Origin of the sequence: Enterobacter sp. 200527-13 (assembly GCF_027924865.1) — a bacterium.
Classification (GTDB): Bacteria; Pseudomonadota; Gammaproteobacteria; order Enterobacterales; family Enterobacteriaceae; genus Enterobacter; species Enterobacter ludwigii.
Genome location: NZ_BSCM01000007.1, coordinates 57,672 through 113,267, shown reverse-complemented (window position 1 = coordinate 113,267; position 55,596 = coordinate 57,672). Strand labels below are relative to the sequence as shown.

At 57.2% G+C, this 55,596-nt stretch carries 60 protein-coding genes (2 of these 60 running past the window's edge); 29 read left to right on the top strand and 31 right to left on the bottom strand.

The genetic code is table 11. From position 1 onward, the window contains the following. Both QMG44_RS19375 and QMG44_RS19370 read right to left on the bottom strand, forming a co-directional pair. Positions 1–113 carry the beginning of a pirin family protein gene (locus QMG44_RS19375; RefSeq protein WP_086532972.1) on the bottom strand. 583 nt of this gene lie to the left of the window's left edge, so only the first 113 of its 696 coding nucleotides appear in the window; its start codon is at positions 111–113; its stop codon lies beyond the left edge, outside the window. Between the two features lie 122 nt (positions 114–235). Beyond that, positions 236–1,273 carry an oxidoreductase gene (locus QMG44_RS19370; RefSeq protein ID WP_078774758.1) on the bottom strand — a complete coding sequence of 346 codons (1,038 nt, stop codon included), beginning with the start codon at positions 1,271–1,273 and terminating at the stop codon, positions 236–238. 309 nt (positions 1,274–1,582) lie between these two features. Between QMG44_RS19370 and yhhY the strand changes: the two genes are divergently transcribed. Further along, positions 1,583–2,071: an N-acetyltransferase gene (gene yhhY, locus QMG44_RS19365; protein ID WP_014171992.1), complete on the top strand. Its 489-nt coding sequence runs from the start codon at positions 1,583–1,585 to the stop codon at positions 2,069–2,071. 39 nt (positions 2,072–2,110) lie between these two features. On the opposite strand, the gene ggt is transcribed toward yhhY, so the two are convergent. Then, a complete protein-coding gene (gene ggt, locus QMG44_RS19360) occupies positions 2,111–3,853 on the bottom strand; it encodes a gamma-glutamyltransferase (protein ID WP_086533253.1) in 1,743 nt (580 codons plus the stop codon). A 126-nt stretch (positions 3,854–3,979) separates the two neighbouring features. Here ggt and QMG44_RS19355 point away from each other — a divergent pair, with 126 nt between their 5' ends. Beyond that, complete coding sequence (locus tag QMG44_RS19355; protein ID WP_020884553.1) at positions 3,980–4,366, top strand: DUF2756 family protein; 387 nt, start codon at positions 3,980–3,982, stop codon at positions 4,364–4,366. Here QMG44_RS19355 and ugpQ read toward each other — a convergent pair. The 10 genes from ugpQ to livK all read right to left on the bottom strand — a co-directional run bounded on the left by ugpQ (position 4,347) and on the right by livK (position 14,347). After that, a complete protein-coding gene (gene ugpQ, locus QMG44_RS19350; protein ID WP_086532973.1) occupies positions 4,347–5,096 on the bottom strand; it encodes a glycerophosphodiester phosphodiesterase in 750 nt (249 codons plus the stop codon). The two genes, QMG44_RS19355 and ugpQ, sit on opposite strands and share 20 nt — an antisense overlap. Beyond that, the gene (locus tag QMG44_RS19345; RefSeq protein ID WP_032679131.1) at positions 5,093–6,163 is read right to left on the bottom strand and encodes a sn-glycerol-3-phosphate import ATP-binding protein UgpC; all 1,071 of its coding nucleotides are present in this window, start codon (positions 6,161–6,163) and stop codon (positions 5,093–5,095) included. Before QMG44_RS19345 ends, ugpQ begins: the two co-directional genes overlap by 4 nt. A 1-nt stretch (position 6,164) precedes the next feature. After that, positions 6,165–7,010: a sn-glycerol-3-phosphate ABC transporter permease UgpE gene (ugpE, locus tag QMG44_RS19340; RefSeq protein ID WP_014171997.1), complete on the bottom strand. Its 846-nt coding sequence runs from the start codon at positions 7,008–7,010 to the stop codon at positions 6,165–6,167. Next, positions 7,007–7,894: a sn-glycerol-3-phosphate ABC transporter permease UgpA gene (ugpA, locus tag QMG44_RS19335; protein WP_086532974.1), complete on the bottom strand. Its 888-nt coding sequence runs from the start codon at positions 7,892–7,894 to the stop codon at positions 7,007–7,009. Before ugpA ends, ugpE begins: the two co-directional genes overlap by 4 nt. Positions 7,895–7,967: 73 nt before the next feature. Further along, entirely contained in the window at positions 7,968–9,284 is a 1,317-nt protein-coding gene (gene ugpB / locus QMG44_RS19330) for a sn-glycerol-3-phosphate ABC transporter substrate-binding protein UgpB (RefSeq protein ID WP_032679132.1), read from the bottom strand. A 227-nt stretch (positions 9,285–9,511) separates the two neighbouring features. After that, complete coding sequence (livF, locus tag QMG44_RS19325; protein ID WP_020884549.1) at positions 9,512–10,225, bottom strand: high-affinity branched-chain amino acid ABC transporter ATP-binding protein LivF; 714 nt, start codon at positions 10,223–10,225, stop codon at positions 9,512–9,514. A 1-nt stretch (position 10,226) separates the two neighbouring features. Then, positions 10,227–10,994: a high-affinity branched-chain amino acid ABC transporter ATP-binding protein LivG gene (gene livG / locus QMG44_RS19320; protein WP_014172002.1), complete on the bottom strand. Its 768-nt coding sequence runs from the start codon at positions 10,992–10,994 to the stop codon at positions 10,227–10,229. Beyond that, complete coding sequence (gene livM, locus QMG44_RS19315) at positions 10,991–12,268, bottom strand: branched chain amino acid ABC transporter permease LivM (RefSeq protein ID WP_086532975.1); 1,278 nt, start codon at positions 12,266–12,268, stop codon at positions 10,991–10,993. Before livM ends, livG begins: the two co-directional genes overlap by 4 nt. Continuing rightward, complete coding sequence (livH, locus tag QMG44_RS19310; protein ID WP_020884547.1) at positions 12,265–13,191, bottom strand: high-affinity branched-chain amino acid ABC transporter permease LivH; 927 nt, start codon at positions 13,189–13,191, stop codon at positions 12,265–12,267. Before livH ends, livM begins: the two co-directional genes overlap by 4 nt. Positions 13,192–13,237: 46 nt before the next feature. Next, positions 13,238–14,347 carry a high-affinity branched-chain amino acid ABC transporter substrate-binding protein LivK gene (gene livK, locus QMG44_RS19305; protein ID WP_020884546.1) on the bottom strand — a complete coding sequence of 370 codons (1,110 nt, stop codon included), beginning with the start codon at positions 14,345–14,347 and terminating at the stop codon, positions 13,238–13,240. A 424-nt stretch (positions 14,348–14,771) separates the two neighbouring features. On the opposite strand from livK, the gene panM reads away from it, so the two are divergent. Then, positions 14,772–15,164, top strand: coding sequence for an aspartate 1-decarboxylase autocleavage activator PanM (gene panM / locus QMG44_RS19300; protein ID WP_020884545.1), 393 nt, complete (start codon positions 14,772–14,774; stop codon positions 15,162–15,164). Between the two features lie 86 nt (positions 15,165–15,250). Here panM and livJ read toward each other — a convergent pair whose 3' ends face one another. The 6 genes from livJ to ftsY all read right to left on the bottom strand — a co-directional run bounded on the left by livJ (position 15,251) and on the right by ftsY (position 22,240). Then, positions 15,251–16,351: a branched chain amino acid ABC transporter substrate-binding protein LivJ gene (gene livJ, locus QMG44_RS19295; protein WP_072126534.1), complete on the bottom strand. Its 1,101-nt coding sequence runs from the start codon at positions 16,349–16,351 to the stop codon at positions 15,251–15,253. A 196-nt stretch (positions 16,352–16,547) separates the two neighbouring features. Continuing rightward, a complete protein-coding gene (locus tag QMG44_RS19290; protein ID WP_086532976.1) occupies positions 16,548–17,813 on the bottom strand; it encodes a 4-aminobutyrate--2-oxoglutarate transaminase in 1,266 nt (421 codons plus the stop codon). 135 nt (positions 17,814–17,948) lie between these two features. Further along, positions 17,949–18,806, bottom strand: coding sequence for an RNA polymerase sigma factor RpoH (gene rpoH, locus QMG44_RS19285; protein ID WP_014172011.1), 858 nt, complete (start codon positions 18,804–18,806; stop codon positions 17,949–17,951). Between the two features lie 251 nt (positions 18,807–19,057). After that, complete coding sequence (gene ftsX, locus QMG44_RS19280) at positions 19,058–20,113, bottom strand: permease-like cell division protein FtsX (RefSeq protein ID WP_014172012.1); 1,056 nt, start codon at positions 20,111–20,113, stop codon at positions 19,058–19,060. Next, a complete protein-coding gene (gene ftsE / locus QMG44_RS19275) occupies positions 20,106–20,771 on the bottom strand; it encodes a cell division ATP-binding protein FtsE (protein WP_014172013.1) in 666 nt (221 codons plus the stop codon). Before ftsE ends, ftsX begins: the two co-directional genes overlap by 8 nt. Positions 20,772–20,773: 2 nt before the next feature. After that, positions 20,774–22,240: a signal recognition particle-docking protein FtsY gene (ftsY, locus tag QMG44_RS19270; protein ID WP_086532977.1), complete on the bottom strand. Its 1,467-nt coding sequence runs from the start codon at positions 22,238–22,240 to the stop codon at positions 20,774–20,776. A 127-nt stretch (positions 22,241–22,367) separates the two neighbouring features. Between ftsY and rsmD the strand changes: the two genes are divergently transcribed. Beyond that, positions 22,368–22,970: a 16S rRNA (guanine(966)-N(2))-methyltransferase gene (rsmD, locus tag QMG44_RS19265; protein ID WP_020884541.1), complete on the top strand. Its 603-nt coding sequence runs from the start codon at positions 22,368–22,370 to the stop codon at positions 22,968–22,970. Next, a complete protein-coding gene (locus QMG44_RS19260) occupies positions 22,954–23,235 on the top strand; it encodes a DUF1145 family protein (RefSeq protein ID WP_086532978.1) in 282 nt (93 codons plus the stop codon). The genes rsmD and QMG44_RS19260 overlap by 17 nt, the downstream gene beginning before the upstream one ends. 47 nt (positions 23,236–23,282) lie before the next feature. Here the strand turns inward: QMG44_RS19260 and QMG44_RS19255 are convergent, their stop codons facing one another. Next, a complete protein-coding gene (locus QMG44_RS19255; protein ID WP_086532979.1) occupies positions 23,283–23,642 on the bottom strand; it encodes a DUF2500 domain-containing protein in 360 nt (119 codons plus the stop codon). A 129-nt stretch (positions 23,643–23,771) separates the two neighbouring features. Here QMG44_RS19255 and QMG44_RS19250 point away from each other — a divergent pair, with 129 nt between their 5' ends. Both QMG44_RS19250 and zntA read left to right on the top strand, forming a co-directional pair. After that, positions 23,772–24,398, top strand: coding sequence for a lysoplasmalogenase (locus QMG44_RS19250; protein ID WP_014172018.1), 627 nt, complete (start codon positions 23,772–23,774; stop codon positions 24,396–24,398). 76 nt (positions 24,399–24,474) lie between these two features. Further along, positions 24,475–26,661, top strand: coding sequence for a Zn(II)/Cd(II)/Pb(II) translocating P-type ATPase ZntA (zntA, locus tag QMG44_RS19245; RefSeq protein ID WP_086532980.1), 2,187 nt, complete (start codon positions 24,475–24,477; stop codon positions 26,659–26,661). A 42-nt stretch (positions 26,662–26,703) separates the two neighbouring features. Here the strand turns inward: zntA and QMG44_RS19240 are convergent, their stop codons facing one another. The 4 genes from QMG44_RS19240 to tusA form a co-directional block, all read right to left on the bottom strand. Further along, positions 26,704–27,990, bottom strand: a complete 1,287-nt coding sequence (locus QMG44_RS19240) for a TRAP transporter large permease (RefSeq protein ID WP_020884539.1) — start codon at positions 27,988–27,990, stop codon at positions 26,704–26,706. Positions 27,991–28,000: 10 nt separating this feature from the next. Beyond that, positions 28,001–28,510, bottom strand: a complete 510-nt coding sequence (locus tag QMG44_RS19235; RefSeq protein ID WP_049022906.1) for a TRAP transporter small permease — start codon at positions 28,508–28,510, stop codon at positions 28,001–28,003. Positions 28,511–28,521: 11 nt separating this feature from the next. Next, complete coding sequence (locus tag QMG44_RS19230; RefSeq protein WP_014172022.1) at positions 28,522–29,493, bottom strand: TRAP transporter substrate-binding protein; 972 nt, start codon at positions 29,491–29,493, stop codon at positions 28,522–28,524. Positions 29,494–29,684: 191 nt separating this feature from the next. After that, complete coding sequence (gene tusA / locus QMG44_RS19225) at positions 29,685–29,927, bottom strand: sulfurtransferase TusA (RefSeq protein WP_020884537.1); 243 nt, start codon at positions 29,925–29,927, stop codon at positions 29,685–29,687. Positions 29,928–30,093: 166 nt separating this feature from the next. On the opposite strand from tusA, the gene QMG44_RS19220 reads away from it, so the two are divergent. Both QMG44_RS19220 and QMG44_RS19215 read left to right on the top strand, forming a co-directional pair. Continuing rightward, a complete protein-coding gene (locus QMG44_RS19220; RefSeq protein WP_020884536.1) occupies positions 30,094–30,759 on the top strand; it encodes a 7-cyano-7-deazaguanine/7-aminomethyl-7-deazaguanine transporter in 666 nt (221 codons plus the stop codon). 72 nt (positions 30,760–30,831) lie between these two features. Next, on the top strand, positions 30,832–31,389 hold the full coding sequence (locus QMG44_RS19215) for a DcrB family lipoprotein (protein ID WP_014172025.1): 558 nt from the start codon (positions 30,832–30,834) through the stop codon (positions 31,387–31,389). A 4-nt stretch (positions 31,390–31,393) separates the two neighbouring features. Here the strand turns inward: QMG44_RS19215 and QMG44_RS19210 are convergent, their stop codons facing one another. Further along, the gene (locus tag QMG44_RS19210; protein ID WP_020884535.1) at positions 31,394–32,611 is read right to left on the bottom strand and encodes an MFS transporter; all 1,218 of its coding nucleotides are present in this window, start codon (positions 32,609–32,611) and stop codon (positions 31,394–31,396) included. 144 nt (positions 32,612–32,755) lie between these two features. On the opposite strand from QMG44_RS19210, the gene QMG44_RS19205 reads away from it, so the two are divergent. The 20 genes from QMG44_RS19205 (at position 32,756) to acpT (ending at position 49,809) form a co-directional block, all read left to right on the top strand. Next, complete coding sequence (locus QMG44_RS19205) at positions 32,756–33,805, top strand: AI-2E family transporter (RefSeq protein WP_014172027.1); 1,050 nt, start codon at positions 32,756–32,758, stop codon at positions 33,803–33,805. Between the two features lie 323 nt (positions 33,806–34,128). Then, positions 34,129–34,518 carry a hypothetical protein gene (locus QMG44_RS19200; protein ID WP_086532981.1) on the top strand — a complete coding sequence of 130 codons (390 nt, stop codon included), beginning with the start codon at positions 34,129–34,131 and terminating at the stop codon, positions 34,516–34,518. A 67-nt stretch (positions 34,519–34,585) separates the two neighbouring features. Further along, a complete protein-coding gene (locus QMG44_RS19195; protein WP_086532982.1) occupies positions 34,586–35,650 on the top strand; it encodes a class I SAM-dependent methyltransferase in 1,065 nt (354 codons plus the stop codon). Between the two features lie 64 nt (positions 35,651–35,714). After that, positions 35,715–36,437 (top strand): beta-ketoacyl synthase chain length factor, encoded by a 723-nt coding sequence (locus tag QMG44_RS19190; RefSeq protein WP_086532983.1) that lies wholly within the window; start codon positions 35,715–35,717, stop codon positions 36,435–36,437. After that, positions 36,434–37,249 carry a 1-acyl-sn-glycerol-3-phosphate acyltransferase gene (locus tag QMG44_RS19185; protein WP_025202835.1) on the top strand — a complete coding sequence of 272 codons (816 nt, stop codon included), beginning with the start codon at positions 36,434–36,436 and terminating at the stop codon, positions 37,247–37,249. The genes QMG44_RS19190 and QMG44_RS19185 overlap by 4 nt, the downstream gene beginning before the upstream one ends. Further along, positions 37,230–37,487: a phosphopantetheine-binding protein gene (locus QMG44_RS19180; protein ID WP_020884530.1), complete on the top strand. Its 258-nt coding sequence runs from the start codon at positions 37,230–37,232 to the stop codon at positions 37,485–37,487. The genes QMG44_RS19185 and QMG44_RS19180 overlap by 20 nt, the downstream gene beginning before the upstream one ends. A gap of 13 nt (positions 37,488–37,500) precedes the next feature. After that, on the top strand, positions 37,501–37,752 hold the full coding sequence (locus QMG44_RS19175) for an acyl carrier protein (protein ID WP_014172033.1): 252 nt from the start codon (positions 37,501–37,503) through the stop codon (positions 37,750–37,752). A gap of 6 nt (positions 37,753–37,758) precedes the next feature. Next, the gene (locus QMG44_RS19170) at positions 37,759–38,346 is read left to right on the top strand and encodes a hypothetical protein (protein WP_086532984.1); all 588 of its coding nucleotides are present in this window, start codon (positions 37,759–37,761) and stop codon (positions 38,344–38,346) included. Further along, positions 38,339–39,700: an AMP-binding protein gene (locus QMG44_RS19165; protein ID WP_086532985.1), complete on the top strand. Its 1,362-nt coding sequence runs from the start codon at positions 38,339–38,341 to the stop codon at positions 39,698–39,700. The genes QMG44_RS19170 and QMG44_RS19165 overlap by 8 nt, the downstream gene beginning before the upstream one ends. Continuing rightward, on the top strand, positions 39,687–40,040 hold the full coding sequence (locus QMG44_RS19160) for a beta-hydroxyacyl-ACP dehydratase (RefSeq protein WP_020884527.1): 354 nt from the start codon (positions 39,687–39,689) through the stop codon (positions 40,038–40,040). The genes QMG44_RS19165 and QMG44_RS19160 overlap by 14 nt, the downstream gene beginning before the upstream one ends. Further along, a complete protein-coding gene (locus QMG44_RS19155; RefSeq protein ID WP_086532986.1) occupies positions 40,031–41,722 on the top strand; it encodes a glycosyltransferase in 1,692 nt (563 codons plus the stop codon). The genes QMG44_RS19160 and QMG44_RS19155 overlap by 10 nt, the downstream gene beginning before the upstream one ends. Positions 41,723–41,725: 3 nt before the next feature. After that, positions 41,726–42,148 carry a thioesterase family protein gene (locus QMG44_RS19150; protein WP_014172038.1) on the top strand — a complete coding sequence of 141 codons (423 nt, stop codon included), beginning with the start codon at positions 41,726–41,728 and terminating at the stop codon, positions 42,146–42,148. After that, on the top strand, positions 42,145–42,750 hold the full coding sequence (locus QMG44_RS19145; RefSeq protein ID WP_025202832.1) for an outer membrane lipoprotein carrier protein LolA: 606 nt from the start codon (positions 42,145–42,147) through the stop codon (positions 42,748–42,750). Before QMG44_RS19150 ends, QMG44_RS19145 begins: the two co-directional genes overlap by 4 nt. Further along, entirely contained in the window at positions 42,719–45,043 is a 2,325-nt protein-coding gene (locus tag QMG44_RS19140; RefSeq protein ID WP_086532987.1) for an MMPL family transporter, read from the top strand. The genes QMG44_RS19145 and QMG44_RS19140 overlap by 32 nt, the downstream gene beginning before the upstream one ends. Next, positions 45,040–45,618 carry a DUF3261 domain-containing protein gene (locus QMG44_RS19135; RefSeq protein ID WP_014172042.1) on the top strand — a complete coding sequence of 193 codons (579 nt, stop codon included), beginning with the start codon at positions 45,040–45,042 and terminating at the stop codon, positions 45,616–45,618. The genes QMG44_RS19140 and QMG44_RS19135 overlap by 4 nt, the downstream gene beginning before the upstream one ends. Position 45,619: 1 nt before the next feature. Next, positions 45,620–46,789, top strand: a complete 1,170-nt coding sequence (locus QMG44_RS19130; RefSeq protein WP_040018248.1) for a beta-ketoacyl-[acyl-carrier-protein] synthase family protein — start codon at positions 45,620–45,622, stop codon at positions 46,787–46,789. Then, the gene (locus QMG44_RS19125) at positions 46,786–47,259 is read left to right on the top strand and encodes a 3-hydroxy-fatty acyl-ACP dehydratase (RefSeq protein WP_044866493.1); all 474 of its coding nucleotides are present in this window, start codon (positions 46,786–46,788) and stop codon (positions 47,257–47,259) included. The genes QMG44_RS19130 and QMG44_RS19125 overlap by 4 nt, the downstream gene beginning before the upstream one ends. Then, positions 47,256–47,987, top strand: coding sequence for a 3-ketoacyl-ACP reductase FabG2 (locus QMG44_RS19120; RefSeq protein WP_020884521.1), 732 nt, complete (start codon positions 47,256–47,258; stop codon positions 47,985–47,987). The genes QMG44_RS19125 and QMG44_RS19120 overlap by 4 nt, the downstream gene beginning before the upstream one ends. Then, positions 47,984–49,213, top strand: a complete 1,230-nt coding sequence (locus QMG44_RS19115) for a beta-ketoacyl-ACP synthase (protein ID WP_020884520.1) — start codon at positions 47,984–47,986, stop codon at positions 49,211–49,213. The genes QMG44_RS19120 and QMG44_RS19115 overlap by 4 nt, the downstream gene beginning before the upstream one ends. A 2-nt stretch (positions 49,214–49,215) precedes the next feature. After that, positions 49,216–49,809, top strand: a complete 594-nt coding sequence (gene acpT, locus QMG44_RS19110) for a 4'-phosphopantetheinyl transferase AcpT (protein ID WP_025202827.1) — start codon at positions 49,216–49,218, stop codon at positions 49,807–49,809. Here the strand turns inward: acpT and arnF are convergent. The 6 genes in view from arnF to arnC are tightly spaced (each overlapping or abutting the next) and all read right to left on the bottom strand, a layout consistent with a single transcriptional unit that may run on beyond the window. Continuing rightward, a complete protein-coding gene (gene arnF, locus QMG44_RS19105) occupies positions 49,766–50,170 on the bottom strand; it encodes a 4-amino-4-deoxy-L-arabinose-phosphoundecaprenol flippase subunit ArnF (protein ID WP_073397691.1) in 405 nt (134 codons plus the stop codon). The genes acpT and arnF overlap by 44 nt on opposite strands. After that, the gene (gene arnE, locus QMG44_RS19100; protein ID WP_014172049.1) at positions 50,167–50,505 is read right to left on the bottom strand and encodes a 4-amino-4-deoxy-L-arabinose-phosphoundecaprenol flippase subunit ArnE; all 339 of its coding nucleotides are present in this window, start codon (positions 50,503–50,505) and stop codon (positions 50,167–50,169) included. The genes arnF and arnE overlap by 4 nt, the downstream gene beginning before the upstream one ends. Then, on the bottom strand, positions 50,502–52,157 hold the full coding sequence (gene arnT / locus QMG44_RS19095) for a lipid IV(A) 4-amino-4-deoxy-L-arabinosyltransferase (RefSeq protein WP_063435118.1): 1,656 nt from the start codon (positions 52,155–52,157) through the stop codon (positions 50,502–50,504). Before arnT ends, arnE begins: the two co-directional genes overlap by 4 nt. Further along, a complete protein-coding gene (gene arnD, locus QMG44_RS19090; RefSeq protein WP_020884517.1) occupies positions 52,154–53,056 on the bottom strand; it encodes a 4-deoxy-4-formamido-L-arabinose-phosphoundecaprenol deformylase in 903 nt (300 codons plus the stop codon). Before arnD ends, arnT begins: the two co-directional genes overlap by 4 nt. Further along, complete coding sequence (gene arnA, locus QMG44_RS19085; protein ID WP_086532988.1) at positions 53,053–55,035, bottom strand: bifunctional UDP-4-amino-4-deoxy-L-arabinose formyltransferase/UDP-glucuronic acid oxidase ArnA; 1,983 nt, start codon at positions 55,033–55,035, stop codon at positions 53,053–53,055. Before arnA ends, arnD begins: the two co-directional genes overlap by 4 nt. Next, positions 55,032–55,596 carry the 3' portion of an undecaprenyl-phosphate 4-deoxy-4-formamido-L-arabinose transferase gene (gene arnC, locus QMG44_RS19080; protein WP_020884516.1) on the bottom strand. The gene runs 419 nt beyond the window's last position, so only the last 565 of its 984 coding nucleotides appear in the window; the start codon falls outside the window, past its right edge; the stop codon is at positions 55,032–55,034. The genes arnA and arnC overlap by 4 nt, the downstream gene beginning before the upstream one ends.

The following is a 55,596-nucleotide window of genomic DNA, read 5'->3' as shown; positions in this document are numbered from 1 at the left end:
GAGAAGCCCATAAAGTTCGGGTCGTAGTAGTCAGCAAACGAGAATGAATGCCATGAGTCCAGCCAGCCATGATTCGCGTGACCACGTTCGTTTGCTTTGCGTAAGTAGATCATTGTTTCACCCTCAGTTCGTTTCGATGGAGTAAGTGTGGACGCAAACGGCCTGGGATCATAGAGGGTGAAAATTGACTCCTCTGTTCAAAAATTTAGAACAAGCAAAGAGGAGTCATGTTTTCTTATCTGGCGAGGGTTATCGTGGCAGGAGAGGCCTGTTCGAAGGCCCGTTCAAGGAGTTCGAGATTGGTCATAACTTCAGATTCCTTGACGTAATTGGGCGCACCGTTAGTCAGAGTCTCATACAGCGCATCGTAAACGCGTCCGTAGTCACCCGCTTCGGGTTTCACGTCCTCTCTAACAGTGATGCCCTCTGCGTTGACGTACTCCAGCACGCCCACGGAGTCATCCGCCGCAAACCCCGGGTCACCGGGCATAATGTTCGCCTTCAGGCTGGTCTCCTGCTGATCGATACCGTACTTGATAAACGAGCCTCTGGTGCCATGCACAATAAATTTCGGGTAGTCAATTTTCACCAGATGGCTGGTTTTGACGATGGCTTTCAGGTCGCCGTAAAACAGCTGGGCTTCGAAGGTGTCATCCGGATTGGCTTTGTTGCGCAGGCTGCGGATGTCGTACGCCATGTGGTCCGGTCGGCCAAACAGAGAGATGATTTGATCGAGCGTATGCACGCCCAGACCATAGAATGAGCCATCCTGCGGCAGGCCGGGATGCGTTTCGGCCACCGGGCGGTAGTAATCAAAGTGGCTTTCAATCTCGACGATGTCACCCAGTTTACCGCTCTCAATCACTTTTTTTGCCGTCAGGAAGCAGCTGTCAAAGCGGCGGTTTTGGTACGGCGTAACGGTCAGCCCTTTGCGCTTCGCCAGGTCAAACAACGTTTTCGCCTCTGCCATTGTCGGGGTAAACGGCTTTTCCACCAGCACGTTTTTGCCCGCCTCCAGCGCGCGTTTTGCGTACTCGAAATGGCTGTCAGCATGGGTACAGACAATCACCAGTTTGACCTGCGGATCGTTGAGGACCTCATCAAGATCGCTGGTGAAATGAATATGGGAGTACTGGGGAGACTGCTCTTCCGGCTTCGCGCGACGCCGGTAGATATGGGCAACGTGCCAGCTGTCTTTGCGGTTGAGAACATACGGAAGGTGGTAACGCGTGGTGCTTTTGCCAAATCCAATAAATGCGCAATGTAATGTCATGGCTCAGTCCTTTTTAAGGTTACTGAGTGCAACCATAGCGCAAGTTTTGCCCTCACCCCAGCCCTCTTCCACGGGGAGCGGGCGAAAAAAGACAAAAAAAAAGCCAGCTAAAAGCTGGCTAAAGTAATACTGGAAGCAATGTGAGCAATGTCGTGCTTTCAGGTTCCCGTAGGGGTCTTCCTGAACGCAGAGCAATAATAATCATTCTCATTCGCACTTGTCCAATCTTTTTTGCAAAAATTAGCAGTTGACTCAAATTTTAATCTCACTGATGTTGGAATGGACGTTTAACTGACTGAGGATGAAGGAATGAGTGAGATTGTGATACGCCATATCGAAGCCCGCGATGCAGAAGCGTTACGTGACATCATGTCGCATCCTGGGGTGTATCACGACACGCTACAACTTCCCCATCCCTCAATGGATATGTGGCATGACCGGGTCGCGACGAAACCGGGAAGACGGCATCTCGTCGCCTGTCTTGACCAGCGAGTGGTTGGCCATATGGCACTCGATGTGATGGAAAATCCCCGCCGCAGCCACGTTGCAACGTTCGGCATTAGCGTGGCCGCTGATGTACAGGGACGCGGTGTGGGTCGTGCGCTCATGCGCGAAATGGTCAATCTCTGCGACAACTGGTTGCGCATTGAACGCATTGAGCTCACGGTTTTTGCGGATAACCCAGCGGCACTGGCGCTGTATAAGAAGTTTGGGTTTGAAATCGAAGGGACCGGCAGGAACTTCGCCCTGCGTAACGGCGACTATGTGGACGCGTATTACATGGCGCGGCTGAAGTGATAAATTGCCCGGTAGCGCGACGCTTACCGGGCAATAAAATCAGAACCCCGCCGTCAAATCGTCCACCGAACGCGGATCCGAGGCCCCAAACAGCGTGCCGTCCGGGCCGACCATAATGCTCTGGGTGCTGCCCATTGCCTCTTTCAGCGCCACCTTCTGTCCGCGCTGCTCCAGCAGTTTTAAGGTGTCCGGGCTAAAGCCCTTCTCAACACGCAGCTCGTCCGGAAGCCACTGATGGTGGAAACGCGGTGCGTTCGTCGCTTCGGCGACATTCATTCCAAAGTCAATGCTGTTCACCACCATCTGCAGCACCGTGGTGATAATACGGCTGCCGCCAGGGCTGCCTGTCACCAGCCAGGTTTTACCGTCTTTGACCACGATGGTAGGCGACATGGACGACAGCGGACGCTTCTTCGGTCCGACCGCATTTGCATCCCCGCCCACCAGGCCGTAGACGTTCGGCACCCCCGGTTTGGCCGAGAAGTCATCCATCTCGTTATTGAGCAGAATCCCGCTGTTGCCTGCCACGATGCCTGTACCAAAGGTGGTATTGAGGGTATAGGTCACCGCCACCGCGTTACCGTCTTTATCCACCACCGAGAAGTGGGTGGTCTGGTTGCTCTCATACGGTGCCAGCTTGCCCGGGCGGATCTCGCTCGACGGTTTGGCCTTGTTGATGTCAATCTCATCAGCAATCGATTTGGCATAGGCTTTATTGGTCAGCGCCTGCCACGGCACCTTCACGAAGTCCGGGTCGCCCAGGTATTCTGAACGGTCGGCGTAGGCGCGTTTTTCCGCCTCTGCCATCACCTGCATGGCATCCGCACTGCCGAAGCCGAACTTGTGCATATCGAAGTTTTCAAGAATGTTGAGGATCTGCACGATGTGAATGCCGCCGGAAGACGGAGGCGGCATCGAGAAAACGTCATAGCCGCGATAGCTTCCGTGAATCGGCTCACGCTCGACGGCCTTGTACTCCGCGAGATCCGCTTTGGTGATAAGCCCACCGTTTTTTTGCATCTCTTCGGCAATCTGGTCGGCAATCGCCCCTTTATATAACGCATCCGGGCCGTGCTCCGCGATCAGCTCCAGACTTTTCGCCAGGTTCTTCTGCACCAGCTTATCGCCCTTCTTCAGCGGTTCACCGTCTTTCCAGAAGATAGCCTTGCTGTTTTCGTGATTCGGAATCACTTCGCTGCCATAGGTTTTAAGATCGTCAGCCAGGGCGTCATTCACCACAAAACCTTCGCGAGCGAGCTTAATCGCAGGCTGTACCACTTTGTTGAGCGGCAGGGTGCCATATTTTTCCAGCGCCAGGGAGAAGCCTGCGACGGTGCCCGGCGTACCGGAGGCAAGATGCGAGGTCAGGGATTTTTTGCTGTCCGGGTTGCCTTGATCGTCAAGGAACATATCGCGGGAAGCCTGTCCGGGGGCCATCTCACGGAAGTCGATGGCGGTGGTTTTGCCGTCTTTGGTCCGCAGCATCATAAAGCCGCCGCCGCCCAGGTTCCCCGCCTGCGGATGCGTCACCGCCAGCGCATAGCCCACCGCGACTGCCGCATCCACCGCATTACCGCCCTGCCGGAGAATATCGACGCCCACTTTCGTTGCCAGCGCATCCACCGACGCCACCATACCCTGCGTTGCCCGCACGGGATGAAAAACATCTTCCTCCACGCCGTACGAAACTGGCGGAGCCGCTGGCGGGTTGGCCGCCACGCTAAATGTGCCGCCTGCCATCAGCGCGGCGATCGCTATCCAGCGCAAAAACGTTGGTTTCATCATTATTGTTCTCCAGGTGAAGAGGGCCATATTCCCCGCTTAAGCCTGGTTCACAACTCCTAAAAAATCATCGTCATGGTGAAATCAGGGTAAACTTAAGAGAAGCCTCAAAAGAAGGAGATGACAATGAAACGCTTACTGATTCTTACGGCGCTGCTTCCGTTTGCCGCGCTCGCACAGCCACTCAATACGATGAACAACCCGAACCAGCAGGGCTACGTCATTCCAAGCCAGCAGCGTATGCAAACGGAGATGATGAGCCAGCAGCAACAGCAGAAAGGGATGCTGAACCAGCAGTTGAAAACGCAGACCCAGATGCAGCAGCAAAGCCTGCAAAACCAGATGAACACCAACACCCAGCGCATACAGCAGGGTCAGGTGCGTGAGCAGCCGCTGCCTAACCCGAACGGCGGGATGCTGGGCGGGATGACCTCGTCGGGCAGCGGACAGCAGCATATGCTGCCGTCCCAGTCACCGTCGAATGGCGGGATGCTTAATTCTTCGCAGAATTAAAGTTCGGGCCGATCACGTCAATCGCATCGGTACAGATACTGTCCACCCCCCAGCGCAGCAGCTCCGCCGCGCGCTGGGGTTTGTTGACGGTATAGACCAGAATATGCAGCCCCGCCGCTTTCAACACGTTTACCCGTGCCTCATCCAGCAGCGCGTGGTTCAGGTGAATCGACACACACCCTAAACGGCTGGTCAGCTCACGCCAGTCATCACGCCACGTATCAAGCAACAGTCCGCGCGGCAACGCCGGGACGGACGCCTGCGCCGCCTCCAGGGCATCAATGTCAAACGACGACAGCAGGGGTGGCGTCATGCCCTCCCACAGCTCACGCGCGGCCAGCGCAATGACTTTACCTGTGAGCGGCCCGGTGCCGGTGGTTGGTTTGATTTCGATATTGGCCATCATGCCGTGCAGGCGACAGCGGTCGGCCACTTCCGCCAGTAGCGGCAGCGGCTCGCCTTTGAACGCGCTGCTGTACCAGCTTCCGGCGTCGACGTTCAGCAGATCGCGCCACGGCAGGTCTCCCGCCACGCCCCAGCCATTACTGGTGCGTTCGAGGTTGTCATCATGCAGAAGGAAAATCTCGCCGTCTTTCGATAGTTTGGCGTCGAACTCGATCATCGTGTGACCGTAATGCGCGCCCATATCGATAGCCGCCAGCGTGTTTTCCGGCGCCAGTTTACCGCCGCCCCGGTGGGCGACGATGTGGGGATAAGGCCAGTTACTCATATACGTTGTCCTGTTTCACCGTCGAATACGTGCAGGTGATTTTCCGGCAGATGCAGCCACAGCGTGCTGCCTGCTTTAGGGCGCTCCTGATGGGCCAGACGCACCACCATTTTTTGTTCACCCCAACGTCCGTGCGCCAGGTTGTCAGCCCCCAGCATCTCCAGCGTGTCCATGACCAGCGGCACGCCGCCTTCCGCCTGTGAGGTTAACCCAATATGTTCCGGGCGGATACCGAGCGTCATCTTACGCCCGGCATAGCCACGATAGTACCCGTTTACGGGCAGCGCCATCCCACTTTCCAGCTCAAAATGCGTACCGGCGCTGCTGAGCCGCCCTTCCAGCAGGTTCATCGCCGGACTGCCAATAAAGCTCGCCACAAAGCGGGAGGCCGGTTTCTCGTATACCTCCACCGGGGTGCCAATCTGTTCGGCGACGCCTTTGTTCATCACCATCACGCGCTGGGCGAGGGTCATCGCTTCCACTTGATCGTGCGTCACATACAGGGAGGTGGTTTTCAGACGACGGTGCAGTTGCTGCAGCTCAAGGCGCATCTGCACGCGCAGCTTGGCATCAAGGTTTGAGAGCGGCTCATCGAACAGAAATACCGCGGGGTCACGCACAATGGCGCGCCCCATCGCCACACGCTGGCGCTGTCCGCCGGACAGTTCACGCGGACGTCGCTTGAGCAGGCCATCCAGCTCCAGAATACGCGCTGCCTCTTTCACGCGCTCATCGATATGGCTTTTGCCCATCCCGCGGATTTTCAGCCCCCATGCCATGTTCTCTTCCACGCTCATGTGCGGATAAAGGGCGTAGTTCTGAAACACCATCGCGATGCCCCGGTCCTTCGGCTCCATCTCGGTCACGCGCTGGCGATCGATCCAGATATCGCCGCTGGTCACACGTTCAAGCCCGGCAACCATGCGCAGCAGCGTCGATTTTCCGCAGCCTGACGGGCCAACCATCACGATAAATTCCCCGTCCGCCACGTCGAGCGTTAACGGCTGAATGACCTGGGTTTTGTTGTCCCAGCTTTTGGTCACTGCCTGTAATTTTAAACCTGCCATCTTATTTCTCACTGTCCACTAAACCACGCACGAACGCACGCTGCATGGCTAAAACGATAACGACCGGGGGGATAAGGGTGAGCAGCATCGCCGCCATCACCTGATTCCAGAGCGTGGTGCCTTCACCGGTGGCGATCATGCCTTTGATGCCCGCCACGGCGGTGCCAAGATTGACGTCCTGAATAATCAGCAGCGGCCACAGATACTGGTTCCAGCCGTAGATAAAGGTGATGACAAACAGCGCCGCAAGGTTGGTTTTCGACAGCGGCAGCACGATGTCACGGAAGAAGCGCATCGGCGAGGCTCCGTCAATACGCGCGGCCTCAATCAGCTCGTCCGGCAGGGTCATAAAGAACTGGCGGAACAGGAAGGTGGCGGTGGCCGAGGCCATCAGCGGCAGGGTTAAACCTGCGTAGCTGTCCAGCATCTTCAGGTTGGCGATCACTTCCACCGTCGGGAAAATACGCACTTCGACCGGCAGCATCAGGGTGATGAAGATCATCCAGAAGAACAGGTTACGCAGGGGAAAGCGGAACCAGACGATGGCGAAGGCCGAGAGCATCGACACCGTGATTTTGCCCACCGTAATACCGAACGCCATGATGAAGCTGTTCAGCATCATCAGCCAGAATGGCGCGCTGTTAGCGCCCACGCCCTGGGTCCAGATGGTTTTCATGTTTTCGAAAAGATGCCCGCCTGGGATCAGCGTCATCGGCGTATCAAACACCGCTTTGGTGTCCAGCGTGGCGGCAACGAAGGCCACATATAGCGGGAACAGAATGACGATGATGCCCAAAATCAGCATGGTGTGGCTGAACATCGTCAGCCCGCGACGGTTCTCGATCATTGGTAGCGCACCTTACTTTCGACATAACGGAACTGCACTACCGTGAGAAGGATGACGAGGAACATCAACACGACCGACTGGGCGGCGGATGCCGAGAGATCCAGACCGGCAAAGCCTTCGCGATAGATCTTATAGATAAGCGTTGTCGTGGCCTGCACCGGGCCACCGGCCGTGGCGGCGTCGATCACCGGGAAGGTGTCGAAGAAGGCGTAAACCAGGTTGACCACCAGCAGGAAGAAACTCACCGGGGCAATCAGCGGCAGCGACAGCCTAAAGAAACGACGGACCGGCCCTGCACCATCAATCGCCGCAGCTTCAACCAGCGAGCGCGGAATAGACTGCAGCGCAGCAAAGAAGAACAGGAAGTTGTAGCTGATCTGTTTCCACACCGACGCGAAGACCACCAGGAACATCGCCTGACCGCTGTTCTGGGCGTGGTTCCAGTCGTAGCCGAACTCCGCCAGAAAATGGGTAATCAGCCCGCGCCCTGGGTTAAACAGGAAGATCCACAGCACGGCGGCGACGGCTGGCGCCACGGCGTAAGGTAGCAGCATCAGCGTCTGATACAGACGGCTGCCGCGCACCACGTAATCCACCAGCGCCGCGAAAAAGAGCGATGCGACAAGACCGCTGACAGTGACCAGCGCGCTGAACTTCATGGTCGTCCAGAAGGCGTCGAGGTAATAGCTGTCATGGAACAGCGCGGTAAAGTTGTCCAGCCCGACAAACTGGCTGGAAAGCCCAAACGGATCGACGCTTTGTACCGAGTACCAAAGCGCCTCGCCCGCAGGCCAGATAAAGAAGATAACGGTGATGACCAGCTGCGGCGCGACCAGCAAATACGGCAGCCAGCGCGAAAGGAACACCGGACGGGATGAGGACATAGTTTAGCTCAGCGTAGGTAGCCCTCACCCCAGCCCTTCCCGCAGGGAGAGGGACAGGATGAGGGTAAAATGATTAAGACTTTGTTGATTGCTCAAAGCGGCGCAGCAGCTGATTACCGCGCTCTACCGCAGAATCCAGCGCCTGCTGTGGGGTTTTCTTCCCGGTCCACACGCTTTCCAGCTCTTCATCTACGATGGTACGGATCTGCGGCATATTCCCCAGACGCAGGCCTTTGGTGAACGGCAATGGCGGCTTGTTGAGCATCTGACGCGTCGCGATATCCGCGCCCGGGTTTTTGCTGTAGAAGCCCTGCTCGCGGGTCAGGTCATACGCGGCCGTGGTGATAGGCAGGTAGCCGGTTTTCTGATGCCATTCGGCGGCATTCTCTGGTTTCGCCAGGAAGTCGAGGAACTCGGCCACGCCCTTGTAGGTGCCCTTGTCTTTGCCCTGCATGACCCACAGGCTCGCCCCACCGATAATGGCGTTCTGCGGTGCGCCTTTCACGTCAGCGTCGTAAGGCATCATGCCTACGCCGTAGTTGAATTTTGCGTAATGACGGATATCCGCCAGAGAGCCGGAAGAGGCGGTCGTAATCGCACAGTCACCGTTGTAGAACTTCTCGGTGGATTCGTCTTTACGCCCGAAGTAGCTGAAATCGCCCTTCTTGTTGAGATCGGCAAGCAGAGCGATGTGCTTCACCTGCTCTGGCTTGTTGAACTCCAGTACCGCGTCGGTGCCGTCGAAGCCGTTGTTTTTGGTGGCCACCGGCAGGCCGTGCCAGGCGCTGAAGTTTTCAATCTGGATCCAGCCCTGCCAGCCGCTGGCGTAGCCGCACTTCATCCCCGCCGCTTTCAGCTTAGCGGTGTACGCCGCCAGGTCCTGCCAGGTTTTTGGCGGTTGTTCCGGATCTAAACCGGCTTTCTTGAAGGCGTCTTTGTTGTAGTACAGCACCGGCGTGGAGCTGTTAAACGGCTGAGACAGCAGATGACCGGTTTTGGAATCGGTGTAGTAACCCGCCACGGTCGGCACGAACTGCGATTCGTCGAAGTTGATACCTGCGTCTTTAAACACTTCGTAGACCGGTTTAATGGCTTTAGAGGCCATCATGGTCGCAGTACCGACTTCGTAAACCTGAAGCAGCGCAGGTGCATTACCGGTACGGAAAGCGGCAATGCCCGCGCTCAGGCTCTGCTCGTAGTTACCTTTGTACACCGGCACAATTTTGTAATCCGGATGGGTGTCGTTGAAACGCTGCGCCAGGGAGTCAACTTCTTTACCCAACTCCCCTTCCATGGAATGCCAGAACGGAATGGTGGTGACAGCCATTGCGTTCGCCGCAAAAGTCAGCCCCATTGCCAGACCCAAAGCTGTGTGTCGTAACGATGTCATTGTCATCTCTCTTATTGTGCCGGATGCGCGATATCACGCGTTTTTATGCTCGCGAGGTAACATGACATGCTCGAATGACAGAAAAATAACTGTTTCTTTACAGTGAGATGACAACAAAACGTCAGGCGGATGATGGTTGTGTGAAGGCGGTTGGGGTAAGTTCGGTGCGGTCTGGTACCCTGCATGAAAAAAGGCAACTGACGTTGCCTTTTTGCTTTTGCTTTTATCTAGCCGCCGAGATAGGCGCTTCGCACCGCTTCGTTTGCCAGCAGCGCGTCGCCGGTATCGGAGAGCACCACGTGGCCGTTTTCCAGCACGTAGCCGCGGTCGGCGAGCTTCAGCGCCTGGTTGGCGTTCTGCTCGACGAGGAAGATGGTCATCCCCTCTTTACGCAGCTGTTCGATGGTGTCGAAGATCTGCTGAATGATGATCGGCGCAAGACCGAGCGACGGTTCATCCAGCAGCAGCAAACGCGGCTGGCTCATCAGCGCGCGGCCAATCGCCAGCATCTGCTGTTCACCACCGGACATCGTGCCGGCCCGCTGAATACGGCGCTCCCACAAACGCGGAAACAGCTCATAGACCCATTTGATGCGGGACTGGTACTGGTCGCGGTCGGCAAAGAAGCCGCCCATCGCAAGGTTCTCTTCCACCGTCATTCGTGAGAAGACGCGACGCCCTTCCGGGACAATCGCTACCGCTTCACGCATGATTCTGGCGGTTTGCCAGTCGGTAATATCTTTGCCATCAAAGACAATCCGCCCGCTGGTGGCGCGCGGGTCGCCGCACAGGGTGCCGAGCAGCGTGGTTTTACCCGCACCGTTCGCGCCAATCAGGGTGACGATTTCGCCCTGATTGATATGCAGGCTGACGTCGTGCAGCGCCTGTATCTTGCCGTAGTGAGCATTAACCTTGTCGAACGTTAACATCGCTTTTTCCATCTTATGCCTCACCCAGGTATGCACGAATCACGTCCGGGTTGTTGCGGATCTCTTCCGGCGTCCCGTTTGCCAGCGGCGTGCCCTGGTTTACCACGTAGATACGGTCAGAAATGCCCATCACCAGCTTCATATCATGCTCAATCAGCAGGATGGTGGTGTCATGATGATCGCGCAGTTCGGCAATCAACTCGTCCAGCTCTTTGGTCTCTTTCGGGTTAAGCCCTGCCGCCGGTTCATCGAGCATCAGGATTTCTGGCTGCGTCACCATGCAGCGCACGATCTCCAGACGGCGCTGGTCACCGTAGGCCAGGTTGCTGGCCTGACGGTTCGCATGCTGCAGCAGGCCGATACGGTCGAGCCAGGTGGCGGCGCGGTCGAGCGCTTCATCCTGAGCACGGCGGAAGGCCGGGGTTTTCAGCAGGCCAGAGAAAAGGCCGGTTTTGAGCTGCAGGTGTTGCGCCACCAGCAGGTTCTCTATCACCGTCATCTCGCGGAACAGACGCACGTGCTGGAAGGTACGCACCACCCCCATGCGGGCAATCTGCTGGCCCGGAAGCCCTTCCAGATGCTGGTCGCGCAGCTTGATGGTGCCACCCGTCGGCTTGTAGAAACCGGTCAGGCAGTTAAAGACCGTGGTTTTCCCCGCGCCGTTAGGGCCAATCAGGGAGACAATCTCTTTCTTGTGCAGATCCAGATTCACGTTGTTGACGGCCAGCAGGCCGCCAAAACGCATCATCAGGCCGTTAACGGATAATAATGGCTGGCTCATGCCTGCTCTCCTTTCGCTTGCCCGTTTTTCAGCTTCAGCTGTGGACGGGTCATCGGCAGCAAGCCCTGCGGACGCCAGATCATCATCAGCACCATCAAACCACCCAGCATCAGCATGCTGTATTCGTTAAAGTCGCGCATCAGCTCACGGGAGACCACCAGCAGAATGGCCGCCAGGATAACGGCAAACTGCGAGCCCATACCGCCGAGCACCACAATCGCCAGTACAAAGGCAGATTCAGCAAAGGTAAACGATTCGGGGCTGACAAAGCCCTGACGCGCGGCAAACAGCGTACCGGCAAAACCGGCAAACGCGGCGCTGATGGTAAACGCGGTCAGCTTGATGCGGGTCGGGTTGAGGCCCAGTGAACGGCAGGCGATTTCATCTTCACGCAGCGCTTCCCACGCACGGCCCAGCGGCATACGCAGCAGACGGTTAATCACGAACAGGGTAAGCACCACCAGCAGCAGCGCCACCAGGTAGAGCCAAATCACCCGGTCGGACGGATCGTACTTCACGCCAAAGAAGTTGCTGAAAGTATCCCAGCCCCCTTCGCGAGCCGTACGGCTGAACTCCAGACCAAAGAAGGTCGGTTTCGGGATCTGGCTGATCCCGTTCGGGCCGCCGGTCACTTCGGTGTTGTTGAGCAGCAGGATACGCACGATTTCGCCGAAGCCTAAAGTCACAATCGCCAGATAGTCACCGCGCAGGCGTAAGACCGGGAAGCCCAGCAGGAAGCCCGCCGCGGCGGAGACCAGGCCCGCCAGCGGCAGACAGGTCCAGAAGCCGAGACCGTAATAGTGGTTCAGCAGCGCGAAGGTATAGGCCCCGATGGCGTAGAATCCACCGTAGCCCAGCACCAGCAGGCCAGACAGCCCCACCACCACGTTCAGGCCCAGACCGAGGATCACGTAGATCATGGTCAGGGTCGCGATATCGACCGTACCGCGAGAGACCACAAACGGCCACGCCACCGCAACCACCAGCAGCGCCACGAAGAACAGCTTCTGCTTAACGGTTGAGCCGTCGAGAGCCGGCAGAACGAATTTCGGACCGGAGACACTTTTCAGCGTCTTCTGGAACACAGGACGCAGCATCTGGAACAGAAACACAACCGCGGTGCCAATGAATATCCACTGCCAGCGAATGTCGGCGGCGGTATCCACCACCAGTTTTGTGCCGTCCAGCTCTAACTGGACGCCCATAAAGACGCCTGCCAGCACGAAGAACATGGCGGCAGAGAGGAGCGCCATTGCGAAATGCATCGGTTTCATACTTTCTCTACCTCCGGACGACCCAGAATACCGGTAGGCATTACCAGCAGAACCAGAATCAGCAGGGCAAACGACACCACATCTTTATATTCCGTACTCAGATACGCGGAGGAGAGCGCTTCGGCCACGCCCAGGATCAGGCCGCCAATCATCGCGCCTGGAATACTGCCGATACCGCCCAGGACCGCCGCGGTGAAAGCTTTCATCCCGGCCATAAAGCCGATGTACGGGTTGATAACGCCGTAGAACTGCCCCAGCAGGACACCCGCGACCGCCGCCATCGCTGCCCCAATCACAAAGGTCAGGGCGATAACGCGGTCGGTGTTGATGCCAAGCAGGCTCGCCATCTTCAGATCTTCTGCGCAGGCACGGCAGGCGCGTCCCATACGCGAGTAGCGGATAAAGACCGTCAGGGCGAGCATCGCAACGAAGGTCACCACCCAAATCACCAGCTGCATGGTGGTGATAGAGGCAGAGAAGTTCTCGCTGGCACCGACCACCCACTGACCGTTGAACAGGCTTGGCAGCGCCACGTCGCGCGAGCCTTCCGTCAGGCTGACGTAGTTTTGCAGGAAGATCGACATCCCGATGGCGGAGATCAGCGCAATCAGGCGTTTGGAGCTACGCACCGGCCGGTACGCCACGCGTTCAATGCTCCAGCCATAGGCGCTGGCAATCACAATCGCGCCGACAAATCCGGCGGCGACCAGCAGCCAGCTGCTGTCGATACCCATCATCATCAGGGCGGCGATAATCATAAAGGAGACATAGCTACCGATCATGTAGACCTCGCCGTGGGCGAAGTTAATCATGCCGATAATGCCGTAAACCATCGTGTAGCCGATGGCGATCAGCGCGTAGGTGCTTCCCAGCGTGACGCCGTTAAACATCTGCTGCAGGAAATAGAGAAACTGCTCGGACATATGCAAACCTTTTTATACCCGCCCGGCGGTCCGGGCGGTGGGATAATTATTTGGCGACCGAGGACGAACCGTCGGCGTGCCACTTAAAGACACCAAACTCAAATCCCTTCAGATCGCCTTTCTCATCCCAGTTCAGCGGCCCAATCACGGTGTTCGCCCCGTGTGCTTTTAAATCTTTCACCAGATCCAGCGGTTCTTTGCTGCCGGTGCGATCCAGCGCGGTTGCCAGAGACTGCACCGCCGCGTAGGTGATCCAGACGTACGGACCACTTGGATCTTTCTTCTGCGCCTTGAGCGCGTCTACGATAGCCTTGTTCGCAGGATCCTGGTCATAGCGTTTTGGCATCGTCACCAGCATGCCTTCGCCTGCGTCCCCGGCGATGTTCGACAGGGAGGCGTTACCGACGCCTTCTGGCCCCATAAACTGGGTTTTCAGCCCGACCGAACGCGCCTGACGCAGCATCTGACCCATTTCCGGGTAGTAGCCACCGTAATAAACAAAATCGATATTCTCTTTTTGCAGACGGGCGATCAGCGCGGAGAAATCTTTCTCGCCAGCGGTGATGCCATCAAAGAAGACGATATTCGCGCCGCCTTTTTTCAGCCCGTCCTGAACGGAGCGCGCCAGGCCTTCGCCGTACTGCTGTTTGTCATGAATAATGGCGATGCGCGTCGGCTTGACGGTGTCGAGGATGTATCGGGCGGCGGTTGGTCCCTGAGACGAGTCCAGACCGGCAGTACGCATGATGTGCTGATAACCGCGCTGAGTCAGTTCAGGGTTGGTTGCGCCCGGGGTAATCATCAGAATGCCTTCGTCTTCGTAGATATCAGACGCAGGCTGGGTGGACGACGAGCACAGGTGGCCAATCACGTACTGGATGCCATCGTTCACGATTTTGTTAGCGACCGCGACGGCCTGTTTGGGATCGCAGGCGTCGTCATATTCCACGCCAACCAGCTTGTCGCCTTTGATGCCGCCTTTGGCGTTGATGTCTTTGATTGCCTGGCGAGCACCGTTGAACTCCATATCCCCCCACTGGGCAACAGGACCGGACATCGCACCCACTACAGCAACCTTAATATCTTCCGCCATGGCTGCATGCGAAATCGCCAATGCAACCATCCCCGCGATTAACGTCTTCGCGTTCCTTTTCATCTCTGAATCCCCATTCGTGATGTCGTGTATATATTTTGTTTTATTATGGTTAAAAAGCATTCTGTACTTTTAATGCACAACGCTATTTTTACCAGCGCCTTTAATGGTTTAGCGCAGTTTTTTCATAAAAACCAGACTAAAATCTCTATTTTTCAGGCGATTAAGCAAAGATAATATTCTGAAATAGGGCAGAGATAAACAAATAAAATTGCAGTTTGCAGCATAAAATAACGGTACAAAGCGCCGAATAATTCACTGCCATTCAGGTTAAAATTCTGCTTATTTTTCGATCCATGTGTTTTCAAACTGCCCTTCGCGCTGCCAAAAAACTAATCACCTGGTGAGCCGGGATAAAAAGAGGAAGCCGCTGAGGGAATAAATTGAGTACACTGCCCCTACTCAATTTGATTTGGACAAGCAGCTAATGAAACTGACTATCGTGCGTCTGGTGACCTTTAGCGACCAGGATCATATCGACCTGGGCAAGATCTGGCCGGAATATTCCCCTTCTTCACTCCGCGTCGATGAGACACACCGCATCTACGCCGCCCGCTTTAACGAGCGTCTGCTCGCCGCGGTTCGCGTGACCCTGAGCGGCACCGAAGGGGCGCTGGACTCACTGCGCGTACGTGACGTGACCCGTCGTCGCGGTGTGGGGCAGTATTTAATTGAAGAGATAATCCGTGAAAACCCGAACGTTACCTCCTGGTGGATGGCCGACGTGGGCGTGGAAGACCGCGGCGTGATGGCGGCGTTTATGCAGGCGTTAGGGTTTACGGCGCAGGAAAACGGGTGGGAGAAACGTCAGGTTTGCTGAATGCCGCCTGATGCCCTCACCCCGCCCCTCTCCCACGGGAGAGGGTGCAAATACTAAAACGGCAACCGAAAGGTTGCCGTTTGCTTTTATTTGGCGTCGGTCGCCGTTCCGTTAGCATGCCAGTCAAACACGCCGAACTCGAAGCCTTTCAGATCGCCCTTCGCATCCCAGGAAAGCGGACCCATCACGGTATCGACAGAGTTGGCTTTCAGCCAGGTGGCAATCTCAGCCGGATCGGCTGACTGGTTCAGACCCGCCTGCAGAGACTGCAGCGCAGCGTAGGTGGTCCAGACGAACGCGCCGCTTGGATCCTGTTTCTTCGCCTTGATGGCATCTACGATCGGTTTGTTCGCAGGCACCTGGTCGTAGTTCTTCGGTTTGGTCACCAGCAGGCCTTCAGCAGACTCACCGGCGATGTTAGACAGGGAAACGTTCGCCACCCCTTCCGGGCCCATAAACTGGGTTTTCAGGCCGGCCGCACGTGCCTGACGCAGGATCTGGCCCATTTCAGGGTGATAGCCACCGTAGTAAACGAAATCAATATTCTCTTTCTTCAGACGCGCCACCAGAGTGGAGAAGTCTTTCTCACCGGCGGTGATACCGTCGAAGAAGACCACATTGGCATTGCCTTTCTTCAGACCATCCTGCACGGCACGCGCCAGACCTTCACCATACTGCTGTTTGTCGTGAACAATCGCGATACGCTTCGGCTTCACGTTGTCCAGAATGTATTTTGCCGCGGTTGGGCCCTGGTCTGAATCCAGACCGGTGGTACGCAGGGTCAGCTTATAGCCACGTGCGGTCAGCTCCGGCGCCGTTGCAGCCGGGGTGATCATCAGAATGCCTTCGTCTTCGTAGATATCAGACGCGGGCTGCGTGGAAGAGGAGCACAGGTGACCGATAACGTATTTGATTCCGTCGTTCACCACTTTGTTCGCCACGGCAACCGCTTGTTTCGGGTCACAGGCATCATCATATTTTACGATCTGCAGTTTTTCGCCCTTGATACCGCCCTTAGCATTAATGTCTGCAACCGCCTGTTCTGCGCCGGTAAATTCCTGGTCGCCGTACTGTGCTACCGGACCGGACATCGCGCCCACGACAGCCACTTTAATATCGGCCTGTGCCATCGTGCTGAATGCCAACGCAATACATCCTGCCAGTAACGCTTTACCCTTCATATTCATCCTGAGATTCCCCATTATTATGGTTATTACGATTGTCGTGATGTTGTTGTGTAGCGCTTTATTTCAGTTATAGGTATGACAGTCGCGCTTTTTCAGCATACTCTGCTAAAACATACCCCATTTTTATGATTTTGGAATAGCTAATTTGAAATGAATATATGATAAGCCCGGCAGGGATCACCGCCGGGCCAGGGCTTTAACGTGTCAGCGACGCGGAGATAATATCCAGCGCTTTACGGAACTGAACTTCGGGGATGGTAAGCGGATAGAGGAAACGGATAACGTTGCCGTACACGCCGCAGCTCAGCAGCAATAGACCTTCCTGCAACGCACGCTCCTGGACCTGACGCGTGAATTCCGGCGACGGCAGTCCGGTTTGCGGGTCGTTAAACTCCACCGCCACCATTGAGCCCTGGGCACGGATATCGGCAATAAACGGACAGTCCCCCTTCGCTTTGTTCAGCACTTCCACCAGATGATGGCCAAGATGCGCCGCGCGCGTGCAGAGTTCCTCTTCATCAATCACATCCAGCACGGCATGGGCTGCGGCAATCGCCAGCGGGTTGCCAGCGTAAGTCCCGCCCAGCCCGCCAGGTGCGGGGGCATCCATCACCTCCGCCCGGCCTGAGACCGCCGAGAGCGGCATCCCGCCGGCCAGGCTTTTCGCCATGGTGATCAGATCCGGCTTCACGCAATGGTGTTCCATCGAGAACAGCTTGCCGGTTCGCGCAAAGCCACTTTGCACTTCGTCGGCAATCAGCAAAATTCCGTGCGTATCGCACAGTTCGCGCAGGGCCTGCATAAAATCGGCGGGGGCAATGTTGAATCCCCCCTCCCCCTGAACCGGTTCCAGGATAATGGCCGCCACCTGGTCCGGCGCAATGTCGGCTTTGAAGATGCGTTCGAGGCTTTTTAACGCTTCTGCCGTGCTGACGCCGTACAGATCATTTGGATAGTGCGCGTGATAAACCGATCCGGGAAACGGACCGAAACCGAGTTTGTACGGCGCCACTTTCCCCGTCAACGCCATCGTCATAAAGGTACGGCCGTGGAAGGCACCGCCAAAGGCGATCAGGCCAGGACGACGGGTATACGCGCGGGCAATTTTTACCGCGTTTTCGACCGCCTCTGCTCCCGTAGAGAAGAAAGCCGTTTTGGCAGGCCCATCAACGGGTACACGTTGGTTGATGCGCTCGGCAAGCGCCACATAGCCTTCGTACGGGACAATCTGGTATGCCGTATGGGTAAATGCGTGGAGTTGTTTTTCGATGGCGGCAATAACTTTTGGATGCCGATGGCCGGTATTCAGCACCGCAATCCCGGCGGCGAAGTCGATATACTCGTTACCCTCGACGTCCCACACCGTGGCATTTTCGGCTTTATCGGCGTAGAAGTTACACATCACGCCGATACCGCGCGGCGTCGCCTGCAAACGCCGGTCATTCAGTTCACTGTTTTTCACCCTGTCCCCCTGAGAAATTCACCTGCTTAGCGCATCTGTAAGTGTTTGCCAGGGGGAGGGAATTCGCCAGAGCGGGAGATAAAAAAACAAAACCCCCGAATTTGCATTCGAGGATTATCGGGGACATCGCGGAAATTACGCTTCGATAGCGGCGCGAAGTTTTTTCATGGCGTTCTTTTCAAGCTGACGCACACGTTCAGCGGAGACGCCGTAGCGGTCGGCCAGCTCCTGCAGCGTGGACTTGTTGTCTTCGTCCAGCCAGCGGGCGCGGATAATATCCTGGCTACGTTCGTCGAGGCCTTCCATTGCTGAAGTCAGCTTGTTCGCGGCCTGATCTTCCCAGTTATCCTCTTCAATGCCGTCAGCAAAGTTAGAGGTTTTATCCTGCAGATACAGAACCGGTGCCATTGGCTGGCTGTCAGAGCCGTCGTCGTCGGAGGACATATCGAAGGTCATGTCCTGCGCGGCCATACGGGATTCCATCTCACGCACGTCTTTGCTGGATACGCCCAGCTCGCGCGCCACCATTTCAACTTCATCCTGATTGAACCAGCCCAGACGCTGCTTGGTTTTACGCAGGTTGAAGAACAGTTTACGTTGCGCTTTTGTCGTGGCGACTTTCACGATACGCCAGTTGCGCAGCACGTATTCATGAATTTCTGCTTTGATCCAGTGCACGGCGAAGGAGACCAGTCGCACACCCACTTCCGGGTTGAAGCGACGTACAGCCTTCATCAGACCGATGTTACCTTCCTGAATCAAGTCCGCCTGCGGCAGGCCATAGCCCGCATAATTACGAGCAATGTGAACAACAAAGCGCAGGTGAGACAGGATCAGCTTTTTCGCTGCTTCCAGATCGCCCTGGTAATGCAGCTTTTCAGCAAGCTCCTTTTCTTCCTCGGCCGTTAACATCGGCCAGGTGTTCGCAGCCCGGATATAAGATTCCAGGTTACCAACAGGGGCTAAAGCTAAAGTTTGCATTTCTTTGGTCATTCATTCCTCTCAATGTTTCTTCTGGTCCAGGCTGTCCCCATCAGGCAACAACCATGCCAAAGCGTTTGAGCCACGAGATTAGCATTCACTCTTTTATCAGACAGTGATTTTATCCACAAGTTCCAGGTGCAACGGTGAATAAATTACGCACAAATTGTGACATGGAGATGATAACAGGGGAAGAGACAACAGGGACGCTTTCCCTGCAGAGCGAACATCTCGGTGCAGGGAAAGATTATATCACGCTTTTATTAGTCGGGAGTAAAGTGACGTAAATGTTGCACGGTTGCCAGCCATGCTGCCACCCAGCCGATCATCGAGCACACCAGCAGCAGTAACAGGCACTCATCGAACCCTAAGCCGCTGATATCAAACTTCGTTCCGAAAACCTGCGCCACTTCGGTTACGGCAGAGGACAGCCGCATCACCAAAATTTCTGACAATATCAGTGAAAGAAATGCGCCGGAAAAACCGAGCAATGCGCCGCCGTACAGGAACGGACGCAGGATGAAGCCATCCGTCGCACCAATCAGTTTCTGCACGTTGATGGTGTCGCGACGCGCGAAAATGCTCAGGCGCACGCTGTTACCGATGACGAGGAAGACCGCCGCCACCATCAGCACACCAATCATCGCCGCCACGCGCCCTACCAGCCCGGTCAGCGCAGCAAGACGCGCAAACCAGCTGTCATCCATGCGCACTTCATCAATCCCGTTGATACGGGTGATGCGGTCACGCAGGGTGTTGAGCGAATCGGTCCCCTGGAAATCGAGTTTCGGGATCACCACCGCCACGGCCGGGAGGGGGTTCTCTTCAAGCATGTCCAGCGCACCGCCAAAGCCTGACCAGTTACGGAACTCACCCAGGGCTTCTTCACGAGAGAGATAATTCACTTTCTCTACGCCCTGTTCGGCCTGGATTTGCCCCACAACCTGCGCCGCTGCGTTATCGTCGAGCGCCTTATCCAGATAGACCGTGATCTGCGGAGAAGGATAGTACTGCGACGCCGCCTGGTTAACGTTTTTATAGACCATGTAGCAGACGCTTGGCAGCGTCAGGGAGATGGCAATCACCATCACCGTCAGGAACGTCGCCAGCGGTTTGCTTTTCAGGTCCTGCAACGCACCGTGGAACGCATAACGCACCTGCTCGTTGAACACGTTGGTTTTGCGGGAGTTCGGCTTAGGCGCCGCTTTCGCACGCTTTGGCGCATTACGATTGCCGTCACCGCCGCCCTGCGGCTTACGGAAGCGGTCAAACCGGTTTCCGAACTGCCGAATCTGGTTTATTGCATCACGCTTATTCACCGAGGCCTCCGTGCAAATGACCGTCGCTCAGGGTCAGCATGCGGTACGAACGACGGGAAATCAGCCCGATGTCGTGCGTTGCCATCAATACCGTCACCCCAACGCGGTTAAATTCCTCAAACAGACGCAAAATCCCTTCTGACAGGGCGTCGTCCAGGTTACCGGTCGGTTCATCCGCCAGCAGTACCGCAGGTTTGTTCACCACCGCACGGGCAATCCCCACACGCTGCTGTTCACCGCCAGACAGCTGGATCGGGAAGTTCTTCGCTTTGTCCAGCAGCCCGACTTTATCCAGCGCCGCAGAGACGCGACGACGGATATCATCATAGCTGGCACCGGCAATAATCAGCGGAATGGCCACGTTATCGAAAACGGTGCGATCCATCAGCAGGTGGTGGTCCTGGAAAATCATGCCAATCTGACGACGCAGGAACGGCACCTCACGGTTTTTCAGACGGCTAATATCATGGCCGCTGAACCAGATTTTCCCGGCGCTCGGCCGCTCGATCCCACAGATAAGCTTGAGCAGGGTACTTTTCCCCGCGCCGGAATGGCCGGTCAGGAATGCCATCTCGCCTGGCTGCAGGTGGAATGTCACCCCCTGCAGCGCTTGTCTCCCACCGAGATAGGCCTTGCTGACGTGTTCAAAGCGAATCATTGTTAGTCCTCTCGGGCAAATAGTGCCTCAATAAAGTCGTCCGCTTTAAACGGACGTAAATCCTCAATACGCTCGCCCACACCGATGTAACGGATAGGAATATTGAACTGATCGGCCACGGAGAAGATCACCCCGCCTTTCGCGGTGCCGTCCAGTTTGGTCAGCGTGATCCCGGTCAGCCCTACCGCTTCATGGAACAGCTTCGCCTGGCTGATGGCGTTCTGTCCGGTGCTGGCATCAATGGTCAGCATAATTTCATGCGGTGCCTCTTCGTCCAGCTTCTTCATGACGCGGACGATTTTCTTCAACTCTTCCATCAGGTGCGCTTTGTTCTGCAAACGCCCTGCGGTATCGGCAATCAGCACATCCACGTTACGCGACTTCGCCGCCTGGATGGCGTCAAAGATAACGGAGGCGGAATCCGCACCGGTATGCTGCGCAATCACCGGAATGTTGTTACGCTGGCCCCAGACCTGCAGCTGCTCAACCGCCGCCGCACGGAAGGTATCACCTGCCGCCAGCATCACCGATTTGCCCTGCTGCTCAAACTGTCGCGCCAGCTTGCCGATGGTGGTGGTTTTCCCCACACCGTTCACGCCAACCATCAGAATAACAAATGGCGTTTTGCCTTCAATATTAAGCGGTTCGTCAACTTTTGCGAGGATTTCACCCATCTCGTCTTTCAGCAGACCGTACAGCGCTTCGGCGTCACGCAGCGCCTTGCGGCTCGCCCCTTCGGTCAGACTGGCGATGATCTTACGGGTTGTTTCCACCCCAACGTCGGCGATCAGCAGTTGCTCTTCCAGCTCTTCAAAGAGATCGTCGTCGATCTTCTTGCCGCGGAACAGACTGATAAATCCGGAACCTAAGTTTTCTTTGGTTTTGAGCAGGCTACGCTTCAGGCGGGCGAAGAAACCTTCTTTGGTGGGTTTTTCCTGCTCCTGAGCAACCTCTTCACCCTGCTCTGGTTGCGCTTCCACCGGCACGACGATAACCGCTTCTTCCGCCGCGTCTGCCGCCAGCGCCTGGGCTTCCAGCTCTTCGTCGGTAAGCGCTGGCTCGTCTTGTGCTTCTTCTTCCACCGCCTCAACAATTTCGAGGGTTTCTGCCTCGGCCTGCCACTCCTGCGCTGAAACCTCTTCGGCTTTCACCTCTTCCGGCAGCGGCAACGTTTCATGCTCGATAATCGCCTGCGGCGTATCGATAACGTCTTCTACCACAACGGGTTCTGGCTTCTCGCTTTCCTGAACCTGTTCGGTAACTTCCACCACCTCTTCAGCAAAGGCTTCGGTCTCTTCTTTGCTGTGCGCGTGCTCTTCCGCGTCGACAACGGCGGCAGTTTCTACCGGCGTTTCAGGCTGAGACTGCTCTTCAACGGCTTGTTGTTCTTCGGTTTTCTGCTCTGTTTCTTGCTCTTTTTCACCGAAGCCCAGCCAGGAAAAGAAGCCACGTTTTTTTTGTTTTGCCATCTGCGACTACACTCCTCGCGGCGCTATATACATGGAAGCTAAAAAAATGATGAAATAGTCTAACACTTTACTTAATTGACATCACCGCCCGCAATCGCAGGCCAATTGTTAACAGAGCTTTCCAGAGATGAAGAAACCCAACCGCGCCCCAGCCGGTCAAATTCGTATTATCGGCGGCCAGTGGCGAGGCCGGAAATTACCGGTGCCGGATAGCCCCGGACTACGCCCAACCACGGACCGCGTACGCGAAACGCTGTTTAACTGGCTGGCCCCCTCAATGGTGGATGCCCACTGCCTGGACTGCTTCGCGGGCAGCGGCGCGCTGGGTCTGGAGGCGCTGTCGCGCTATGCCGCCAGCGCCACGCTGCTGGAGATGGAGCGCGGCGTTGCGCAGACATTGCAGCAAAATCTGGCAACGCTGAAAGCGACCAACGCCAAAGTAGTGAATACCAACACACTGAGCTTCCTCGCGCAAAAGGGCACGCCGCACAACGTGGTGTTTGTCGACCCGCCGTTCCGCAAGGGGCTGCTGGAAGAGACGTTATCCCTGCTGGAAAACAACGGCTGGCTGGCGGATGACGCGTTAATCTACGTCGAAAGCGAAGTCGAAAATGGTTTACCGCCGGTCCCGGTTCACTGGGATCTGCACCGAGAAAAAGTGGCAGGTCAGGTCGCTTATCGTCTGTATCACCGTCAGGCACAAGGAGAATCCAATGCCAGTACTGATTAATGTGGGACGTTTGTTGATGCTGGGCGTCTGGGCATTTCTGCTCCTCAATCTGGTGCACCCGTTCCCGCACCCGATGAACATCTTTGTGAACGTGGCCTTTATCTTTACCACCTTCATGCACGCCCTGCAGATGGTGATGCTGAAAAACGGCCTGCCAAAAGACGGTCCGCAGATGACCGGCTGGCAGCAGCTGCGCGTGTTTATTTTTGGCGTATTTGAACTGCTGGTGTGGATGAAGAAATTTAAGGCCCAGGCGAAGAAGTAAGGCGCCTCAAGCCTCAGCTGACCCCTCTCCCTGCGGGAGAGGGAACATTACCGATCTGGCGTAAACCCTTCAAACCGCGACCCTTTGTAACTCAGAATCCCTTTTTCTCCCACCGTCAGTTGATGGTACTGCTGCGCCTCCAGACGGTAGGTCATCTCCAGCCCGCCGGTTTCCGGCTTAAAGCTCGCTTCATAGCGCATGGTGGCTCCCACCGGCGTAACCTGCTGCTGGCGCGAGCGTCGGTCATTGAGGGCTTTCTCGCGTTTATTGCTTACCACCACGCGTTTTTGCATCAACGGCGCGGCATCGTTGTCCGCCTTCTCACGGCGCTGCTGCACGAAACGAAAGGAGGCGGCAATGACGATAATCGCCACCACGATAACGAAAAAAAGCGGCATCTTGCTCATTCAAAAATCCCATCAGATTATACGGAATTCAGGATACCTTGCCTTCCCCGGCATTGCCAAACGCCTGCCCCCATCACTACACTGAATAAGAAACTGATTATTCAGACTCAACAGTTACAGGGAGTTAATATGCTTTGGTCATTTATCGCTGTCTGTTTTTCCGCATGGCTTTACGTCGATGCATCCTATCGCGGCCCTGCCTGGCAGCGATGGTTGTTTAAACCCGTCACGCTGTTGTTACTCCTGCTGCTTGCCTGGCAAGCGCCCATGTTTAACGCCGTCAGCTATCTGGTTCTTGCCGGTCTGTGTGCGTCCCTGATTGGTGATGCCTTAACCCTGCTGCCGCGACAGCGCCTGCTGTATGCCGTTGGGGCATTTTTCCTGTCGCATCTGCTTTATACCATTTACTTCGCCAGCCAGATGACGCTCTCCTTCTTCTGGCCGCTGCCGCTGGTGCTGCTGGTCATTGGCGCACTGTTGATCGCGGTGATCTGGACGCGTCTGGAAGAGATGCGCTTGCCTGTCTGCACGTTTATCGCCATGACGCTGGTGATGGTATGGCTGGCGGGTGAACTGTGGTTCTTCCGTCCGACGGCACCGGCAATGTCCGCGTTCTTTGGTGCCACGCTGCTGTTACTCGGGAATATCGTCTGGCTGGGCAGCCACTATCGTCGCCGCTTCCGTGCGGATAACGCGATTGCCGCCGCCTGCTACTTTGCCGGGCACTTCCTGATTGTGCGTTCACTGTATATCTAAATAAGCCTTGACTCTGGAGTCGACTCCAGAGTGTATGCTGCGGTTAATGAGAAAATTATCATTACCGGAGACTGCCATGTCGACTCCAGAAACACCTAAAAAAGTTCCACAATTCTCGGCACTTAAGCTCAGCCCCGTTCCCGTGAAGGACGACTGCTGCTGCGACGGCGCATGCGAAACGCAAAACACGCCGCCGCTCCCGGAAAGCGCAAACCGCTACAGCTGGGTGGTCAACGGTATGGACTGCGCGGCCTGCGCCCGTAAAGTCGAAAACGCGGTAAAACAGGTCCCGGGCGTCAGCCACGTCCAGGTGCTCTTCGCCACCGAGAAACTTCTGGTCAGTGCCGATAATGACATCAGCACGCTGGTTGAAGCCGCCGTCAGTAAGGCCGGTTACAGCCTGCGCAGCGAAACCGCACCTGTCGAAAAGACGTCAGCCCTGCGAGAAAACCTGCCCATTATCACCCTTGTCATCATGATGGCCCTGAGCTGGGGTCTGGAGCAGTTTAACCACCCGTTCGGTAACCTGGCGTTCATCGCCACGACGCTTGTCGGACTGTTCCCGATTGCCCGTCAGGCCGTGCGGCTGATGAAAAGCGGAAGCTGGTTCGCCATCGAAACGCTGATGAGCGTGGCGGCGATCGGCGCGTTGTTTATTGGCGCGACGGCGGAAGCGGCCATGGTGCTGCTGCTGTTCTTAATTGGCGAGCGCCTTGAGGGCTGGGCGGCGAGTCGGGCACGGAAAGGGGTCAGCGCGCTGATGGCGCTGAAACCGGAAACCGCAACGCGGGTGACGGGCAGCGAACGCCAGACGGTGGCTATTAACACGCTGCGCCCGGGTGATGTGATTGAGGTCGCCGCCGGCGGGCGTCTGCCTGCGGACGGTGAACTGCTTACCGCCACGGCGAGTTTCGATGAAAGTGCCCTCACCGGCGAGTCGATTCCGGTTGAACGCTCAGCGGGCGAGAAAGTGCCTGCAGGCGCCACCAGCGTCGATCGTCTGGTGCAACTTACGGTCCTCTCCGGACCGGGTGAGAGCGCCATCGACCGCATCCTGAAGCTGATTGAAGAGGCCGAGGAGCGTCGCGCCCCCGTTGAGCGCTTTATCGATCGCTTCAGCCGGATCTACACCCCCGCCATCATGCTGGTCGCCCTGCTGGTGACAATTATTCCACCGCTGTTCCTGGGCGCAGCCTGGGAGGGCTGGGTTTATAAAGGTCTGACGTTGCTGCTGATTGGTTGCCCATGCGCGCTGGTGATCTCCACGCCGGCGGCCATTACCTCCGGTCTGGCGGCCGCGGCGCGTCGTGGAGCGCTGATTAAAGGCGGCGCGGCGCTGGAGCAGCTGAGCCAGGTGCAACATATCGCCTTCGATAAAACCGGTACGCTGACGGTGGGTAAACCGCAGGTCACGGGCATTTATCCTCAGGAGGTCAGTGAAAATACGCTGCTCACCCTGGCCGCTGCCGTCGAACAAGGCTCCACCCACCCGCTGGCACAGGCGATAGTCCGCGAGGCGCAGTCGCGTGGGCTGGACATCCCTGCCGCCACCGCACAGCGGGCGCTGGTCGGGTCCGGGATTGAAGCCGACGTTGAAGGGAATAACGTCCTGATCGTTGCCGCGAATACGTTTCCGGCGGCCGGGCTGAGCCAGCAAGTCCAGGCGCTGGAACAGGCCGGGCAAACCGTGGTGATGGTGGTGCAAAACGGCGTGGCGATAGGGATGCTGGCACTGCGTGACACCCTGCGTGACGATGCAAAAGACGCCGTCGCCGCGCTGCATCAACTGGGCGTGCAGGGGGTGATCCTCACCGGGGATAACCCGCGAGCCGCGGCAGCGATTGCCGTTGAGCTGGGGCTGGCGTTTAAAGCCGGGTTATTGCCTGCGGATAAAGTGAGCGCCGTAACGGAACTGAACAACCATGCACCGCTGGCAATGGTGGGTGACGGCATCAACGATGCCCCGGCGATGAAAGCCGCCACCATTGGCATTGCAATGGGCAGCGGCACCGACGTGGCGCTGGAAACCGCCGACGCAGCACTCACCCATAACCGCCTGACCGGGCTGGCGCAGATGATTGCTCTGGCGCGCGCCACGCGGGCCAATATCCGTCAGAACATCGGGATTGCGCTGGGCCTGAAGGGGATTTTCCTGGTCACCACGCTGCTCGGTATAACCGGCCTGTGGCTGGCGGTACTGGCGGATACCGGCGCGACGGTACTGGTGACGGCGAACGCGCTCCGCTTATTACGTCGACAATAACACGAGATGCCCTCTCCCACCGGGAGAGGGCGGAAAACGGCGTCACTGCATCCCTAACACGCGCGGCAGCCACAGCGAGATGGCCGGGATGTACGTCACCATCGCCAGCACCACCAGCAGCATGCCGTAAAACGGCAGCATCGCGCGAACCACATGCTCGATTTTCTGTTTACTTACCGCGCTCGCCACAAACAGCACCGAACCGACCGGCGGCGTAATCAGCCCGATCCCCAGGTTCACCATCATGATCATCCCAAAATGCACCGGATCGATGCCCAGCGAATTGGTCACCGGCAACAGCACAGGCGTCAGGATCAGGATGATCGGTGCCATGTCCATTAACGTGCCGATCAGCAGCAGCATGATGTTGAGATACATCAGGATCACGTACTTGTTATCGGAGAGCGAGGTGAAGAACTCGGTGATACGGCTCGGGAGCTGCATGTAGGTCATCACCGCGCCAAACGCCGCCGCAAAGCCAATCAGTATCATCACGATGGTGACGGTTTTCACCGTCCTGCACATCAGCTTCGGCAGCTCGTTCCACTTGTAGTCCCGGTAGATAAACATGGTGACAAAGAACGCCCACAGACAGGCCACAGCAGCGGATTCCGTTGCGGTAAATATCCCGGACAGTATCCCGCCGAGAATAATCACTACAGTCATCAGCCCCCACAGCGCGTCCAGCGTGATTTTCAGCGCCTGCTTAAAGGGAATTTTTTCCCCTTTCGGGTAGCCACGTTTGCGGGCAAAGCCCAGACACATTGCCATCAGGCTTACGCCGAGCAGCAGCCCTGGCAGCACCCCCGCGATAAACAGCGTCGCGATAGAGACCGTCCCGCCTGCCGCGAGGGAATAAATTACCGAGTTGTGGCTGGGCGGGATCAAAATCGCCTGTACCGACCCGCTGGCGGTCACCGCCGCCGCATACTCGCGCGGATAGCCCTTCTTCTCCATCTCCGGAATCATTACGCTGCCAATGGAGGCCGTATCCGCCACCGACGAGCCGGAAATCGCGCCGAAGAACGTGGAGGCCACAATATTCACCAGCGACAGCCCACCGCGAATAAAGCCAACAAACACGTAGGCGAAATTGACCAGCCGTCGGGCAATCCCCCCTTCCGCCATAATCGCACCCGCGAGAATAAAGAAGGGGATCGCCAGCAGCGTGAATTTATTCACCCCGCTGGTTATCTGAATCATCAGCGCCTCGAGGGGTAAATCTATCCACAACGCGCCCGCGACGGCGCTTAGCCCGACGGCAAAGGCCACCGGCATCCCCAGCGCCAGCAAAATGGCGAGGGTGAATAACAAAACGAATGCATCCATTGTTCACCCCTTAACTGTGGTTGCCGATCAGCACGACGGGACGGTGTTCCTGCGAGCCAAACAGCAGGCGCTCAATCACAAACAGGATCAGAACGGCAGAGCCCACCGGCAGCGGCAGATAGCTCTCGCCGGAGGTCAGGACCGGAAATTCGGCGACCGGTTGCTCCCAGAGTTCGACGCACAGCCAGTAGCTGTACCAGAACATCAGGCCAGCGATCAGCAGCATCAGCAGATCAACGGCCCGTGCGCAGACGGTTTTTAACGGCCCGGGCAGCCGGTCGGTGAGCATATTCACCGCAATGTGCGAACCGGCACGGTAGCTGACCGCCGCGCCGATAAAGGTGAAGGTCACCATGCAGATGATGGCAACCGGCTCCGGCCAGGATTCACCGCGGTTAAGCACATAGCGCGAAAAGATGCCGATGGGGATCACAATCGTCATCACCAGCAGCGAGATGCCCGCCACGGCCATCGCCAGCAGGTAGAGACGGTCCATCCACTTCAGATAGAGTTCGGACATACGTACTCCGGTTACTTGACGTCAGCGATGGCTTTCATCAGATCCTGATGCTTTTCGCCATACTGGGCGCGCACCGGCTCTGTGGCTTTGATAAATACCGTTTTGTCGATCTCGTGGAACTGCACCCCGCCAGCCTTCATTTTTTCCAGCGCCTGGGCGTTATAGGCTTCCCACAACTTACGTTGTTCAAACTGGGCTTCACGGGCCAGGGTCAGGATCTTTTTCTGCTCGTCGGCGCTGAGTTTGTCCCACTTCACTTTTGAGTAGAGCAGCATTTCCGGGGTGATAAAGTGGCCGCTGAGGGTGTAGTTTTTGGCGACCGGCATATAGTTATGCGCGACATAGGTCGGTGGATTATTCTCCGCGCCGTCAATCACGCCGGTTTGCATTCCGCTGTAAACTTCGCTTACCCCCATTGCCACCGCGTTAGCGCCCATATCTTTCAGCGTCGCCAGCGCCACCGGACTGCCCTGTACGCGGATTTTCTTCCCTTTCAGATCGTCGGGTTTAACAATCGGATCTTTGGTGATCAGGTTGCGGGTGCCGGAGTCCATCCAGCCGAGGAACACCAGTCGTGATTTCGGGTTGGCAGTTAGCTTATCGCCAATTTGCTTGCCGATATCCCCGTCGATCACTTTGTGCATGTGGTCTTCATCGCGGAAAACGTAGGGCAGCGTGAAGACTTCGATATCGGGCAGGATGGCCGCCACCGGCGCCATCGAGACGCGGATCATATCGATCGCCCCCATCTGCGCCTGCTCAATCATCTGTTTTTCATCCCCCAGCACGCCGCCGGGGAAGACCTTAATCTCCAACTTGCCGTCGGTTTGTTGTTTGAGTTTTTCACCCATTTGCTGAACCGCCACCACGTTCGGGTAGCCTTCAGGGTGCACATCGGCGGCTTTGATGGTTTGCGCAGCGACAGAGCAGGCAAAAGCGGAGAGGCACAGGGCGGCCAGTAACGGCTTGAGGGTCGTTTTCATCGGGTCAACTCCAGGGTAGTGAGATAAGCGTTAAAACAGTGTTTTATTTTTGTACGCTTAAAAACTAGACTACGGCCGGAAAAGCGGAGGTGAAGCGCCTCACAAAAGCGTGAAATTTTGAAACGATGGTTTAGAAAGGTTTTCTCCCTCTCCCGGTGGGAGAGGGTCGGGGTGAGGCCATCAGGCCGCATTTACCCCTTACGGATCACATACCGGTACGGCAGCGTTTCGGTCTGCTGTGCCACCAGCTCATGTTCCATAAAGGTACAAAAACCGGGAATGTCGCGGGTGGTGGCGGGGTCGTCGGCGATGATCAGCAGCGTCTCACCGGTCTGCATGTTGCGCACGGTTTTACGTACCATCATTACCGGCTCCGGGCAGCGAAGGCCCTGAGCATCAAGGGTGTGGTCTGGGCTGGAAAACAGATCGGTCATGTTCTTCTCGGTCAGGTAAAAACGGCTGTAGTTTACGCCCCATCGTCGGCAATGCAACCAGGTTAACGATTGCGTAAAAACTAACCATTGCAATGTCCGGCCAAAGCAGTATCATGCTGCGGTTTTTATTGGGTTCCCTCACCCCAACGTATAAAAAGGTTACAACATGATGCAGTTTTCTGATTCGCAGCGCGTTAAAGCGTTGTTCTGGCTTTCGCTTTTTCATTTGCTGGTGATTACCTCCAGCAACTATCTGGTGCAACTCCCGATCTCCATCTTTGGTTTTCATACCACGTGGGGCGCGTTCAGTTTCCCGTTTATTTTTCTCGCCACTGATTTGACCGTGCGTATTTTCGGCGCACCGCTGGCTCGCCGCATTATTTTTGCGGTCATGCTGCCGGCGCTGTTCATTTCGTACGTGATCTCTTCCCTGTTTTATATGGGAAGCTGGCAGGGGTTCGAGGCGTTAACGCACTTCAACCTGTTTGTCGCCCGTATCGCCTCCGCCAGCTTTATGGCCTACGCGCTGGGGCAGATCCTCGACGTTCACGTGTTTAACCGCCTGCGTCAAAATCATCGCTGGTGGATGGCACCCACGGCGTCCACGCTGTTCGGCAACGTCAGCGACACGCTGGCCTTCTTCTTTATCGCATTCTGGCGTAGCCCGGACGCATTTATGGCCCAGCACTGGATGGAAATCGCCCTTGTGGACTACTGCTTCAAGGTGCTTATCAGCATTGTGTTCTTCCTGCCGATGTACGGCGTCCTGCTGAATATGCTGCTGAAAAGACTCGCAGATAAATCTGAAATCACAGCATTGCAGGCTGGTTAAGGGTTCGCTTTATCAGTTGTGATAAGATGAGCCAATCAGCCGTTATGGCCGTTTATCGAAAGGAAGAAGTTAATGCGCAATCTGGTTAAATATGTCGGGATTGGCCTGCTGGTTGTGGGCCTTGCAGCCTGTGATAACAGCGACACGAAAACGCCTGCTCAGGGCGCGTCTGCAGAGAGCAACGCCACCGGTCAGCCGGTGAGTCTGCTGGACGGTAAACTCAGTTTCTCTCTGCCAGCAGATATGACTGACCAGAGCGGCAAGCTGGGTACCCAGGCGAACAATATGCACGTTTACTCCGATGCAACCGGGCAGAAAGCCGTTATTGTGATTGTGGGCGACGACACCAGCGAAGACCTGGCCGTCATGACCAAACGTCTGGAAGATCAGCAGCGCAGCCGCGATCCGCAGCTGCAGGTCGTGACCAATAAATCTATCGAACTGAAAGGCCACACACTGCAACAGCTGGACAGCATCATTTCAGCAAAAGGCCAGACCGCTTACTCTTCCGTGGTGCTTGGCAAGGTCGATAATAAACTGCTGACCCTGCAGATCACCCTGCCGGCGGAAAATCAGCAGAAAGCGCAGACGGCTGCTGAAAACATCATTAACACCATCGTGATCCAGTAATTCTTCACGATGATGACGTGGCCTCCGGTGCCTGCACCGGGGGCCATTTTTTTAGCCGCCATGTCAGCATCAATGCGATAACCACCAGACCCGCCGCGGCAAGATAGATTACCGGTACCCCTGCCCACGCCATCACCAGCCCCGCCAGCGGCCCGGTAATGCCCAGCGACATGTCCATAAACACCGTGTAGGTCGCCAGCGCCGACCCCTGGTTCTGCTGCGGCACGGCTTTTACCGCGACCACGCCGAGTGCCGGGAAGACCAGCGAAAAGCCAGCGCCGGCGAGGAAAACGCCCATTTTCGCCATCCACGGTGCGGTGGCAATCCCGGTCAACACCAGCCCGACAATCTCTACCGCAAAGCAGATCAACGCCACATTCAGTCCCCCCAGACGGTTGATACCGTTCGGGAAGAGCAAACGCGCGCCGACAAACGCACAGCTAAACAGCGTCAGGGCAAAGGCTGCGCCGTCCCAGCCTTTGGCGTCATAGAAGAGAGTGATGAACGTGGCGATCACGCCGAAGCCGGTGGTTGCCAGCGCCAGCGCCATACCATAAGGCCAGACGCGCCCCAGCACCGCCCTGAACGGCAGTGGCTTGCCTTTGCTGGCCTTCACCTTCGGGCGCGGCAGGGCAAACAGAATCGCGAGCAGCGCGACGACCATAATGGTGATAGCCAGCCCGGATAGCCCGCCATAGGCATAACAGATCACCCCCAGCGGTGCGCCCAGCGCCATTGCGCCGTAGGTGACGATACCGTTCCAGGAGATCACCCGGCCAATATGGGACGCACCCACCACACCCACGCCCCACAGCGTCGAACCGGTACCCGCCAGACTTTGCCCAATACCCAGAATCACACGCCCCAGACAGAGCAGCGCCAGGCTGACCAGCGGCCAGTGGCTGGTGGTGGCGGCCAGCAGGTAGCCCAGACCACTCAGAAAACAGCCGCAGAGCCCCACAATGACGATGCGCTTTGGCCCAAACAGATCCGCATAGCGCCCGGCATGCGGGCGGCTCAGGAGCGTGGCGAAATACTGCAGGCTGATGACCAGCCCCGCCCAGAATGCGCTAAAACCCATGACGTCATGGACATAGCCCGGCAACACCGCCAGCGGCAGGCCAATCGTCAGATAACTGGCGAAGTTAAAAATCACAACGGAAACAATGCGCAGATTGAGGCGCAATCCGCTCAGCGCCGGTTCGGCGGCATGCTCTGGCATGGGGTTTAACCTGAATTTTTACAACAGTGTTTCACTATTACCACGGCAGGATAAGAAAATCAGCACTGACTTTCAGATTATCGGCTCCAGACGAAGCGGCCACCGGGCACTACACTTAACGGGCTATCACATTAAGGAACCCGCATGATACCGAACCAGTCCGACAAAGCAGGACTTCACATCTTATTAAAACTCGCCTGCCTGGTGGTTATCCTTGCAGGTATCCATGCTGCCGCTGACATCATTGTCCAGCTCCTGCTGGCGCTCTTTTTTGCCATTGTGCTTAATCCGCTGGTGACCTGGTTTTTGCGCCGGGGCATCAGCCGTCCGGTGGCCATTACTATCGTGGTCATCGTGATGATGATTGCCCTGACGGCGCTTTTCGGCGTGCTCGCGGCGTCGCTCAGTGAATTCTCCACCATGCTCCCGCAGTACAACAAAGAGCTGACGCGTAAGATCGTTTCGCTTCAGGAGATGATGCCTTTTCTTAACCTGCATATCTCACCCGAGCGGATGTTACGCCGCATGGATTCAGAGAAGGTCATGACCTACGCCACCACCCTGATGACCGGCCTTTCCGGCGCGATGGCCAGCATCCTGCTGCTGGTGATGACGGTGGTGTTTATGCTGTTCGAGGTCCGCCATGTTCCTTATAAGCTGCGCTTTGCGCTGAATAACCCGCAAATTCATATTGCGGGTTTACACCGGGCCCTGAAGGGAGTGTCCAAATATCTGGCCCTGAAAACGCTGTTAAGCGTCTGGACCGGGGTGATTGTCTGGCTGGGACTGATGCTGATGGGCGTGCAGTTCGCGCTGATGTGGGGCGTACTGGCGTTTCTGCTGAACTACGTACCCAACATCGGCGCGGTGCTTTCCGCCGTGCCGCCGATGATTCAGGCGTTTCTGTTCAATGGCTTTTACGAGTGCATGCTGGTGGGGGCGCTGTTCCTGGTCGTGCATATGGTGCTGGGCAATATCCTTGAGCCGCGCATGATGGGCCACCGTCTCGGAATGTCGACGCTGGTGGTGTTCTTGTCATTGCTGATCTGGGGATGGCTGCTGGGGCCGGTCGGGATGTTACTGTCAGTACCGCTGACCAGCGTGTGTAAGATCTGGATGGAAACCACCAAAGGTGGCAGCAAACTGGCGATCCTGTTGGGTCCCGGGCGACCGAAAAGCCGCCTGCCGGGATAACGGGTCCCACAACGCGTAACTCTGCAACACACCGAAAATTACCGCGACGCTCACCGCGCGGTAATTTTCATTTTCGGTAAGGAGGATTTCGCGTTATTTATCTTGCCCTAATAAATGAATCGTCATGCAAATATTTATTTAACGCAAATTACATGACATATAATTCTCACCCTTTCGTTTCAATGCATTACACCTCCCCTCGCGTAAAATAAATACCCACTTTTATATCGACAAAAATTATCCTTATTAGCGATAATACTCCGCCAAAATATAATTTTTTAAAATTACTGATTTAAATTGTTATTATTGATACGGAGTTGTTGATGAAAAAGATCATTAAATGGTTTGCTGCTGTTGCTGTCGTCGGCGCACTGGCCGGTTGCGCGCGTACCGCCCCAATCGATCAGGTTCACGCTACTGTCAGTACAGGCCACACTGCTGAGCAGGTGAAAACCGCCATTCTGAAAGCAGGCCAGAAGCGCGACTGGATCATGAGCGAAGCGGGCCCGGGCGTAATTAAAGGCCGTCTGCAGGCACGCGACCATTCGGTCGAAATCCGTATTCCTTATTCTGCGACAAGCTATTCAATTAATTACGAAAGCAGTATGAACCTGAAAGCCGCCGACGGTAAAATTCACAAAAACTATAACCGCTGGGTGCATAACCTCGACCACGATATTCAGATGAACCTCTTTGCAGGCGCCGCGCTGTAATATTTTTCTCATGTCGGGCCGACATGGCCCGATAACGTTTTTCTCGGCCTCATAAGGTTACGCACGCATGTACGAAAAGGACACCCTCAACGCGCTGGACGCCATTACCGAAGCGCAACGCATCGCTTTTGCGCCGATGCTGTTTCAGACCGCGCGTTGTCTGCGTAATTCGGGCGTGCTTTCCTGGCTGGATAAAAAAGGGAAAACAGGGGCAAGTCTCGAGGAAATAACCGAAAACAGTACCCTGAGCAGTTATAGCGTAAGCGTATTGCTGGATATGGGATTAAGCGGGCGGATCGTTACCTGTAAAGAAGGGCGCTATTTCCTGGCAAAGGTGGGCCATTTCTTATTGCATGACACCATGACTCGCGTGAATATGGATTTCACGCAGGATGTTTGTTACCAGGGATTATTCCATCTGGCCGATGCCCTGCAGGAAGAAAAACCGGCGGGATTATCCGTGTTTGGCAACTGGCCAACCATCTATCCGGCATTATCACAATTACCCGCGCAGGCAAAAGAGAGCTGGTTCGCTTTTGATCATTACTATTCTGATGCCGCTTTCGACGCGGCGCTGCCATATATATTCGCAAGCTCGCCGACAAAATTGTACGATGTGGGCGGAAATACGGGTAAATGGGCGTTACGCTGCTGCCGCTATGACGACAATGTTGCCGTGACGATCCTTGACCTGCCACAGCAGATAACGCTGGCGCAGGAAAACATCGAAAAAGCAGGTTTATCTCATCGCATTGGCTTCCATGCTGTCGATATGCTTAGTCATGCGACATTGCCGGGTGAAGCCGATATCTGGTGGATGAGCCAGTTCCTGGATTGTTTCTCTCCGGACCAGATTGTCGCCATGTTGACTCGCGTTGCACAGGTTATGAAGCCCGGCACGCGACTGTGCATCATGGAACTGTTCTGGGATGCCCAAAAATTTGAAGCCGCCTCATTCAGCCTGAATGCTACCTCGCTTTATTTCACCTGTATGGCGAACGGCAACAGCCGGTTTTACAGTGTAGAGAAATTTTATCACTACCTGGAGCAGGCCGGTTTCCACGTAGAACAGCGGCTGGACAACCTTGGGGTAGGTCATACCCTATTGATTTGTCAAAAAATTGAACAATAGAGCAGTTGAACTGCCCGGCAGGCTTGCCTGTCTTTTAATGATGGTTTTCCGCGGACGCGCGTAGATGAAATTTTCACTGAACATAATTGACTGGCAGGCAAGAGCGCCAGGCCTGAGCGATGCCGCAGAGTGGCAGGCGTGGTCACGCCAGCACCTTACCCTCGACCCGGCTGCGCCGCTGCCTAAGCTTACCGAACTGCCGATGATGACCGCGCGCCGCCTCAACTCGGGCAGTAAACTGGCGGTAGACCTCGGACTCACCCTGCTTCGCCGCCACGCGATTGATGCCGTTGTCTATTCCAGCCGTCATGGCGAACTGGAGCGTAATTTCCGCATCCTGCACTCCCTGGCGACCGGTCAGGCCGTCTCGCCGACAGACTTTGCCATGTCCGTGCACAATTCGGCGGTGGGCAACCTGACGATCACTGCGCGACACCCCATCGTCTCGTCTTCTGTTTCTGCCGGGCTGGACACCTTCCAGCAGGCATTATGTGAAGTGTTAAGCCTGCTTCAGGCGGGCTATTCCCGCGTCTTGCTGGTCGATTTTGACGGCGCCCTGCCCGATTTTTATCATCCGGGTTTACCGCCGCAGATGCCCACCTGGCCCTACGCGCTGGCCCTGGTGATTGAAGCCGGGAGCACACTGCAGTGCGAAACCCGCAGCGGCAGCACGGGTGAAGAACCTCCCCTGCCGCAGAGCCTGATGTTCCTGCAACATTACCTCCGCGATGAACGGCAGTTTGTGGTTTCAGGCGAACGTCTGCTGTGGCAATGGACACGCGAATGAGCCGCCTGACTGCCCGTATCAACTGGTTATGGCGTCTGATGATGACCGGCTTCTGCTTCGTGCTGTTTGGCACGGGCGGGCTGCTGCTGTCGCTGGTGTGGTTCAACCTGCTGTTGCTGGTTCAGCGCGACCGCGCCAGACGCCGTCGCCTGGCGCGTCGCAGTATCGCGGCCAGCTTCCGCTTTTTCTTACATGTCGCCCGTGGCACCGGGGTACTGGACTATCGCATTCACAATCTTGACGCCCTTCGCGGGGACCGTGGTTGTCTGGTGGTGGCCAATCACCCGACGCTGATTGATTACGTGATCCTGGCGTCCGTCATGCCCGAAACCGACTGTCTGGTGAAAAGTGCGTTGCTCCGCAACCCCTTTGTCAGCGGCGTCATTCGCGCAGCGGATTACCTGATTAACAGCGAAGCGGAAACGCTCCTCAGTGCAAGCCAGCAGCGTCTGGCCCAGGGCGACACGCTGTTAATCTTCCCGGAAGGCACACGAACCCGGTCGGGAGAGGCAATCTCCCTCCAGCGCGGCGCGGCAAATATTGCCGTGCGCTGCCACAGCGACCTGCGCATCGTAGTGATCCACTGCAGCGAACCTCTGCTGGATAAAAAAAGTCACTGGTACGACGTACCACCCGTAAAACCCGTTTTCACCGTAGATGTTCGCGATCGCGTGAATATCGACGCTTTTTACGATGCGAAAACACAAGAACCGGCACTGGCGGCAAGGCAGTTAAACCGGCATCTGCAGCATCGATTAACATCAGGCCTTCAATCTTTGTCAGGAATTAATGATGCAAGCGCTTCATCTTGAAATTAAAAATCTCATCATCACCACGCTGAATCTGGACGAGCTTACCGCCGAGGATATCGATACCGATGCTGCGCTGTTTGGTGATGGACTGGGTCTCGACTCTATCGACGCCCTCGAACTTGGCCTGGCCGTGAAAAACCAGTATGGCGTGGTGCTGTCTGCCGAAAGCGAAGAGATGCGTCAGCACTTCTTTTCCGTCGCCACGCTGGCTTCTTTTATCAACGCTCAACGCGCCTGAGATGTGATCCGTTATGACTGAACAAGAAACCATTTATCAGGAAGTCTGCGAACTCCTGGCTACGCTGTTTGAACTCGACCCACAGGAAATCACGCCTGAGGCTCGCCTGTACGAAGATCTGGATCTGGACAGTATCGATGCAGTGGACATGATTGTTCACCTGCAGAAGAAAACGGGGACGAAAATCAAACCGGAAACCTTCAAATCTGTCCGTACCGTGCAGGATGTGGTTGACGCTGTCGCTCAGCTTTTGCGCGACGAGTAAACCACCGTGCCTGGAGGACGAGCGTTTCCGGCAATCCCACTCCTGACGGGAGTCGTGTTGCTGGCGTGGCCATTCCTGATTGGATTGGGGCTGACGCACAACGGTCTGCACTGGCTGTTGCCGCTGATGGCCCTGGTGCTGGTGCTGCGTCTGCATCAGGCGCGGCGAAACGCAGGCCCGATGCGGTATGCGGTGCAGTGCATTGCGCTGGCAGGCCTGGCGCTCTGCGCGGCAAGCTATCTGCTGAAAGCGCACCAGTGGCTGCTGCTCTATCCGGTGGTGGTTAATCTCGTGATGCTGGCCGTGTTTGGCGGCTCACTGTGGACAACCATGCCGCTGGTTGAACGGCTGGCACGTCTGCGTGAACCGAATTTGCCTCCGGCGGGTGTGCGATATACCCGTAAGGTGACGCTGGTGTGGTGCGGGTTTTTCCTCGGTAACGGTGCGATAGCCCTGTTTACCGTGCTACACGGCGATATGCATGTCTGGACAGTGTGGAACGGTATGGTGGCTTATTTTCTGATGGGCACGCTGATGGCGACAGAGTGGCTGGTGCGTCAACGGGTGATGAAAAAAGAGAAGCTCGATGAATAAACCCCTCCCGCTGGGCCAGTGGTTAAATGCTCCACGCCCTGACGACACGCCGATTGCCTGGCTTGACGATCGCACCTGGACGTTGGGCGAGTTGCGCCACGATGTCACCTTGCTGGTAGAAGCATTGCGACAGCAGGAGGGTGAACGCTGGGCGCTGTGCTTTGAAAACAGCTACCTGTTTATTGTTGCGCTGCTGGCCTCACTGCATGCCGGTAAAACCCCGGTCATTCCAGGCCATAGCCGGGTCTCTCTGCTCGACGAACAGCAGTCGCTGTTTAGCGGTGTCCTGAGCGATCAGACGCTGGATATTCAGGGAAAGGTCATTGTGGTGACTTCCTCCCCTCAGCGCGCGCGCCAATGGGCACCGTTGCCCGTCATTGACGACGCGCGCTTTGTTGAACTCTTTACCTCGGGCTCCACGGGCACCCCACGCCGGGTCATTAAGCACATCGCCAGCCTGGACCGTGAAGCGTGCCTGCTGGCGAACCGTTTTGGCGAACGCCTGGCGGGCTGCAGCATTGTGGCCTCGGTCGTGCCACAACATCTCTATGGCCTGACGTTCCGCATCATGTTGCCAATGGCGATGGGGCTTCCGCTGCACGCCGCCATGCTTTATTACGCTGAGCAGCTGGCGGCACTCCCTCACGACAGGCAGTACCTTTTTATCAGCAGTCCGGCGTTCCTGAAACGGCTGGATACCGAGCTGACTGCCCCTCCCGTCGTGATGCTGATCTCCGCCGGGGGAATGCTGCCCTGGTGCGATGTCACGGAGACCCATGGCTGGCTTAACGTCTGGCCGGATGAAATCTACGGCAGCACCGAAACCGGGATCCTCGCCTGGCGGCATCGTCAGGCGGACAGCGTTCCCTGGCTCGCCTTCCCCGGCGTGGTGTTCCAGAGTGAAGGGGAAATCTGCCGCGTGACCTCCCCGCTCATTCACGAAGCCGCAGGGTTACAGCTGGACGATATCCTGCACTTCGACAGTAACGGTTTTTTTAGCATTGCCGGACGTCGTGGTCGGGTGGTCAAAATCGAAGAAAAGCGTATCTCACTGAACGAGATTGAACGTCGCCTGCTGGAGCTTGAGGGCATATGTGAAGCCGCTGCGTTACCGGTTACCCGCGGAGGTCGTCAGGGTATAGGTGTCCTGCTGGTTCTGGATGAGAAGACCCGTCAGCGCTGGCATCAGCAGGGCAAAAAAACGCAGGAACTGGCCTGGCGCCGCGCCCTGCGGCCCTGGCTTGAGCCGGTCGCCGTCCCCCGCTACTGGCGCATTATCGATGAGATGCCGGTAAACAGTATGAATAAGCGTGTCTATGCGCAGTTACAGGAGTTGTTTCATGAAAATTCATGAAATCGAACGCCACCAGGCACAGCCGCAGCACCTGGAAATCGTTTTGCATCTTGACCCCTCCCTGTTCTGGTTCCAGGGGCATTTTGCCGTACAGCCGTTGCTGCCAGGTGTGGCACAGATTGACTGGGTCATGCACTACGCCACCACGCTGCTGGCACCGGGTTACCGTTTTCACAGCATCCAAAATGTGAAATTCCAGGCCCCTCTGCTGCCGGATACCACGGTCACGCTGGTCCTTAACTGGCATGCCGAACGTCAGATACTGACCTTCAGCTACCAGCGCCATGCCGGTGACGATCGCCATACTGCCAGCAGCGGGAAGATTCGCCTGTGTCAGTAACTTTCCGCCCCTGCGTGCTGATCCCGTGCTACAACCATGGCGCGATGATGGCAAAGGTACTGTCGCGGCTGGCGCCGTTCGGCTTGCCCTGCCTGGTGGTCGATGACGGAAGTGACGAGCAGACGCGCCGCATTCTGGAGCGTCTGGCCGCCGGGCAGCCCCAGGTTACGCTGGTACGTCTGGCGCAAAACGCAGGTAAAGGTGCCGCGGTCATTAAGGGGCTGGAAGAGTCTGCCCGCGCGGGCTATACCCACGCCGTACAGGTGGATGCCGACGGCCAGCATGCTATTGAGGATATCCCCAAAATGCTGGCTCTGGCTGAGCGTCACCCGGAGGCGCTGATTTCTGGCCAGCCCATTTACGATGATTCCATTCCGCGCTCCCGCCTCTACGGTCGCTGGATAACGCACGTCTGGGTATGGATTGAAACCCTGTCCCTGCAACTTAAAGACAGCATGTGCGGTTTTCGGGTCTACCCGGTCTCGCCCACGCTGCAGCTGGCCGCACGCGTGCCGCTTGGCAAACGTATGGACTTTGACACCGAAGTGATGGTCCGTCTCTACTGGCAGGGCAATACCAGCTATTTTCTGCCGACCCGCGTTACCTATCCGCCGGACGGGTTATCCCATTTCGACGCGCTCAAAGACAACGTGCGGATCTCGCTGATGCACACCCGGCTGTTCTTCGGCATGCTGCCCCGCATTCCCGCCCTGCTGTTTCGTCGTCGCCGCCAGCACTGGGCGCAGCAGGACGAGGTGAAAGGCCTGTGGGGTATGCGCCTGATGCTGCGCGTCTGGCAGCTGTTTGGCCGCCGGGCCTTTACCGTGCTGCTGTGGCCGGTTATCGGGGTGTACTGGCTTACGGCCCGACCGGCGCGACAGGCTTCACAGCAGTGGACAGCACGAGTGAAGCAGGTGCTGACGCAGCGGAACATGCCTGTTCCGCCACGCCTTAACAGCTTTTTCCATTTTATGCGCTTCGGTAACGCCATGCTGGATAAAGTCGCCAGCTGGCGCGGCGAACTGAAGTTTCATCGTGACGTGGTCTTTGCTCCCGGTGCGTATGACGTGCTGGATGCTGACGCATCGCAAGGTAAACTGCTGCTCGCATCGCATCTTGGCGATGTGGAAGCCTGCCGGGCACTGGCTCAGCTGGAAGGCAGCAAAGTCATCAACGCGCTGGTCTTTAGCGATAATGCGCAGCGCTTTAAACAGATCATGACCGAGATGGCACCCCAGGCCGGGGTTAACCTGATGCCCGTGACGGACATTGGCCCGGATACCGCCATCGCCATCAAAGAGAAGCTTGAGCGCGGTGAATGGGTCGCCATTGTGGGCGATCGCATAGCGGTCACGCCACAGCGCGGCGGCGACTGGCGGGTGATCTGGAGTTCGTTTATGGGACAGCCCGCCCCGTTCCCGCAAGGGCCGTTTATCCTCGCCTCCATTCTGCGCTGCCCGGTGGTGCTGATTTACGCCCTGCGTCAGCAGGGTGCGCTCACGATACACTGCGAGCCGTTTGCCGACCCGCTGCTTCTGCCACGCGGGGAGCGCCAGCAGGCGCTGCAACAGGCCGTCGATCGCTATGCACAGCGGCTTGAACATTACGCCTTAATGTCACCGCTCGACTGGTTTAATTTTTTCGATTTCTGGCACCTGCCGGATGCCAAAGAGAAGGAGTAAAGGGTGCTGACCGATCCCCGCTTTACGACCGAAGTAGAAATCACCGTTCCGTTCCACGATGTCGATATGATGGGCGTGGTCTGGCACGGCAACTATTTTCGCTACTTTGAGATTGCCCGCGAGGCGCTGCTCAACCAGTTTAACTACGGCTATCGCCAGATGAAGGCGTCAGGCTATGTCTGGCCGGTAGTCGATACCCGGGTGAAATACCGCGATGCGGTGACCTTTGAGCAGCGCATCCGTGTGCGCGCGCACATCGAAGAGTATGAAAACCGTCTGCGCATCGCCTATCAAATTTTCGACGCGCAAACCGGTAAACGCACCACCACCGGCTATACCATCCAGGTGGCCGTCGAAGAAGCCAGCCGTGAAATGTGCTTTGTCAGCCCGGCTATATTATTTGAACGAATGGGAGTTACGCCATGAGATGGTTGCCTGTGCTGGCACTGATGATCAGCCCGCTGGTGAGCGCCGTGACGCTGGATGAGCTGCAGCAGCGGTTTACCGGGCAACCTGTCGTGCGCGCGCATTTCGAACAGGTCCGGACGATTAAGGATCTGCCGCAGCCGCTGCGCTCGCAGGGCGAAATGTTGATCGCACGCGACAGCGGCCTGCTGTGGGATCAAAAAGCGCCTTTCCCCATGACGTTGTTGCTGGATGATAAACGAATGATCCAGACGATCAACGGCCAGCCTCCGCAGACCATTACCGCCGACAATAATCCGCAGATGTTCCAGTTCAACCACCTGCTGCGGGCGTTGTTCCAGGCCGACCGCAAGGTGCTGGAAGAGAACTTCCGCATCGATTTTCGCGATCTCGGTGAAGGCCGCTGGTCGCTGGTGCTGACCCCCACAACGACACCGCTGGACAAAATTTTCGCTACCCTCGATCTGGGCGGCGCGACCTACCTTGAGACGATTCGCCTCAACGATAAGCAGGGCGATCGTACCGATATCGTCCTTTCCCGCCACACACTGACGCCCGCCAGCCTGACCGATGACGAACGCCAACGCTTTGCCGCACCGTAAATCCCTGCGCCCGGCGCTGCTGTGGGCGACGGTATGCCTGATTCTGTTGGGCGTGTTGCTGTCGCTGCTGCCCGGCGCGCGCCTGAACAGCAGCGTACTGGCTATGCTGCCGAAGCAGACGCTCGGGGCAATCCCGCCGGCACTCAACGACGCGTTTATACAGCGTCTTGACCGCCAGCTTGTCTGGCTGGTCAGTCCCGGTAAAGAACCCGATCCGCGGGTGGCGCAGCAGTGGCTGGATCTGTTGAAAAACAGCCATTCGCTCAGGGAGGTTAAAGGCCCGATGGACGCCGCCGGGCAAAAGGCCTGGGGCGAGTTCTTCTGGCAGCATCGCAACGGCCTGATTGATTCAGCCACCCGGGCCCGCCTGCAAAACGGCGGTGAGGCACAGGCGCAGTGGATTTTATCCCAGCTCTACTCGGCCTTTTCCGGCGTGAGTGGCAAAGAGTTGCAAAGCGATCCCCTGATGCTGATGCGCGGCTCGCAGCTGGCGCTGGCGCAAAACAGCCAGAAGCTACGGCTGATGGACGGCTGGCTGGTCACCCAGGATGCCAGTGGAAATTACTGGTATATGCTGCACGGTGAGCTGGCGGGATCATCGTTTGATATGCAGCAAACCCATCAGCTGGTAACCACCCTTACCGCCCTGCAGGAGACGCTGAAAACGCGCTTTCCGCAGGCGCAGCTGCTCTCACGCGGTACCGTGTTTTACAGTGATTACGCCAGCCAGCAGGCAAAACGGGACATCTCCACGCTCGGCATCGTCACGATCCTTGGGGTTATCCTGCTCATCCTGGCAGTGTTTCGTTCCCTGAAACCCCTGCTGCTGTGTCTGATTTCCATTGCCACAGGTGCGCTGGCGGGCACGGTGGTGACGCTGCTGCTGTTTGGCGAATTGCATCTGATGACGCTGGTGATGAGCATGAGCATCATCGGAATTTCAGCGGATTACACGCTCTATTACCTCACCGAACGCATGGTGCACGGCGCAGAACATTCCCCGTGGCAAAGCCTGGCCAAAGTGCGTAATGCGCTGCTGCTGGCGCTGCTGACGACCGTTGCCGCCTACCTGATTATGATGCTGGCCCCCTTCCCCGGGATCCGCCAGATGGCGGTGTTTGCCGCGGTGGGGCTGAGCGCCTCCTGTCTGACGGTGATTTTCTGGCATCCCTGGCTGTGTCGTGGTTTGCCGGTGCGGCCGGTTCCGTTTATGGTCCTGATGTTGCGCTGGCTGGCCGCCTGGCGACGCAATAAAAAACTCTCTGTGGGCCTGCCTGTGGTACTGGCGCTGGTCTCGGCTGCCGGGCTTGCCACCCTGAAGGTCAACGACGATATCGCCCAGCTACAGGCGCTGCCCAAAGACATTCTGGCGCAGGAGAAAACCATTACCGCCCTGACCGGGCAAGGTGTCGATCAGAAATGGTTTGTGGTGTATGGCGCATCGCCGCAGCAAACGCTGGAACGGCTGGAAGCCTTTACCCCGGCGTTAGCCCAGGCCCAAAAAGCGGGGGATATTACCCGCTGGCGGACCCTGCCCTTAAATTCGCTGGCGCGCCAGAAAAGCGATCTGCTGCTGTTGCAGCAGGCCGCGCCGGCCATAACGAACGCGCTGCGAAACGCGGGGCTGAACACCGTCACACCGAATCTGAACGCCATGCCCGTGAGCGTGGAGGCGTGGCTCGCCAGCCCGGCCAGCGAAGGCTGGCGTCTGCTGTGGCTGACCCTGCCTGACGGCGAAAGCGGTGTGTTAGTGCCGGTGGACAACGCCCGCAACAGCGCCGCACTCAGCGAAGTAGCCGCCCGTCATGCGGGCGTCGTCTGGGTCGATCGCAAGGCCAGTTTTGACAGCCTGTTTGCGCTCTACCGCACGCTGTTAACGGGACTCTTGTTTGTCGCGCTGGCGGTGATTGCCTGCGGGGCGATGGTACGCCTCGGCTGGCGAAAAGGGCTTATCAGTCTGGTCCCGTCCGTGCTGTCGCTCAGCTGCGGGCTGGCCGCGCTGGCCGTCACGGGGCATTCGGTAAATCTGTTTTCACTGCTGGCGCTGGTCCTGGTGCTCGGCATTGGCATTAACTACACGCTGTTTTTCGGCAACCCGCGCGGTACGCCGCTGACGTCGATGCTGGCCATCACGCTGGCGATGATGACCACGCTGCTGACGTTAGGCATGCTCGTGTTCAGCGCCACGCAGGCCATCAGCAGCTTCGGTATTGTGCTGGTGAGCGGCATTTTTACCGCCTTCCTGCTGGCGCCGCTGGCGATGCCTGTTAAGAAAGAGAGAAAACGAAAATGAATGCTTTTTACCGCGCAGCCGCGCTGGTCGCGACGCTGCTGCTGGCAGGCTGTAGCCATTCGACCGATACTGAAGGGACACGTCCGCAGGCCTGGCTTCAGCCGGGAACCCGAGTGACGCTGCCGCCGCCCGGTATTACCCCGGCGGTCAGTTCGCAGCAGCTGCTGACCGGAACCTTCAACGGACAAACGCAGTCCCTGCTGGTCATGCTCAACGCGGATGATCACAAAGTGACGCTTGCCGGGCTCTCTTCCGTCGGTATCCGTCTGTTCCTGGCGACTTACGACGACACCGGGATCCACACCGAACAGTCGATCGTTGTACCGCAGCTGCCTCCCGCCAGCCAGGTACTGGCCGATGTGATGCTCAGCCACTGGCCACTCAGCGCCTGGCAGCCACAACTGCCGAAGGGCTGGACGCTTAAAGACAAGGGCGATCGGCGCGAGCTACGCAATGCCAGCGGCAAGCTGGTCACTGACATTGTCTACCTGCAACGCAAAGGCAAGCGCGTGCCAATCAGCATCGAGCAACACGTCTTTAACTACCACATCACCATTCAATATCTGGGTGACTGAGATGATTTACATTTCTGCTGTTGGCATGGTCAACGCGCTGGGTAACTCGCTGGATGAGATTGCCGCTAACCTGACGGCGGGCGTAGCCCCTGGCATGCATTGTCGGTCCGGCTGGTTGCAGGATGCGCCCGACGCCGTGCTGGGTGGCGTGGAAGGCGAGTTGCCGTCCATTCCGGATACCCTGTCCGCGCACCGCACCCGCAATAACCAGCTGCTGCTGGCCGCGCTGGCACAGATTCAGTCCACCGTTGACGACGCGATTGCCCGGGTCGGCCGCGACCGCGTGGCCGTGGTTTTGGGTACCAGCACCTCCGGCCTCGATGAAGGGGATGAGCACGTACGATTAACGCTCAACGGCGAAGCCAGCACCCGGTGGCAGTATCCACAACAGGAGCTGGGCGATCCGTCCCGCTTTCTTGCTAACTGGTTACAGCTCGAGGGCCCGGCATATACCCTCTCGACCGCCTGCTCCTCCAGCGCGCGGGCAATTATCAGCGGCCGGCGTCTGATTGACGCCGGGCTGGTGGATATTGCCATTGTTGGCGGCGCAGATACCCTGAGCCGGATGCCCGTCAATGGCTTTCACAGTCTGGAATCGCTTTCTCCAACGCTCTGCGAGCCGTTTGGCCGCGACCGTCGGGGTATCACCATTGGTGAAGCCGCTGCGCTGATGGTGCTGAGCCGTGAACCCGCCGGGGTCGCGCTGCTGGGAACAGGCGAGTCCAGCGATGCTTACCATATTTCGGCGCCGCATCCGCAGGGTGAAGGTGCCATTCGCGCCATTACCCAGGCGCTCAATGACGCGGGTCTTCAGCCGGAGGATATTGGCTATATCAACCTGCACGGCACCGCCACACCGCTCAATGACCAGATTGAATCACACGTGGTACACGACCTCTTTGGAGAAAACGTGCCCTGCAGTTCTACCAAACACCTTACCGGCCATACGCTGGGCGCTGCCGGTATCACCGAAGCGGCGTTGAGCTGGCTTATTCTGACGCGTGACCTGCCGTTACCCCCACAGGATTTCGCCCGCTACGCGCCGGACGAGACGCTGTCGCCGTGCGGCGTGCTGCACCAGAGCACCGCGCTGAAAAAACCGGTCATTTTATCTAACTCGTTCGCGTTTGGTGGCAACAACGCCAGCATCCTGCTGGGGAGAGTGTCATGAGCTACTTATCACCCGTCGACTATCTGCCGCACGATGCGCCAATGATGCTGCTGGGATCCGTTGAACGCGTCACAGACGATTCCGCCGTATGCCGTGTCGCGGTCAACGGCCAAAGCGTACTGGCGCCCTTTTTGAATGCCGAGGGCGATTTGCCTGGCTGGTACGCGCTCGAACTGATGGCGCAGACCGTTGGCGTCTGGTCAGGCTGGCATCGCCAGCAGAAAGGGCAAGATCATATTGCGCTGGGCATGGTGCTGGGTGCGCGCGAGTTGGTCTGCGCCAGTGGACATTTCGCAAAAGGCGCGACGCTGGACATCACCGTCAGACTGCTGATGCAGGATGAACGCTTCGGCAGTTTTGAATGTACGATCTCCTCAGGTGAGGAGACGCTGGCCACGGGCCGGGTCAATACCTTCCAGCCGAGCGCAGAAGAATTAACATCGCTTTTTAATCAGGGATCTCACGCATGAGTCGTTCCGTACTGGTCACCGGGGCCAGCAAAGGCATTGGTCGTGCCATCGCCTGCCAGCTTGCCGCTGACGGGTTTACCGTAGGCGTACATTACCACCGTGACGCCGCAGGCGCGCAGGCGACGCTGGATACCATCACACAGGCGGGCGGTCAGGGTCGCCTGCTCTCTTTCGATGCAGGTAACCGCGAACAGTGCCGTGACGTGCTGGAGCAGAATATCGAGGCCCACGGCGCATGGTATGGCGTGGTCAGTAATGCCGGTATCACCCGCGACGGTGCGTTTCCGGCCCTCAGCGAAGACGACTGGGACAGCGTCATCCATACCAATCTCGACAGTTTTTATAACGTTATTCAACCCTGCATTATGCCGATGATCGCCACCCGAAAAGGGGGGCGAATTATCACCTTATCCTCCGTGTCCGGCATGATGGGTAACCGCGGTCAGGTGAACTACAGCGCGGCAAAAGCGGGCATTATTGGCGCGACCAAAGCACTGGCAATTGAGCTGGCAAAACGCAATATCACCGTGAACTGCATTGCGCCGGGGCTGATTGATACCGGCATGATTGAAATGGAAGAGGCTGCGCTGAAAGAGGCAATGTCCATCATTCCCATGAAACGGATGGGCCAGGCCGAAGAGGTTGCAGGACTTGCCAGCTATCTGATGTCAGATATTGCAGGCTACGTTACCCGCCAGGTCATTTCCATTAACGGAGGAATGCTATGACGCGTCGCGTGGTGATTACCGGTATGGGCGGCGTTACCGCCTTCGGTGAGGACTGGCAATCCGTTTCCCGCAGGCTGCTGGCGTATGACAACGCGGTACGCAAAATGCCGGAGTGGCAGGTTTACGATGGCCTGCACACCCTGCTGGGCGCGCCGATTGATGATTTCACCCTGCCGGAACACTATACCCGCAAGCGTATTCGCGCCATGGGCCGCGTGTCGTTGATGTCGACCCGCGCCACCGAGCTGGCGCTGGAGCAGGCAGGGCTGATTGGCGAGGCGGTGCTCACGAATGGCCAAACCGGTATCGCCTATGGCTCCTCCACAGGCAGTACCGGGCCGGTCAGCGAATTCGCCACCATGCTCACCGAAAAACACACCCACAACATCACCGGTACGACCTATGTGCAGATGATGCCGCACACGACCGCGGTGAATACCGGCCTGTTCTTTGGCCTTCGGGGTCGCGTTATTCCGACGTCGAGTGCCTGTACGTCGGGCAGTCAGGCCATTGGCTACGCCTGGGAAGCCATTCGTCACGGTTATCAGACCGTGATGGTCGCAGGCGGAGCAGAGGAGCTTTGTCCGTCAGAGGCGGCGGTATTTGACACCTTATTCGCGACCAGCCAGCGCAACGATGCGCCGAAAACCACCCCTTCGCCATTTGATACGCAGCGTGATGGTCTGGTCATTGGGGAAGGCGCAGGCACCCTGATTCTGGAAGAGCTTGAGCATGCCAGAGCACGCGGTGCAACTATCTATGGCGAGATCGTTGGCTTCGCCACCAACTGTGATGCAGCCCATATCACCCAGCCACAACGTGACACCATGCAAATTTGTATGGAGCAGTCGCTGGCGTTAGCAGGGTTAAGCGCGCGGGACATGGGGTACATCTCCGCGCACGGTACCGCCACCGATCGCGGTGATATCGCTGAAAGCCAGGCCACCGCCGCTATCTTTGGCGACAACGTGCCAATTTCGTCGCTGAAGAGCTATTTTGGCCACACGTTAGGCGCCTGTGGGGCACTGGAAGCCTGGATGAGTCTGCAGATGATGCGTGAGGGCTGGTTTGCCCCGACGCTCAATTTAAGACAACCGGATGAGCAATGTGGTGCTTTAGATTATATTATGGGTGAAGCCCGTCAGATTGACTGCGAGTATCTGCAAAGCAATAACTTCGCATTTGGCGGCATCAACACGTCGATAATCATCAAACGCTGGGCGTAACTATGTACCAGTTTATACTGGGAAAGATCTCCACCCTGAGCGCAGACCCGCTGGCGTCGACGCTTGCACATATGGCACCTGCGGGTGCACGAAATGCATCCTGGCTGGCGGGGAGAACCCTGCTCGCCAAAACGCTTTCTCCTTCTCCGTTACCCGAGATCGTCTATGGTGAGCAAGGGAAGCCGGCCTTCGTGGATGCGCAGCCCTTCTGGTTTAACCTGAGTCACAGCGGCGATAATATCGCGCTGCTGCTGAGCGACGAAGGCGAAGTGGGGTGTGATATCGAAGTTATCCGCCCACGTGAAAACTGGCAGGCGCTGGCTAACGCCGTCTTCAGCGTGGCGGAACATGCGGAGCTGGAGCGCGAAGACCCGGAGACAAAGCTTTCTGCTTTCTGGGGGATCTGGACGCGTAAAGAGGCCATCGTGAAGCAGCGAGGCGGCAGCGCCTGGCAGATTGTCAGTATCGACAGCACGTCGCAGACGCATTCGGTAAGCCAGCTCCAGTTCGGCTCGCTCAGTCTTGCCGTCTGCACCTCAACGCCTTATACCCTTACCGCCGGGACGATTGCTCACCACGGGATGTCCGTGGCATAAAAATCACCAGCACGCCGAGAATAATCATCCCGACCCCCGCCAGCCCGTGCCAGGAAAAGTGTTCGTTCCAGCCGGGCAACAAAATGGCCGCGGCCCACACCAGAATGTAACTGAGGCTCAGCAAGGCATACGCTTTGCTGAGTGCCATGCGATGCAACGCCAGATACCAGCAGCCCATCGAGGCCACATACCCCATGAGTCCCAGCAGCAGCGCGCCAGTACCGGACGAGACGTGCCAGAGCGCGGAGACAAACGCATCAAGCTCGCTGACTGGCGGCAGGGCCTGCATGGCATAGCGCAGCAGCAGCTGCGCCGCGCTGACCAGCATTACGCTGCATAACGCCCAGAACGTTCCTCTCACAGGCTTCCTCCGAGGATAACAATGCCGATGATGATGAACCCGACGCCCAGCCAGTGATGCAACGCGACTTTTTCATGCCAGAATGCTTTCGCCGCCAGGGTCACCCAGACAAAATTGAGGCTCAGCATAGGGTAGGCAACGCCGACAGGCAGGCGCTGCAGGACCACCAGCCAGACCAGCATGCCGCTGCCCAGCGCCAGCAATGCCAGGCCCAGCCACAGCATAATATGCGCGCCACGCCGCCCGGCTTTCGCCGGACGGGTGGCCTGCTTCTGACACAGCTGCCCTGCGCAGGTCAGCAGGCTTGCCAGTATCAACCAGAGCCAGGTCGTCATTGCGGTAAATACTGCAGCCAGGCCAGACGGCCCTGAATATACAGGCTGTCCGGTTCTGGCAGATGAGCCCGCTTAATATCGTCGTGTTTTGACAGCAGGATCACCAGTGACACGCCCCCCTGCTGGCGATGCGTTGCCAGCCACTGCGCAAAATTATCTTTCTCGACAAACCGGTCTTTCACATCCGGGTACGCTAGCCCGTAGCTCAGCTCGCCGCTCTGACCAAACAGAATGATGTCATTACGCTTAAGCTCCCACGCCAGCCCGGAGGCCACGCCAACATTGTTCGCCAGCACAAACCGGCTGCTCTGAAGCGGGTCACGGATGGTATCCACCAGCGACTGCGGCTGTTTGGAATCTACCACCAGGTTAGGAATGGCAAACCCAATCAGCAGCGCCACGCCAGCAGGACACAACGCCGCCAGCCACCAGCGCTGCGCGCTTTGCCGCACGGTAAACCAGCCGACAGCCGCCCAGACGAGAAACGCCAGCACTGCGCAGAAGACTTTATACAGCTCAACGGATGTCCAGACCGGATGCTTAGCAACCCCCCACGGCGAGACCACCAGCGCCGCCACCACGCCAATCACACCAAACGCCAGGTTAATCCCGCCGTTAATGCGTAACGCTCTGGCCCCTTTGTCCGCCGCGATGCAGGCATAGCGCGCCATCAGGATAGCCAGCGGAGCAAAACACGGCAGGATGTAGGTTGGCAGTTTGCCTTTGGCAATGCTGAAGAACAGCAGCGGCATCACGACCCATCCAAGCAGATAAAAGCCACCGCCCGTGTTGTCTCTTTCGCGCCAGCCCAGCCGAAACGCGCCGGGCAACAGCGCCAGCCACGGCAGACTGCCGGCCAGCAGGAACGGCAGGTAGTACCAGAACGGCGCCTTGTGCTGAGCATCGCTCTGGGCAAAGCGCTGAATATGTTCAACCCAGAAGAAGTAGCGCCAGAAATCAGGCTCTCGATGCGCAATGGCCAGCGCCCAGGGCAGGACGATCAGCACACAGCTCACGATGGCCAGCCAGCCAAAGATCAGCACCTCTTTCCAGCGCTTCTGCGCAATCACCCACGGCAGCACGCCTATCACCGGCACCGCCAGCGCCAGGAATCCTTTGGTCATCACCCCCATGCCGCAGGCAAGCCCGAGCAGCACGTAGCCACCCGCTTTTCCGGCCACGGTTTCAGCCTGCGAGGCCAGCCAGAAGCTGCACATAGCGGCCACCAGCCAAAGGGTAATGATGGGATCCAGCACGGCGTACGTACCAATGCCATACACCAGGAACAGGGTCAGGAAGATAAGGCCGGAGAAAATGGCAACGCGCTTATCCCGCCACAGGCGCCACGCCATCCAGATCACCAGCAGAGCCGTCAACCCGGTTGAGAATATGGCGCCGGCGCGCACGGCAAAGTTAGTATGCCCAAACAGCAGTTGCCCGATACTGTTGATCCAGTAGCCCGCAATCGGCTTTTCAAAGTAACGCAGCCCCAGAAAATGCGGGACAATCCAGTCTCCTGACGCCAGCATTTCGCGGCTGATTTCCGCATAGCGCGTTTCATCAGGCTGCCACAGCAGGCGGATATCGATCGGAATGAGGTAGTAAACGATAAACAGTGCGAGAAGCGCTAAGCCATAACGGGCTGCTTTCATGATACCGGACTCACGGTTTGTTGATAGCCAAGCCAGCCTTCCCGGCCAGCCAGTTCATTACGCACAATTTTGCCCACGGGCAGGACGCTAAGATCCTCTGGCAGCAATTCGCTCAATGGACAAAACTGAATGCCCTCCTGAGCGGCCATCGTCAACAGTGCATCGAAATCATGCTGATACGCAATCCCTTCCACTTCTGCGTGGATGGTATAGACGGGCGTACCGGTGTCGCGATGAATGCAGTCCAGAATATAGCGATTGAACCCTCCGGCACTGACCTCGCGCCCAACCACTTCATCCCAGGTGGGAAGCGTGACCGGGATTTGCACCGTCCCCAGGCGATTCTCCCCGATGAGCGGCAAAAAAGGCCCGGTGCCGCGGCAATCACTGTTGTAGCGAAACGCGAAGGGTTCTTTGGCCTTCACCACGCGTTGGTCGGCACGCCATCCCGCCACGGCGGAGCAGCGAATCGTCTGGCCGGTAATGGCCTCCAGCTCCAGCATGCCGCGTTCAACTTCACGCGACAGGCGTGGAATATCCCAGACGCCAGCCCAGGCCTGCCAGGCATGGTGATCCCAGGCATGCAGTCCAACCTCATGGTGCTGCGCCGCGTCGCGGATAACGGCTTCATTACCCGCGCCAATGCGCCTGCCGGGCCATGCGGTTCCGGCCAGCAAAATATCCCAGCCGTAGAGAGAGGCTGCGCGTGAGCGCAGCATTTTGAACAGAAATGCCGGTTTAACCAGACGCCATAAATGACGTCCCATATTGTCAGGCCCCACGCTGAAGAAAATGGATGAGCGCACGTTGTGCTTGCTCAGCAGTTCCAGCAGTTTGGGTACGCCGTCACGCGTCCCCCTGAAGGTGTCGACATCAATGCGTAAACCGACTTTTCTCATGAGACCTGTTCCGACAGCTCCACGGTGCGCAGGAAGAAATCGAGCGTTTCATCAATGGTCTGATCCATCTTCACCGTCGGTGTCCAGTTCAGGCAGCGTTTCGCATTACGAATGCTGGGTTTCCGGTGCTCAACGTCCTGATAACCTTTACCGTAGTAGCTGCTGCTTTCCACTTCACGGAACCCGGCAAACGGCGGGAAGCGATCGCGTAGCGGATGACGTTCAAAGCTTGCCAGCAGCATCTCAGCCAGCTCGCGAATGCTCGCTTCGTTATCCGGGTTACCGATGTTGATGATCTCTCCGTTGCAGCTACCCTCTTTGTTTTCGATGATGCGGAACAGCGCCTCGATACCGTCGCTGATATCTGTAAAGCAGCGTTTTTGTTTACCGCCTTCGATAAGCTTGATGGGCGAGCCTTCCACCAGGTTCAGGATCAGTTGGGTGATGGCACGTGAGCTGCCGATACGCGCCGCGTTAAGGTTATCCAGACGTGGTCCCATCCAGTTAAACGGACGGAACAGCGTAAAGCGCAGACCCGCTTTCTCGCCGTAGGCCCAGATCACGCGGTCGAGCAGCTGCTTGGAGACGGAATAAATCCAGCGCTGTTTGTTGATCGGCCCGACGACCAGGTTAGAAGTGTCTTCGTCGAAGTTTTTGTCAGTACACATGCCGTACACTTCAGAAGTGGACGGGAAGATGATGCGCTTGTCGTATTTCACACAGTCGCGGATGATCTTCAGGTTCTCTTCGAAGTCCAGCTCGAACACGCGCAGCGGGTTACGGGTGTACTCAATCGGTGTGGCAATCGCCACCAGCGGCAGCACCACGTCACATTTTTTAATGTGATATTCAATCCACTCGGAGTGAATGCTGATATCCCCTTCCACAAAGTGGAAACGCGGATTGTCGAGGAAACGACTGATGGCATCGGCACCGATATCCAGACCATAAATTTCGTAGTTATCGTCTTTCAGCAGACGCTCGGTCAGGTGGTTGCCGATAAAGCCGTTGACGCCGAGGATCAGCACGCGGGTGCGGCGTTTGATGGCCACAACCGGTGCGCTGGTGATCAGTGCGCCAGTGACCAGCCCCAGAGACTGAGCCAGCTGCGCGCCCTGAACGTAAACGCCGTTATCGGTTTGCCCGGTAACGATCTCCAGCGCCTGTTCGCCGCAGCTGACAATCAGCGGGGAAGCCGAGACAACGGTGCCCGGTTTGGCGGCAGGAATGTCGTCGCGTACGCGGGATTTCCAGACGATAAATTTACTTACGCCTGCAAAGCTGTACGCCCCCGGCCAGGGGTCGGTAACGGCACGCACCAGGTTGTGCAACTGACGAGCCGGCTTGTTCCAGTCCAGGCGACCATCTTCTGGCCGGCGACGGCCAAAACAACTCGCCTTGCTCTCATCCTGCGCGGTCTCGCTGAAGGTGCCGTTAAGGATCGCTGGCAACACATCACGTAACAGGCTTTGCGCTACGGTGCAGAGCTTCTGATGAAGCTGCAGCGCAGTTTCATCCGCGTCGATAGCCACGCGCTGCTGCGCGATGATGGCACCGGCATCTGCGCGGTGCACCATACGGTGTAAAGTGACGCCGGTTTCCGTTTCGCCGTTCACCAGCACCCAGTTCAGCGGTGCGCGGCCACGGTAGGCGGGCAGCAAAGAGCCGTGAAGATTAAATGCCCCTTTTGCGGCCAGACTTAAAATCTCATCGCAAATCAGGTTGCGATAATAGAACGAGAAGATGGCATCAGGCGCGAGCGCCCGGATGCGATCCACCCACAGCGGATGGTTGACATCGTCCGGGGCATAAACCGGAATACCGCGCTCTGCGGCGATACGCGCCACCGAGCCAAAGAAGTTATTCTCTCCGGCCGTGTCCGGATGCGTGAAGATTGCAGCGATTTCATAGCCCGCTTCCAGCAGGGCCAGCGTGCCCGCACACCCCATATCGTGATAGGCAAAGACAACAGCTTTCATGGGTGAATTTCCTCTTGAGATGCTTTGTGTTCCTGGCGGACAACACGTTGAATAAAGTAGCGCGGACGTGCGCGAACATCGTTATAAATACGGCCAATGTATTCCCCGAGCAGGCCCATCCCGACAAACTGGGCGCCGATGAACATAAACAGCACGGCAAAGAGCATGAAGACCCCTTCCGCCGCCCACTGGGGACCGTAGATCAGGCGGAGTAACACCAGCAGCACGGAGAGCGCGAAGCCGAACACGGCAATGATGCTGCCGAAAACGCTCAACAGGCGCAGCGGCGTGGTGGTCAGGCAGGTGATAAGGTCGTACATCAGGTTGATGAGACGCATAAAGCTGTACTTCGACTCCCCGTGCTCGCGCTCGGCGTGCAGTACCGGGATTTCCGTCGCCTTACGGGCAAAGGTGTTCGCGAGAATGGGAATAAACGTGCTGCGTTCATGGCAGTGCAGCATGGCGTCGACAATATGGCGGCGGTAGGCGCGCAGCATGCAGCCATAATCGCCCATCGCTTTGCCGGTGGTTCGCTGGATCAGACGGTTGATTGTGCGGGAA

Bases quoted from the DNA above. Each gene is read 5' to 3' on its own strand.
- QMG44_RS19370 (WP_078774758.1), bottom strand. From the start codon at position 1,273: ATGACATTACATTGCGCATTTATTGGATTTGGCAAAAGCACCACGCGT.
- yhhY (WP_014171992.1), top strand. From the start codon at position 1,583: ATGAGTGAGATTGTGATACGCCATATCGAAGCCCGCGATGCAGAAGCG.
- ggt (WP_086533253.1), bottom strand. From the start codon at position 3,853: ATGAAACCAACGTTTTTGCGCTGGATAGCGATCGCCGCGCTGATGGCA.
- QMG44_RS19355 (WP_020884553.1), top strand. From the start codon at position 3,980: ATGAAACGCTTACTGATTCTTACGGCGCTGCTTCCGTTTGCCGCGCTC.
- ugpQ (WP_086532973.1), bottom strand. From the start codon at position 5,096: ATGAGTAACTGGCCTTATCCCCACATCGTCGCCCACCGGGGCGGCGGT.
- QMG44_RS19345 (WP_032679131.1), bottom strand. From the start codon at position 6,163: ATGGCAGGTTTAAAATTACAGGCAGTGACCAAAAGCTGGGACAACAAA.
- ugpE (WP_014171997.1), bottom strand. From the start codon at position 7,010: ATGATCGAGAACCGTCGCGGGCTGACGATGTTCAGCCACACCATGCTG.
- ugpA (WP_086532974.1), bottom strand. From the start codon at position 7,894: ATGTCCTCATCCCGTCCGGTGTTCCTTTCGCGCTGGCTGCCGTATTTG.
- ugpB (WP_032679132.1), bottom strand. From the start codon at position 9,284: ATGACATCGTTACGACACACAGCTTTGGGTCTGGCAATGGGGCTGACT.
- livF (WP_020884549.1), bottom strand. From the start codon at position 10,225: ATGGAAAAAGCGATGTTAACGTTCGACAAGGTTAATGCTCACTACGGC.
- livG (WP_014172002.1), bottom strand. From the start codon at position 10,994: ATGAGCCAGCCATTATTATCCGTTAACGGCCTGATGATGCGTTTTGGC.
- livM (WP_086532975.1), bottom strand. From the start codon at position 12,268: ATGAAACCGATGCATTTCGCAATGGCGCTCCTCTCTGCCGCCATGTTC.
- livH (WP_020884547.1), bottom strand. From the start codon at position 13,191: ATGTCCGAGCAGTTTCTCTATTTCCTGCAGCAGATGTTTAACGGCGTC.
- livK (WP_020884546.1), bottom strand. From the start codon at position 14,347: ATGAAAAGGAACGCGAAGACGTTAATCGCGGGGATGGTTGCATTGGCG.
- panM (WP_020884545.1), top strand. From the start codon at position 14,772: ATGAAACTGACTATCGTGCGTCTGGTGACCTTTAGCGACCAGGATCAT.
- livJ (WP_072126534.1), bottom strand. From the start codon at position 16,351: ATGAATATGAAGGGTAAAGCGTTACTGGCAGGATGTATTGCGTTGGCA.
- rpoH (WP_014172011.1), bottom strand. From the start codon at position 18,806: ATGACCAAAGAAATGCAAACTTTAGCTTTAGCCCCTGTTGGTAACCTG.
- ftsE (WP_014172013.1), bottom strand. From the start codon at position 20,771: ATGATTCGCTTTGAACACGTCAGCAAGGCCTATCTCGGTGGGAGACAA.
- ftsY (WP_086532977.1), bottom strand. From the start codon at position 22,240: ATGGCAAAACAAAAAAAACGTGGCTTCTTTTCCTGGCTGGGCTTCGGT.
- rsmD (WP_020884541.1), top strand. From the start codon at position 22,368: ATGAAGAAACCCAACCGCGCCCCAGCCGGTCAAATTCGTATTATCGGC.
- QMG44_RS19260 (WP_086532978.1), top strand. From the start codon at position 22,954: ATGCCAGTACTGATTAATGTGGGACGTTTGTTGATGCTGGGCGTCTGG.
- QMG44_RS19255 (WP_086532979.1), bottom strand. From the start codon at position 23,642: ATGAGCAAGATGCCGCTTTTTTTCGTTATCGTGGTGGCGATTATCGTC.
- QMG44_RS19250 (WP_014172018.1), top strand. From the start codon at position 23,772: ATGCTTTGGTCATTTATCGCTGTCTGTTTTTCCGCATGGCTTTACGTC.
- zntA (WP_086532980.1), top strand. From the start codon at position 24,475: ATGTCGACTCCAGAAACACCTAAAAAAGTTCCACAATTCTCGGCACTT.
- QMG44_RS19240 (WP_020884539.1), bottom strand. From the start codon at position 27,990: ATGGATGCATTCGTTTTGTTATTCACCCTCGCCATTTTGCTGGCGCTG.
- QMG44_RS19235 (WP_049022906.1), bottom strand. From the start codon at position 28,510: ATGTCCGAACTCTATCTGAAGTGGATGGACCGTCTCTACCTGCTGGCG.
- QMG44_RS19230 (WP_014172022.1), bottom strand. From the start codon at position 29,493: ATGAAAACGACCCTCAAGCCGTTACTGGCCGCCCTGTGCCTCTCCGCT.
- tusA (WP_020884537.1), bottom strand. From the start codon at position 29,927: ATGACCGATCTGTTTTCCAGCCCAGACCACACCCTTGATGCTCAGGGC.
- QMG44_RS19220 (WP_020884536.1), top strand. From the start codon at position 30,094: ATGATGCAGTTTTCTGATTCGCAGCGCGTTAAAGCGTTGTTCTGGCTT.
- QMG44_RS19215 (WP_014172025.1), top strand. From the start codon at position 30,832: ATGCGCAATCTGGTTAAATATGTCGGGATTGGCCTGCTGGTTGTGGGC.
- QMG44_RS19210 (WP_020884535.1), bottom strand. From the start codon at position 32,611: ATGCCAGAGCATGCCGCCGAACCGGCGCTGAGCGGATTGCGCCTCAAT.
- QMG44_RS19205 (WP_014172027.1), top strand. From the start codon at position 32,756: ATGATACCGAACCAGTCCGACAAAGCAGGACTTCACATCTTATTAAAA.
- QMG44_RS19200 (WP_086532981.1), top strand. From the start codon at position 34,129: ATGAAAAAGATCATTAAATGGTTTGCTGCTGTTGCTGTCGTCGGCGCA.
- QMG44_RS19195 (WP_086532982.1), top strand. From the start codon at position 34,586: ATGTACGAAAAGGACACCCTCAACGCGCTGGACGCCATTACCGAAGCG.
- QMG44_RS19190 (WP_086532983.1), top strand. From the start codon at position 35,715: ATGAAATTTTCACTGAACATAATTGACTGGCAGGCAAGAGCGCCAGGC.
- QMG44_RS19185 (WP_025202835.1), top strand. From the start codon at position 36,434: ATGAGCCGCCTGACTGCCCGTATCAACTGGTTATGGCGTCTGATGATG.
- QMG44_RS19180 (WP_020884530.1), top strand. From the start codon at position 37,230: ATGCAAGCGCTTCATCTTGAAATTAAAAATCTCATCATCACCACGCTG.
- QMG44_RS19175 (WP_014172033.1), top strand. From the start codon at position 37,501: ATGACTGAACAAGAAACCATTTATCAGGAAGTCTGCGAACTCCTGGCT.
- QMG44_RS19165 (WP_086532985.1), top strand. From the start codon at position 38,339: ATGAATAAACCCCTCCCGCTGGGCCAGTGGTTAAATGCTCCACGCCCT.
- QMG44_RS19160 (WP_020884527.1), top strand. From the start codon at position 39,687: ATGAAAATTCATGAAATCGAACGCCACCAGGCACAGCCGCAGCACCTG.
- QMG44_RS19145 (WP_025202832.1), top strand. From the start codon at position 42,145: ATGAGATGGTTGCCTGTGCTGGCACTGATGATCAGCCCGCTGGTGAGC.
- QMG44_RS19140 (WP_086532987.1), top strand. From the start codon at position 42,719: ATGACGAACGCCAACGCTTTGCCGCACCGTAAATCCCTGCGCCCGGCG.
- QMG44_RS19135 (WP_014172042.1), top strand. From the start codon at position 45,040: ATGAATGCTTTTTACCGCGCAGCCGCGCTGGTCGCGACGCTGCTGCTG.
- QMG44_RS19130 (WP_040018248.1), top strand. From the start codon at position 45,620: ATGATTTACATTTCTGCTGTTGGCATGGTCAACGCGCTGGGTAACTCG.
- QMG44_RS19125 (WP_044866493.1), top strand. From the start codon at position 46,786: ATGAGCTACTTATCACCCGTCGACTATCTGCCGCACGATGCGCCAATG.
- QMG44_RS19120 (WP_020884521.1), top strand. From the start codon at position 47,256: ATGAGTCGTTCCGTACTGGTCACCGGGGCCAGCAAAGGCATTGGTCGT.
- QMG44_RS19115 (WP_020884520.1), top strand. From the start codon at position 47,984: ATGACGCGTCGCGTGGTGATTACCGGTATGGGCGGCGTTACCGCCTTC.
- acpT (WP_025202827.1), top strand. From the start codon at position 49,216: ATGTACCAGTTTATACTGGGAAAGATCTCCACCCTGAGCGCAGACCCG.
- arnE (WP_014172049.1), bottom strand. From the start codon at position 50,505: ATGACGACCTGGCTCTGGTTGATACTGGCAAGCCTGCTGACCTGCGCA.
- arnT (WP_063435118.1), bottom strand. From the start codon at position 52,157: ATGAAAGCAGCCCGTTATGGCTTAGCGCTTCTCGCACTGTTTATCGTT.
- arnD (WP_020884517.1), bottom strand. From the start codon at position 53,056: ATGAGAAAAGTCGGTTTACGCATTGATGTCGACACCTTCAGGGGGACG.
- arnA (WP_086532988.1), bottom strand. From the start codon at position 55,035: ATGAAAGCTGTTGTCTTTGCCTATCACGATATGGGGTGTGCGGGCACG.